The 46,319-nt window shown below is 71.6% G+C and carries 50 protein-coding genes, 1 tRNA gene and 1 pseudogene; 20 read left to right on the forward strand and 32 right to left on the reverse strand.

The window, feature by feature from the left end; all coding sequences use genetic code 11:
* Window positions 1–148 precede the first annotated feature (148 nt).
* The gene (locus ACFWE1_RS08455) at window positions 149–829 is read right to left on the reverse strand and encodes a TetR/AcrR family transcriptional regulator (RefSeq protein WP_376932999.1); all 681 of its coding nucleotides are present in this window, start codon (window positions 827–829) and stop codon (window positions 149–151) included.
* Window positions 830–922: 93 nt separating this feature from the next.
* Here ACFWE1_RS08455 and ACFWE1_RS08460 point away from each other — a divergent pair, with 93 nt between their 5' ends.
* Window positions 923–1,843 carry an alpha/beta fold hydrolase gene (locus ACFWE1_RS08460; protein WP_376933000.1) on the forward strand — a complete coding sequence of 307 codons (921 nt, stop codon included), beginning with the start codon at window positions 923–925 and terminating at the stop codon, window positions 1,841–1,843.
* Here ACFWE1_RS08460 and ACFWE1_RS08465 read toward each other — a convergent pair.
* The 3 genes from ACFWE1_RS08465 to dcd form a co-directional block, all read right to left on the reverse strand.
* Window positions 1,812–2,834 carry a helix-turn-helix domain-containing protein gene (locus ACFWE1_RS08465; protein ID WP_376933001.1) on the reverse strand — a complete coding sequence of 341 codons (1,023 nt, stop codon included), beginning with the start codon at window positions 2,832–2,834 and terminating at the stop codon, window positions 1,812–1,814. The two genes, ACFWE1_RS08460 and ACFWE1_RS08465, sit on opposite strands and share 32 nt — an antisense overlap.
* Before the next feature lie 104 nt (window positions 2,835–2,938).
* Window positions 2,939–3,916, reverse strand: a complete 978-nt coding sequence (locus tag ACFWE1_RS08470) for an alpha/beta hydrolase (RefSeq protein WP_376933002.1) — start codon at window positions 3,914–3,916, stop codon at window positions 2,939–2,941.
* Between the two features lie 150 nt (window positions 3,917–4,066).
* Window positions 4,067–4,672, reverse strand: coding sequence for a dCTP deaminase (gene dcd, locus ACFWE1_RS08475; RefSeq protein WP_376933003.1), 606 nt, complete (start codon window positions 4,670–4,672; stop codon window positions 4,067–4,069).
* A gap of 52 nt (window positions 4,673–4,724) precedes the next feature.
* Between dcd and ACFWE1_RS08480 the strand changes: the two genes are divergently transcribed.
* The 8 genes and pseudogenes from ACFWE1_RS08480 (at window position 4,725) to ACFWE1_RS08515 (ending at window position 11,277) form a co-directional block, all read left to right on the forward strand.
* Window positions 4,725–4,798 (forward strand) — tRNA-Gly (locus ACFWE1_RS08480).
* A 188-nt stretch (window positions 4,799–4,986) separates the two neighbouring features.
* Complete coding sequence (locus ACFWE1_RS08485) at window positions 4,987–5,700, forward strand: M23 family metallopeptidase (RefSeq protein ID WP_376933004.1); 714 nt, start codon at window positions 4,987–4,989, stop codon at window positions 5,698–5,700.
* Window positions 5,701–5,851: 151 nt separating this feature from the next.
* Window positions 5,852–6,049: pseudogene (locus tag ACFWE1_RS08490) on the forward strand (ferredoxin); the annotation flags it as partial.
* Entirely contained in the window at window positions 6,046–7,254 is a 1,209-nt protein-coding gene (locus ACFWE1_RS08495) for an NAD(P)/FAD-dependent oxidoreductase (RefSeq protein WP_376933005.1), read from the forward strand. The pseudogene ACFWE1_RS08490 and the gene ACFWE1_RS08495, both read left to right, overlap by 4 nt.
* A 14-nt stretch (window positions 7,255–7,268) precedes the next feature.
* Window positions 7,269–8,513 (forward strand): cytochrome P450, encoded by a 1,245-nt coding sequence (locus ACFWE1_RS08500; protein ID WP_376933006.1) that lies wholly within the window; start codon window positions 7,269–7,271, stop codon window positions 8,511–8,513.
* Between the two features lie 26 nt (window positions 8,514–8,539).
* Window positions 8,540–9,406 (forward strand): helix-turn-helix transcriptional regulator, encoded by an 867-nt coding sequence (locus ACFWE1_RS08505; RefSeq protein WP_243570054.1) that lies wholly within the window; start codon window positions 8,540–8,542, stop codon window positions 9,404–9,406.
* Window positions 9,407–9,559: 153 nt separating this feature from the next.
* Entirely contained in the window at window positions 9,560–10,540 is a 981-nt protein-coding gene (locus ACFWE1_RS08510) for an aldo/keto reductase (RefSeq protein WP_376933007.1), read from the forward strand.
* Window positions 10,537–11,277, forward strand: coding sequence for a creatininase family protein (locus tag ACFWE1_RS08515; RefSeq protein WP_376933008.1), 741 nt, complete (start codon window positions 10,537–10,539; stop codon window positions 11,275–11,277). Before ACFWE1_RS08510 ends, ACFWE1_RS08515 begins: the two co-directional genes overlap by 4 nt.
* Before the next feature lie 96 nt (window positions 11,278–11,373).
* Here the strand turns inward: ACFWE1_RS08515 and ACFWE1_RS08520 are convergent, their stop codons facing one another.
* From ACFWE1_RS08520 to ACFWE1_RS08545, 6 genes are all read right to left on the reverse strand, one after another.
* Window positions 11,374–12,258 carry an alpha/beta hydrolase gene (locus ACFWE1_RS08520; protein WP_376933009.1) on the reverse strand — a complete coding sequence of 295 codons (885 nt, stop codon included), beginning with the start codon at window positions 12,256–12,258 and terminating at the stop codon, window positions 11,374–11,376.
* Window positions 12,259–12,536: 278 nt separating this feature from the next.
* Window positions 12,537–13,577 (reverse strand): rhamnose ABC transporter substrate-binding protein, encoded by a 1,041-nt coding sequence (gene rhaS, locus ACFWE1_RS08525; protein ID WP_376933010.1) that lies wholly within the window; start codon window positions 13,575–13,577, stop codon window positions 12,537–12,539.
* 67 nt (window positions 13,578–13,644) lie between these two features.
* The gene (locus ACFWE1_RS08530) at window positions 13,645–14,715 is read right to left on the reverse strand and encodes an ABC transporter permease (protein ID WP_376933011.1); all 1,071 of its coding nucleotides are present in this window, start codon (window positions 14,713–14,715) and stop codon (window positions 13,645–13,647) included.
* Entirely contained in the window at window positions 14,712–15,692 is a 981-nt protein-coding gene (locus ACFWE1_RS08535; RefSeq protein ID WP_376933089.1) for an ABC transporter permease, read from the reverse strand. Before ACFWE1_RS08535 ends, ACFWE1_RS08530 begins: the two co-directional genes overlap by 4 nt.
* Window positions 15,693–15,742: 50 nt before the next feature.
* Window positions 15,743–17,257, reverse strand: a complete 1,515-nt coding sequence (locus ACFWE1_RS08540) for a sugar ABC transporter ATP-binding protein (RefSeq protein WP_376933012.1) — start codon at window positions 17,255–17,257, stop codon at window positions 15,743–15,745.
* Window positions 17,258–17,412: 155 nt separating this feature from the next.
* A complete protein-coding gene (locus ACFWE1_RS08545; RefSeq protein WP_376933013.1) occupies window positions 17,413–18,417 on the reverse strand; it encodes a LacI family DNA-binding transcriptional regulator in 1,005 nt (334 codons plus the stop codon).
* Between the two features lie 151 nt (window positions 18,418–18,568).
* Here ACFWE1_RS08545 and ACFWE1_RS08550 point away from each other — a divergent pair, with 151 nt between their 5' ends.
* Genes ACFWE1_RS08550 through ACFWE1_RS08565 form a run of 4 tightly spaced genes read left to right on the forward strand, consistent with a single transcriptional unit; the run spans window position 18,569 to window position 23,622 of the window.
* Window positions 18,569–18,937: an L-rhamnose mutarotase gene (locus tag ACFWE1_RS08550; protein WP_376933014.1), complete on the forward strand. Its 369-nt coding sequence runs from the start codon at window positions 18,569–18,571 to the stop codon at window positions 18,935–18,937.
* Window positions 18,934–20,100 (forward strand): L-rhamnose isomerase, encoded by a 1,167-nt coding sequence (gene rhaI / locus ACFWE1_RS08555; RefSeq protein WP_376933015.1) that lies wholly within the window; start codon window positions 18,934–18,936, stop codon window positions 20,098–20,100. The genes ACFWE1_RS08550 and rhaI overlap by 4 nt, the downstream gene beginning before the upstream one ends.
* Before the next feature lies 1 nt (window position 20,101).
* Window positions 20,102–22,174: a bifunctional aldolase/short-chain dehydrogenase gene (locus ACFWE1_RS08560; protein ID WP_376933016.1), complete on the forward strand. Its 2,073-nt coding sequence runs from the start codon at window positions 20,102–20,104 to the stop codon at window positions 22,172–22,174.
* A complete protein-coding gene (locus tag ACFWE1_RS08565; protein WP_376933017.1) occupies window positions 22,171–23,622 on the forward strand; it encodes a rhamnulokinase family protein in 1,452 nt (483 codons plus the stop codon). The genes ACFWE1_RS08560 and ACFWE1_RS08565 overlap by 4 nt, the downstream gene beginning before the upstream one ends.
* A 36-nt stretch (window positions 23,623–23,658) precedes the next feature.
* Here the strand turns inward: ACFWE1_RS08565 and ACFWE1_RS08570 are convergent, their stop codons facing one another.
* The gene (locus ACFWE1_RS08570) at window positions 23,659–24,120 is read right to left on the reverse strand and encodes an ImmA/IrrE family metallo-endopeptidase (protein WP_376933018.1); all 462 of its coding nucleotides are present in this window, start codon (window positions 24,118–24,120) and stop codon (window positions 23,659–23,661) included.
* A 22-nt stretch (window positions 24,121–24,142) separates the two neighbouring features.
* Window positions 24,143–24,568: a helix-turn-helix domain-containing protein gene (locus ACFWE1_RS08575; RefSeq protein ID WP_376933019.1), complete on the reverse strand. Its 426-nt coding sequence runs from the start codon at window positions 24,566–24,568 to the stop codon at window positions 24,143–24,145.
* Between the two features lie 128 nt (window positions 24,569–24,696).
* On the opposite strand from ACFWE1_RS08575, the gene ACFWE1_RS08580 reads away from it, so the two are divergent.
* The 3 genes from ACFWE1_RS08580 to ACFWE1_RS08590 are packed head-to-tail and all read left to right on the forward strand — an operon-like array spanning window position 24,697 to window position 25,593.
* Entirely contained in the window at window positions 24,697–24,906 is a 210-nt protein-coding gene (locus ACFWE1_RS08580) for a hypothetical protein (RefSeq protein WP_376933020.1), read from the forward strand.
* A 49-nt stretch (window positions 24,907–24,955) separates the two neighbouring features.
* On the forward strand, window positions 24,956–25,336 hold the full coding sequence (locus ACFWE1_RS08585) for a hypothetical protein (RefSeq protein WP_376933021.1): 381 nt from the start codon (window positions 24,956–24,958) through the stop codon (window positions 25,334–25,336).
* Window positions 25,333–25,593 carry a holin gene (locus ACFWE1_RS08590; protein WP_376933022.1) on the forward strand — a complete coding sequence of 87 codons (261 nt, stop codon included), beginning with the start codon at window positions 25,333–25,335 and terminating at the stop codon, window positions 25,591–25,593. Before ACFWE1_RS08585 ends, ACFWE1_RS08590 begins: the two co-directional genes overlap by 4 nt.
* A 2-nt stretch (window positions 25,594–25,595) precedes the next feature.
* On the opposite strand, the gene ACFWE1_RS08595 is transcribed toward ACFWE1_RS08590, so the two are convergent.
* From ACFWE1_RS08595 to ACFWE1_RS08625, 7 genes are all read right to left on the reverse strand, one after another.
* On the reverse strand, window positions 25,596–26,318 hold the full coding sequence (locus tag ACFWE1_RS08595) for a DsbA family protein (protein WP_376933023.1): 723 nt from the start codon (window positions 26,316–26,318) through the stop codon (window positions 25,596–25,598).
* Between the two features lie 116 nt (window positions 26,319–26,434).
* The gene (locus tag ACFWE1_RS08600) at window positions 26,435–26,842 is read right to left on the reverse strand and encodes a hypothetical protein (protein ID WP_376933024.1); all 408 of its coding nucleotides are present in this window, start codon (window positions 26,840–26,842) and stop codon (window positions 26,435–26,437) included.
* Between the two features lie 593 nt (window positions 26,843–27,435).
* Window positions 27,436–27,717 (reverse strand): DUF1778 domain-containing protein, encoded by a 282-nt coding sequence (locus ACFWE1_RS08605; protein ID WP_376933025.1) that lies wholly within the window; start codon window positions 27,715–27,717, stop codon window positions 27,436–27,438.
* Window positions 27,718–27,802: 85 nt separating this feature from the next.
* On the reverse strand, window positions 27,803–28,324 hold the full coding sequence (locus ACFWE1_RS08610) for a GNAT family N-acetyltransferase (protein ID WP_376933026.1): 522 nt from the start codon (window positions 28,322–28,324) through the stop codon (window positions 27,803–27,805).
* 221 nt (window positions 28,325–28,545) lie between these two features.
* On the reverse strand, window positions 28,546–30,486 hold the full coding sequence (locus ACFWE1_RS08615; RefSeq protein ID WP_376933027.1) for a heavy metal translocating P-type ATPase: 1,941 nt from the start codon (window positions 30,484–30,486) through the stop codon (window positions 28,546–28,548).
* The gene (locus ACFWE1_RS08620) at window positions 30,483–30,839 is read right to left on the reverse strand and encodes an ArsR/SmtB family transcription factor (RefSeq protein WP_376933028.1); all 357 of its coding nucleotides are present in this window, start codon (window positions 30,837–30,839) and stop codon (window positions 30,483–30,485) included. The genes ACFWE1_RS08615 and ACFWE1_RS08620 overlap by 4 nt, the downstream gene beginning before the upstream one ends.
* A gap of 40 nt (window positions 30,840–30,879) precedes the next feature.
* Window positions 30,880–31,257 (reverse strand): hypothetical protein, encoded by a 378-nt coding sequence (locus ACFWE1_RS08625; RefSeq protein ID WP_376933029.1) that lies wholly within the window; start codon window positions 31,255–31,257, stop codon window positions 30,880–30,882.
* Window positions 31,258–31,447: 190 nt separating this feature from the next.
* On the opposite strand from ACFWE1_RS08625, the gene ACFWE1_RS08630 reads away from it, so the two are divergent.
* Window positions 31,448–31,990, forward strand: a complete 543-nt coding sequence (locus tag ACFWE1_RS08630; protein ID WP_376933030.1) for a hypothetical protein — start codon at window positions 31,448–31,450, stop codon at window positions 31,988–31,990.
* Between the two features lie 141 nt (window positions 31,991–32,131).
* On the opposite strand, the gene ACFWE1_RS08635 is transcribed toward ACFWE1_RS08630, so the two are convergent.
* The 5 genes from ACFWE1_RS08635 to ACFWE1_RS08655 all read right to left on the reverse strand — a co-directional run bounded on the left by ACFWE1_RS08635 (window position 32,132) and on the right by ACFWE1_RS08655 (window position 36,500).
* On the reverse strand, window positions 32,132–32,614 hold the full coding sequence (locus tag ACFWE1_RS08635) for a ferritin-like domain-containing protein (RefSeq protein WP_376933031.1): 483 nt from the start codon (window positions 32,612–32,614) through the stop codon (window positions 32,132–32,134).
* Window positions 32,615–32,722: 108 nt separating this feature from the next.
* The gene (locus ACFWE1_RS08640; protein WP_243570024.1) at window positions 32,723–32,923 is read right to left on the reverse strand and encodes a CsbD family protein; all 201 of its coding nucleotides are present in this window, start codon (window positions 32,921–32,923) and stop codon (window positions 32,723–32,725) included.
* A 144-nt stretch (window positions 32,924–33,067) separates the two neighbouring features.
* A complete protein-coding gene (locus ACFWE1_RS08645; protein WP_376933032.1) occupies window positions 33,068–34,546 on the reverse strand; it encodes an FAD-dependent oxidoreductase in 1,479 nt (492 codons plus the stop codon).
* Between the two features lie 58 nt (window positions 34,547–34,604).
* On the reverse strand, window positions 34,605–35,600 hold the full coding sequence (locus tag ACFWE1_RS08650; protein ID WP_376933033.1) for a DNA topoisomerase IB: 996 nt from the start codon (window positions 35,598–35,600) through the stop codon (window positions 34,605–34,607).
* Between the two features lie 12 nt (window positions 35,601–35,612).
* The gene (locus ACFWE1_RS08655; protein ID WP_376933034.1) at window positions 35,613–36,500 is read right to left on the reverse strand and encodes an SDR family oxidoreductase; all 888 of its coding nucleotides are present in this window, start codon (window positions 36,498–36,500) and stop codon (window positions 35,613–35,615) included.
* A gap of 256 nt (window positions 36,501–36,756) precedes the next feature.
* On the opposite strand from ACFWE1_RS08655, the gene ACFWE1_RS08660 reads away from it, so the two are divergent.
* Both ACFWE1_RS08660 and ACFWE1_RS08665 read left to right on the forward strand, forming a co-directional pair.
* Window positions 36,757–36,921, forward strand: a complete 165-nt coding sequence (locus ACFWE1_RS08660; protein ID WP_243570000.1) for a hypothetical protein — start codon at window positions 36,757–36,759, stop codon at window positions 36,919–36,921.
* 216 nt (window positions 36,922–37,137) lie between these two features.
* Window positions 37,138–37,662, forward strand: a complete 525-nt coding sequence (locus ACFWE1_RS08665; RefSeq protein ID WP_376933035.1) for an SRPBCC family protein — start codon at window positions 37,138–37,140, stop codon at window positions 37,660–37,662.
* Between the two features lie 87 nt (window positions 37,663–37,749).
* On the opposite strand, the gene ACFWE1_RS08670 is transcribed toward ACFWE1_RS08665, so the two are convergent.
* From ACFWE1_RS08670 to ACFWE1_RS08680, 3 genes are all read right to left on the reverse strand, one after another.
* The gene (locus tag ACFWE1_RS08670) at window positions 37,750–38,592 is read right to left on the reverse strand and encodes a class II glutamine amidotransferase (RefSeq protein ID WP_376933036.1); all 843 of its coding nucleotides are present in this window, start codon (window positions 38,590–38,592) and stop codon (window positions 37,750–37,752) included.
* 42 nt (window positions 38,593–38,634) lie between these two features.
* Window positions 38,635–39,885 (reverse strand): serine hydrolase domain-containing protein, encoded by a 1,251-nt coding sequence (locus ACFWE1_RS08675; RefSeq protein ID WP_376933037.1) that lies wholly within the window; start codon window positions 39,883–39,885, stop codon window positions 38,635–38,637.
* Between the two features lie 183 nt (window positions 39,886–40,068).
* A complete protein-coding gene (locus ACFWE1_RS08680; RefSeq protein ID WP_376933038.1) occupies window positions 40,069–41,385 on the reverse strand; it encodes an ATP-dependent RecD-like DNA helicase in 1,317 nt (438 codons plus the stop codon).
* 156 nt (window positions 41,386–41,541) lie between these two features.
* Between ACFWE1_RS08680 and ACFWE1_RS08685 the strand changes: the two genes are divergently transcribed.
* Entirely contained in the window at window positions 41,542–42,588 is a 1,047-nt protein-coding gene (locus ACFWE1_RS08685; RefSeq protein WP_376933039.1) for a hypothetical protein, read from the forward strand.
* Window positions 42,589–42,612: 24 nt separating this feature from the next.
* Here the strand turns inward: ACFWE1_RS08685 and ACFWE1_RS08690 are convergent, their stop codons facing one another.
* The 5 genes from ACFWE1_RS08690 to rpmB all read right to left on the reverse strand — a co-directional run bounded on the left by ACFWE1_RS08690 (window position 42,613) and on the right by rpmB (window position 46,036).
* The gene (locus ACFWE1_RS08690; protein WP_376933040.1) at window positions 42,613–44,640 is read right to left on the reverse strand and encodes a cytochrome c oxidase assembly protein; all 2,028 of its coding nucleotides are present in this window, start codon (window positions 44,638–44,640) and stop codon (window positions 42,613–42,615) included.
* Window positions 44,641–44,765: 125 nt separating this feature from the next.
* The gene (locus tag ACFWE1_RS08695) at window positions 44,766–45,053 is read right to left on the reverse strand and encodes an HU family DNA-binding protein (RefSeq protein ID WP_251204586.1); all 288 of its coding nucleotides are present in this window, start codon (window positions 45,051–45,053) and stop codon (window positions 44,766–44,768) included.
* Between the two features lie 270 nt (window positions 45,054–45,323).
* Window positions 45,324–45,629: a 30S ribosomal protein S14 gene (gene rpsN / locus ACFWE1_RS08700; protein ID WP_243569993.1), complete on the reverse strand. Its 306-nt coding sequence runs from the start codon at window positions 45,627–45,629 to the stop codon at window positions 45,324–45,326.
* A gap of 3 nt (window positions 45,630–45,632) precedes the next feature.
* Window positions 45,633–45,800, reverse strand: coding sequence for a 50S ribosomal protein L33 (gene rpmG, locus ACFWE1_RS08705; RefSeq protein WP_021760158.1), 168 nt, complete (start codon window positions 45,798–45,800; stop codon window positions 45,633–45,635).
* Entirely contained in the window at window positions 45,800–46,036 is a 237-nt protein-coding gene (rpmB, locus tag ACFWE1_RS08710; RefSeq protein ID WP_251204587.1) for a 50S ribosomal protein L28, read from the reverse strand. Before rpmB ends, rpmG begins: the two co-directional genes overlap by 1 nt.
* Window positions 46,037–46,319 lie beyond the last annotated feature (283 nt).

A 46,319-nucleotide genomic window follows, 5' to 3' on the forward strand; every position in this document is an offset into this window, starting at 1 on the left:
TGTTCGCCGGTGTCCGCGTCCGGCGCGAGGAGAAGTTTGGGTGCCATTCTCCCTTCCCCCCCGAACCCCCCGCGCCGCCCCCCCCAAACCCCCCCCCCAGGACCGCTGCCCCAAACGGCCCCCCCCGCTTCGTCGTCGAGGCGACCGCTCAGCGCAGGGCGGCGCCGGGCTCCAGCACGCGCTCGGCGAGCTCGGCGGGCACCCCGAGGGCGAGCAGCCGGGCCCGGTAGGCGCGGCGGGCGCGCAGGTAGGGCAGCTCGTCGTCGCGGATGACGGCGAGGAGGTTCATCAGCTCGAAGGTGCCCTGGATCTCGAAGGCGAGCTGCTCGGGCTCGTCGTCGGCGGGGTCGAGCCCCGGCAGCTCCCCGCGCTCGGCGGCGAAGCGGGCGGTGAGCGCGAGGTAGCCGAGCCAGTCGTCGAGCTGGGCGGCGACGGCGTCGCGCACCTGGCCCGGCTTGGCGTGGAAGTCGGCGGCCGCGGCGGAGAAGAAGCAGCCGCCCGGGAACACCCGGTCCTGCGAGTAGGCGACGACCCGGTCGAGCAGGGCGACGAGCCGGCGCACCCCGCGGGGATGCACGCGTGCGGGGGCGATGACCGTGGCCGCGAAGCGTGCGCTCGCGGTCTCGACGGTCGCGAGCTGGAGCCGTTCCTTGCTGCCGAAGAGGGTCGCGACGCTCGACTTGCCGACGCCGGCCGCCTCGGCGATGCGGGCGATGGAGAGCTGGTCGAGCCCCTCGACCGAGGCGAGGTCGACGGCCTGGGCGAGGACGACGCGGCGCGAGGCATCCCCGCGTGCGCGACGCCCGTCGATCGCCGTCTCCTGCTCCATCTCGGCCTCCTCCGCTCGATTTTACGCACGAGCGTGCGTAAAGTAACCCGTACGATCGTTCGTATTCATTGCCCCGCCCTTTCGGAGGCCGTCATGCCGAAGCTCCCCGCGTCCGTCGCCGCCCGCATCGCCGTCGCGCGCGCCGCCGCCCCGCGCAGCCCACGCCTCGCCGCGCGCGCCGTGCTGCCGCTCTTCACCTCGACGCGGCCGCGCCGCCCGGTCGCTCCGCGCGAGCGCGCCATCCACGACAGTGCCAGGCGCAGCGCCGTCACCGCCGCGGGCCACGAACTCGCGAGCTACGAGTGGGGCTCCGGCGCCCAGACCGTGCTGCTCGTGCACGGCTGGCGCGGGCGGGCGAGCCAGTTCGCTCCCCTCGTGCGCGAGCTCCGCTCCGAGGGGTTCCGCGTCGTCGCCTTCGACGCGCCCGCGCACGGCGACTCACCCGGGCACCGCGCCGACATCCGCGACTGGATCGAGGCGATCGAGGCGCTGCAGCAGCGGCACGGCCGCTTCAGCGCGATCGTCGGGCACTCGCTCGGCGGCCTCGCCGCGATGACCGCCGTCGCCGAAGGCACGAGCGCAGGCGGCGTGGTCGCGATCGCGAGCGTCGGCGACGCGGCCGTCACCACGAACGTCTTCGCGGGGGCGCTGCAGCTGGGCGACCAGGCGGCCGCCGAGCTCGCCACGGCGTTCATCCACCGCGTCGCACCGGGGCTCGACCCCGCCGAGGTGTGGCGCCGCTTCGACCGGGTGGCGCACCCGATCCCGGCCCCGGTGCCGCTGCTGCTCGTGCACGACGCCGCCGACCGCGAGGTGCCCGCGAGCGAGAGCGAGCGCCTGCGCGCCGCCCACGACGACCGCGCCCGCGCGATCGTCGTCACCGGCTCCGGCCACTCGCGCGTGCTCGGCCACGACACGACGCTCGACGCGGTGACCGCCTTCGCGCTCCGCGGCCTCGCGGGCGTCGACGCCCTCGCGCCCGTCAGTGCGGGCTCGGCGCGACCGACAGCGTGACGAGCATCCGGGCGACCGCGTAGCGCGTGCGCCCCTGCGGCGAGCGCGGGTCGTAGCCGAGCCGTCGGCCGAGCACGAGCAGTCGCTCCTGCACGGTGGAGTGGTGGATGCCGCAGCGCGCCGCCGCCCCGCGCACGCTGCCGGTCTCGGCGAGCGCGTCGAGCAGCGCGAGCGCCCTGGGGTCGAGGGCGGCGAGCGTGACGGCGTCCGGGTGCGGCTCGCTGCGCGCATCGGCCGCCTCGGCGAGCAGCAGGAGGCCCCCGAGCTCGGCGGCGTCGACGATCGCTCGCGCGTCATCGGTGAGCCGGAGCGCGACGAGCGCCGACGCCCATGACTCGGGGAGGCGATCGGGCGGCAGTGCGAGACCGAGTCCGAGCTGGGTCGTCGGTTCCGTGCGGACCGGCCCGCCCTCCCCCACCCGCCGCAGCACGGCGCGCACGAGCCCGTGCCGCGTCGCGACGACGGCGCTCGGGGCATCCCTCGGCGCCTCCGCATCGTGCGGCGCGGCGATCGCGCGCACCCGAGGCTCGGCCTCGAGCTGGAGCCGGGCGATCGCGGATCCGCGCTCCTCGGCGGTCGCGTGCGGGTTGACCGCGATCTCGACCGCGCCGGCGAGACCCGAGCCGCCGGCCGCGCGCCGGGCCTCCGCGATGCCGAGGGCGATCGCGAGCCGTTCCAGCACCATGGCGTCGTTCGCGTGGGGGTCGCCGCTGCGTTCCAGCCAGCACACGGCGCCGTCGCCGACCGTGCGGAGGCGCCCGCCGACGGGCGGGGCGACGGGGCTCGGCAGGCGACGCCCGTCCTGCCCCACCCGCAGCCCGCGCGCGGAGCCGAGGAAGCCGACCGGCGCCCCGCTCAGCGCCGCAGCGCCGCGCAGCAACGCCTCGGCACCCACCCCCGCCGCGACGAGCGCGTCGAAGTAGGTGACGACCTTGAGGGTCTCGCTCGCCTCGGGGTCGAGGGCGGTCAACCGCCCGACGAGTTCCTGCATGGTGCGCTCCAAGCTCTGGCGACCACGATATCCCGGTGCGGGTGGTGCTCCGCCGCCGCGGCGGAAGGCAGGCGGTGCCGGCCGCGGCGACGGAAGCGGGATGGTCAGTCGCCGAGGAGACGGGAGACCCAGTTGTCGCGCGCGGCCGTGGACGCCTGCGACACGGCGGCCTGCGGGGCGAGCAGGTCGAAGCCGTGGAAGCCGCCGGCCCACACGTGCAGCTCGGCCTGGACGCCCGCCTCCCACAGCTTCGTGGCGTACGCGACGTCCTCGTCGCGGAACACCTCGGCGCTGCCGCAATCGATGTACGCCGGGGGCAGCCCGGAGAGGTCGGTGGCGCGCGCGGGCGAGGCGTAGATCGAGACCTCCGCCGTGCCGCGCCGCTCGCCGAGCAGCGCCGACCAGCCGGTGACGTTCGAGCCGCGGTCCCACACGCCGACGCCGTCGATCTGCTTCGTCGACACTGTGGCGTCGCGGTCGTCGAGCATCGGGCAGATGAGCAGCTGGCCGAGGAGGGGCGGGCCGCTGCGGTCGCGCGCGAGCAGCGCGGTGCCGGCCGCGAGCCCGCCGCCCGCACTGGCACCGGCGATGAGGATGCGGTCCGGGTCGATGCCGAGCTCGGCCGCGTGCTCGGCGGTCCAGACGAGGCCGGCGTAGCAGTCCTCGACGGGGTACGGGTCGGGGAACTCGGGGGCGAGCCGGTACTCGACGGTCACGAGCACGGCGTCGTAGCGGGCGATCCACTCGACGAAGCTTGCGACGCCGACCCAGCGGTCGCCGACGATCATGCCGCCGCCGTGCGTGTGGAAGATGCCCGGACCGGTGCCGGTGCGGCCGCGACGGGACACGATCGACACCGCGATCTCGTCGCCGTCGTGGCCGGGGATCGTCACGTCGCGGGTCTCGAGGTCGTGCTCGGCGAGGAGCGGCGCGAGCTGGTCGAACACGACCGGGCCGGCCTGCCCCTGCCGCATGAGGGGGATGAACTCAGGGGTGATCGTCGAGGGCAGCTGGTCGCCGAGCACGGTGAGCGCGGCGTCGAGCTCGGGATCGAACGGCGGTCGGGCAAGGATGTCGGTCATCGGTACTCCATCGTCCGGGGCCACTCCATCGTGGCGCGTGCCGCCATGCTCGCCGTTCCCGTGCGCCACGGGCACCCGCCGGGCGCGGCGGATCCGCGGCGGCGACCCCGCCGAACGGCGGGGTCCGGGACCGATCGCCTGGGCCGCGCGCTAGTTGCCGCGCGCGCCGGCGTCGCTCGCGCCGACATCGGTGTGGTGGAAGTTCTGGAACGAGCGCGACGCCGTCGGCCCGCGCTGGCCCTGGTAGCGGCTCGCGTAGTCGGCCGAACCGTACGGCCGCTCGGCGGGCGAAGTGAGCCGGAAGAAGCAGAGCTGCCCGATCTTCATGCCCGGCCAGAGCTTGATCGGCAGCGTCGCGACGTTCGAGAGCTCGAGGGTCACGTGGCCGGTGAAGCCCGGGTCGATGAAGCCCGCCGTGGAGTGGGTCAGCAGGCCCAGCCGACCGAGCGAGCTCTTGCCCTCGAGGCGCGCGGCGATGTCGTCGGGCAGCGTGACCTGTTCGTAGGTGGAGCCGAGCACGAACTCGCCGGGGTGCAGGATGAACGGCTCGTCGGGCTTCACCTCGATGAGGCGGGTGAGCTCGGGCTGGTCCTCGGCGGGATCGATGAAGGGGTACTTGTGGTTGTCGAACAGCCGGAAGTACCGGTCGAGGCGCACGTCGACACTCGACGGCTGGAGCATCGCCGGGTCGGACGGCTCGATGCCGATGCGCTCGCGTTCGAGTTCGGCACGGATGTCGCGATCGGAGAGCAGCACGCGCCCAGCCTAGTTGCTACGATGGTCTCCGTGACGTCGCAGGATGTCGCACGCCGAAGTAGTTCAATGGTAGAACTTCTGCTTCCCAAGCAGACAGCGCGGGTTCGATTCCCGTCTTCGGCTCCACTTCTCCATCGCCCCGCGGCACCGGCTCACGCCGAATGCAGCGGGGCGTTTTTCTTTGCGGCGCCACCCGGATATCGGGGCGGCGTGTCGGGTTCTCACCTGCTTCCACTCATCCGTAGGTTCGAACATGCATTCGAATGTTGGATCGCCGACCGGCGGTCCGGAAGCTACGGAACGAAAGGAGGGACATGGTTCAGTACCAGCACCCGTTCTCAAACCCCGACCTCGCGGACGGCTGGGGTTCGTGGGCCGGCGGTCGCAGCCAAGCGCACCGCGGACTCGACTACCCGCAACCCGAGGACACGCCCATCCCGGCGGTGGCGGACGGCACCGTCCGGCACAACATCAGGCATGCCGCCCTCGGCTGGGTCATTGTGATCGCGCACGCGGATGGAATGTTCTCTGGCTACTGCCACATGGTCCGACAGTCGCCGCTCGCGGTCGGCACAGCGGTGACTCGTGGCCAGACCATCGGCAACGTCGGCAACGAAGGCACAGCCTCGCAGGGCAACCACCTGCACCTGACCATCACCTTCACGGACGACGGCACCTGGAACAACGGAGACCTCAGCGTCACCACCGATCCATGGACCTACATCAACGCCCGCCTCAACGGCACCACCACCCCCAACCCCACTCCCAAGAAAGAAGAGATCGACATGCTGTTCCTCATCAACGCCAACGACACGAACGCCAACCCGGCCAACCGCTACGCCCTCGTGGGCCCCGGCTTCTGGTTCGTCACCAGCACCGTGGCCGTCGCGAACAACCTGGCGACGCGCTTCGGCAGCACGACCGGCAGCTCGGCCAGCGTCACCTGGGCCGAGTGGGACCGTGCTTTCAAGGCCGCGGTCTCCTCGGGCTTCGTGCCGGCGAGCGGGCAGACCTCCCGCACGGTCTAACACGACCCTCGGCGCCCCCTCCCGACCGGGAGGGGGCGCCTCTGCATGCGCCCGCGCTGATCGTCCAGTCCATGTTCTGGGTGCGCGAGGCATGTGATTCCGGGGACTGCGCGGCTTGGATTGACTCCATTGCACCTAGTACAGAGGAGTACCCATGAGCATCCTGGTCCAGACCGACGCCTGCGTCGGCGCCGGGCAGTGCGCCCTCGTCGCCCCCGACGTGTTCGACCAGGACGACAACGGCATCGTCCTGCTGCTCGAGCCCGACCCCGAGGGCCCGGACCTCGCCGCCGCGACCCGCGCCGTGCGGCTCTGCCCCGCCCGCGCCATCGCGCTCTCGACGACATGAGCGCCCCCGCACGCGTCGTCATCGTCGGCGCGTCGATCGGCGGGCTCACCGTGGCCGAGTCGTTGCGCGACGAGGGCTTCGAGGGCGAGATCACCCTGCTCGGCGACGAACCGCACCTGCCGTACACCCGGCCGCCGCTGTCGAAGCAGATCCTCGCCGGCGAATGGCAGCCCGAGCAGGCCGCCATCCGCACGGCGGCCGAGCTCGACGAGCTCGGCATCCTCGTGCGCACGGGGCAGCGCGCGACCGGGCTCGACGTCGAGACGCGCACCCTGCACACCGCCGACGGGCCGATCCCCTACGACGAGCTCGTCATCGCGACGGGGACGCAGCCCCGGCAGCACCCCGCGCTGCCCGAGGCATCCACCCTCCGCACCATGGACGACGCGCTGCGACTGCGCGAGCGGCTGGACGCCGCGCGTCGGGTCGCGGTGATCGGTTCCGGCATCCTCGGATCCGAAATCGCGAGCGCCGCGCGCAAGCGCGACGCGGAGGTGCTGCTCGTCGGCCGCTCTGGCGCGCTCGGCTTCGGCGGCGTCGGCACCCTGCTGAGCGAGGAGCTCGTGCGACTGCACGAGGCGCACGGCGTCGAGCTCGCGCTCCGAACTGAGCTCACCGGCGCCGAGCTCGCCGCCGCCGGGCCCGCCGGCACGGCGGGTGCACCGGACGCCGTCGCGCTCGAGTTCGCCGACGGCACGACGCGCACGGTCGACCTCGTCGTCACGATGATCGGCGGCACCCCGCGCACCGACTGGCTCGCCTCCTCGACCCTCGACCTCGCCGACGGCATCGCCTGCGACCGGCTCGGCATCGCCGCCCCCGGCGTCTCCGCGGTGGGCGATGTCGCCGCCTGGCTCGACCCGATCACCGGGCGGCACCGCCGCGTCGAGCACCAGAGCAACGCCATCGAGCAGGCCATCGCCGTCGCCGGCCGCCTCGCGCACGGCGCCGAGGGCGCGCAGCCGGTGCCGCTGTTCTGGTCCGAGATCCACGGCACCCGCATCCACGCCTACGGCTGGTTCGGCCCCGAGCGGCCGCTCGCCGAGCTGCCGAAGACCGCCGAGTCCGCGGGCACCGTCTACGGCAGCCACGACGGCGTCGGCGAGCTGCGCGGCGTCGTCGGCTGGAACGCCCCGCCCCGCGACTTCCGCACGGCCCGCGCGGCCGTCGTCACCACCGCCCATCCCCTCGTCGCCCACTCCTGAAAGAAGCCAGATCGATGACGATCCCCGCCGAATGCCCGTTCCACTCCCGCTCGCTCCCCGGCGACGGCACCCCGCTGACCCCGTCCCCGCAGCTCGCCGCCTGGCGCGAAGCCGGCGCGTTCATGCCGCTCGACTTCCAGGACGGCCACGAGGGCCTCGTCGCCACGCGCTACGACGCGGCGGTCGCCGTGCTGCAGGACCCGCGGTTCAGCATGCGCCCCTCGCGGATGCCGGTCGGCCCGCCGGCGCACGGCGAGGAGGGCAAGGCCGAGAGCGCCGCCGTGCCGCTCGAGGCACCGGGCGAGCTGGATGCCTCGGGGCAGGCCTCCGACGAACTCAACCTCCTGAACCTCGACGGAGAGGAGCACGCGAAGCTCCGGCGCGCCGTGACCGCCCGCTTCTCGGTTCGTCAGGCACGGGCCCGTGAACCGTGGATCCGCGCCATGGTGGCCGAGCAGATCGCGGCGCTGCGCGAGCGCGGCCCGGTCGTCGACCTCTGGCGCGACTACGGCATGCCCATCTCGGCCCGCACGCACTGCCACGTCATCGGCATCCCGGAGCACCATTACGAGCGCTTCGTCACGCTCTTCGTCGAAGAGTCGACGGCGCAGCAGAAGTACGACTTCATCCGCGCGCTCCTCGAGGAGCGCGCGGACTCGCCGGGCGAGGACGTCATCACCGACCTGCTGCAGAATCCCGAGCTCGACCGGGTCGAGGTCGAGGCGCTGCTGCGCCTGCTGATGGGCGCGGGGCGCGACTCCGTCGCCTATCTGATCGCGACGGCCTCCGTCGCGCTGCTGACGAACCCCGAGCAGCTGGCGATCCTGCGCGCGGACCCCGAGCAGCTCCGGCCCGCGGTCGAGGAGTTCATGCGCGCCGGCGCCATGTTCGTGACCCTCTTCGCCCGCACCGCGCTCGAGGACGTCGAGATCGAGGGCACGCGCATCCCGGCCGGCACCTCGGTGTCCGTCTCGCCCGTCGCGGCGAACCGCGACCCCGGGCACTGGGGCGAGCGGCCGGAGGAGTTCGACGTCACCCGGGACGCGTTCGGCCACCTGGGCTTCGGCTACGGCATCCACGGATGCATCGGCCAGCAGGTCGCCCGCGTCGAGATCCGCGAGGCCATCGCGGCCCTGCTGGAGTCGTTCCCCGACCTCGCCCTCGTCGACGCGGAACAGCTCACGCCGCAGCCCTTCGCACACCCGGTCGCCGTGTACGAGGCGGGCACCGTCTCGGTCCGCCTGGAGGCCGCCGCCTGACGCTCATGCGACCTACCATGGTCGATGTGACGCTGCTGCACCCCGACGACGACCCCGTCGTCGTCGGCGCGAACTGGTACCGCTTCACCTCGGGCGAGCAGATCGTGAACCCGCACGTGATGAGCGTCTCGTTCATCTGGATCGTGAGCGGCGGCGGCGAGATCCGCGCGGGCGGGCAGAGCTGGACCGTCGACGCGCAGCACGTCGTGCGACTGCCGTGGCACCACCGGGTCGAGTACCGGGCGAATCGCCGCGGACCGTTCCACATCGGCACGCTGCACGTCGTGCCCCGCTACGACCGTTCGGCGCCCGTCATCCCGCGGGTGGCGCACCTGCCGGGCGACCCGCTGCTCGACGACCCGGCCAGGCACGGCGATGCGGCCGCGTTCCGCCCCGGCCTGTCGACGATGCGGAACGCCGCCGCCCGGCGCATCACCGAGTTCGGCACGATCGCGATCGAACGGCTCGGCGAGGGCGCCTTCGACGAGGAGTACTTCCGGGCGCTCGGGCGGCTCATCCTCTTCGAGAACGCCGCCTGGGCCGACAGCCACGCGCAACAGACCGCTGTGCCCGGCTCGCTCGAGCTGATGATGACGTTCATCCGCCACCACATCGCCGAACCGCTCACCGTCGCCCGAGTCGCGGAGGCGGCCAGGTGCAGCGAGACGACCGCACAGCGTCTGTTCACCCGGCATACCGGCGAGTCCATGCAGGCGTGGATCCGGCAGGTCCGCCTGCGCGAGGCCGGCAGCCTGCTGCGCACCACTGGCATGCGGGTGAGCGAGGTGGCCCAGCTCGTGGGTTACCCTGATCCGCTGTACTTCTCGCGCGCGTTCCGGCGTGCGTACGGGGTCTCGCCGACCCAGTTCGCCCGCGACACCGTGCGGCCCTGAGTCGACGGCGGGCGCTGCTCGTCCAGTCCATGTTTCGGCGTTCCGGTGTCCTTCGGCGGGCCATCCGCCCTTCGTAGATTCGAAGGGCCGCGCGCAGCCCGCGCGCCGCCGCGCGCAGTCCGCGCGTCCGAGCGTGAAGGAGCGCACCAGCACATGACCGTTCATCGCCGACCGTTCGGTCGCACCGGGTGGGAGATCAGCGAGGTGTCGTTCGGCGCCTGGCAGCTCGGCGGGCAATGGGGGCCGGTCGACGACGACGCCTCGGTCCGCGCGCTGCTCGACGCGTACGAGCGCGGCATCAACTTCGTCGATACCGCCGAGATGTACGGCTCGGGTCACAGCGAGGAGGTCGTCGGCCGGTCGTTGCGGGAGTGGGGCGGCGAGCGCGTGTACGTCGCCACGAAAGTGCAGCCGCCCGAGTGGCCGCACCCCTCGGTCGACGACCCCGACATCGCGGCCGCCTACCGCCCGGAGTACCTGCGCGCGCAGGCCGAGCAGTCGCTGCGCCGCCTGGGCGTCGAGCGGATCGACCTGTATCAACTGCACTGCTGGATGCCTCGTGGCATGCGTGAGCTCGGCTGGCTCGAGACCCTGCACGAGCTGCGCGAGGAAGGCAAGATCGACCGCATCGGCGTCTCGCTGCGCGACTACCGGGCCGACGAGGGCGTCGCCCTCGCCGAGTCTGGGCTGGTCGACTCGATCCAGGTGATCTACAACCTCTTCGAGCAGCGGCCCGAGGAGGCGCTGCTGCCGGCGGCCGCCGGGTCCGGCACGGCGATCATCGTGCGCGTCGCCCTGGATTCGGGCTCGCTGAGCGGGGCCTGGACGCCCGAGACGTACGCGCAGTGGGCGGATGACTCGGTGCTGAAGACGATGTTCCGCGGCGAGCGCTTCACCGAGACGCTCGAACGCGTCGAGGCGATCAAGGCGGTCACGGCGCCGTACTACGACGGACTCGACGAGGCCGCCGTGCGCTTCGTGCTTGACCGCCCGGAGGTCTCGACCGCGATCGTCGGCATGACCTCGCAGCGGCGGATCGCCCGCAACCTGTCGTTCGCCGACGGGCGCGGGCTCGCCGAGGGGCTGCGCGAGCGGCTCGCCGGATTCGGATGGGAGAGGAACTTCTACGTATGAGCGACACGACCGCATCCACCGACGTCTGGCCCGCGATCGAGCGGCTGAGCCCCGAGCAGATCGAGGCGCGCCTGGCGCTCGCCTCGGTCGCGTACCTGCCGCTCGGCTCGCTCGAGTTCCACGGCCCGCACCTGCCGATCGGGCTCGACGCGCTCACCGCCTACGGCATCTGCCTGCGCGCGGCCGAGCAGCGCGGCGGCGTCGTGCTGCCCCCGTACTACCAGGCGGTCGGCGGCGAGCACTCCCGCTACCCGTGGACGCTCATGAGCGACACCCCCGAGGCGATCGAGGCGCTGCTCGGCGAGAGCCTCGCCCGGCTCTCGGAGCTCGGCGTGCGCCGCGCCGTCATCCTGAGCGGCCACTTCGCCGAGGAGCAGCGCGAGCTGATCGAGCGGGTCGCCGATCGCTGGAACGGCACGGATGGCCCGCTGCGCGCCGTCGCCCGCACGCTCGGCCAGGCCCCGACCCCGCCCGTCGCGCCGGATCACGCCGGCCGCTTCGAGTCGCTCCTGCTGCACGCCCTCTCGCCCGAGCTCGTGCACGTCGACGCTCTGCCCGACCCCACGACGCATCCGGCCCCGCACGGCGAGGATCCCTACGGCCAGGACCGGCACCGCGCCGACCACCCGCTGCACGGCGTCTTCGGCGCCGACCCGCGGCGGCTCGACACCGAGCGCGCCGAGCCGCTCCTCGCCCACCTCGTGGACTGGGTGGCGGGGCTCGCAGAAGCGGGCTGAGCGGGTCACCACTCACCACGTCCCCACCACCCGAGTTGCCCAACTTTCATGAAAGTCGGGCAACTCGGGTGGTGGTCGACGCGGGCCGATCGACGGTCAGCTTCGCAGCAAGCGACCGAACTCGGCGAACACTCGGTCCCCGGCCCGTCTCGCCGCCGGCGACACCGTGTCGAGGGTGATGAAGCCGTGCACCATTCCGGCGAGATCATGGTGGCGCACCGGCGTGCCTGCGGCATCCACGAGCTGGGCCAGCTCCGCCCCCTCATCGTGCAGGGGGTCGTGTTCGCAGGTCACGACGATCGTCGGCGGCATGCCCGCAGCGGAGCGCGCCAGCGGGCTGTACTGCTCCGGGCTCGCGTGGCCCGCGGGGACCCACTGCTCGATGAACCACCGCAGCGCCTCCGTGCTCAGCCCCCACCCGTGCGCCTTGGTCCGGGTGCTTTCCCGGCTCAGCGTGAGATCGGCGTTCGGGTTGAGGAGCAGGAGCCCGGCCGGTGGCGCACCCGTTGCCACGAGCCGGTGCGCGGCCAGGTAGGCGAGCAGCCCGCCGGCGCTGTCGCCCGCGAGACCGAGGCGTCGGCCAGGCCGATCGCTCGCGAGCTCCTCCACGACCGCGACGACATCGTCGATCGCCGCCGGCGCCGGGTGCTCCGGAGCGAGTCGATAGTCCACCGCGACCACGTCGACGTCGCCGAGGACGGCGAGCCGGCGGCACGCACGATCGTGCGACTCGAGATCGCCGAACACGAAGCCGCCCCCATGGGCGTAGACGACCGTCGGCCGGTCGGGGCGCTCGTGCCGGTACCGGCGGATTCGGATGCGCGGCCGGCTCCCGACGAGGGCGTCCTCCACGATGTCGACCTCCGGGCCGCGCGGTCGTTCTCGCGGCGCCCGGAGCTCGTGCAGCGGGGGCATCGTCTCGGGAGCTGGTGCGAGACGCACGGACTCCACCCACTGCGCCAGTTCCTCGTCAGCGATCACGGAGGTTCATGCTAGGCGGGCGCGCCCGGTGGCAACAGGCCCGATCGCTGCACCGACGTTCAGTCCGGCTGAATGAGGACACCGATCCCGAATGACGACACCGATCCTGAATGACGACACCGATCCCGACGCCGCATCGACCGGCGAGAAATCCCACCTCGAGTTGCCCAACTTTCATGAAAGTCGGGCAACTCGGTCATCACCCCGACGCCGAAGCGCCCCGGCCGATCCCGACCGGGGCGCTTCTGGGTGGGTGTCGAACGAGACCCGGCGACGACTCAGAAGTCGAAGTCGTCGATGTTGTCCTTGTCGAACACGTACGGGTCGCCGAGCAGCACGGTGGCGTCCGCACCGACGGTGTACTCGCCGAGCTTGCCCGCCTCGAAGGTGTCGCCCTCCTTGCCGGTGATGTCGCCGTTGATGAGCGCCGCGGCGGCGTAGGCCGACAGGTAGCCGAGGTCCTCCGGGTTCCACAGGGCGAAGGCGGTGACGGTGCCGTCCTCGATGTACTCGCGCATCTGGTTCGGCGTGCCGAGGCCGGTCAGCGCGACCTTGCCCTTGTAGTCCGAGGTCGAGAGGTAGCGCGCGGCCGCCGAGATGCCGATGGTCGTCGGCGAGACGATGCCCTTGAGGTTCGGGTGCGACTGCAGCACGGCCGCCGTCTTGTCGAACGAGATCTGCTCGTCGTCGTCGCCGTAGACGACGTCCACGAGCTGGATGTTCGGGTGGTCCGCCGCGAGCAGTTCCTTCATCTTGTCGATCCAGGTGTTCTGGTTCGTCGCGTTCGCCGTCGACGACACGATGGCGATCTCGCCCGCGTCGCCGATCTGCTCGGCGATGAGGTCGACCTGCACCTTCGCGATGCCGTCGGCGGTCGCCTGGTTCACGAACAGGTCGCGGCAGTCGGCGTTGGTGTCGGAGTCGAAGGTGACGACCTTGACGCCGGCGTCGCGAGCCTCGTTGAGGGCGTCGCAGATCGCCTTCGGGTCGTTCGCCGAGACGACGAGCGAACCGACGCCCTGCTGCGTGGCGGTGTTGATGTAGCTCACCTGCGCGTCGGGGCCGGACTCGGCCGGGCCGACCTCGGCGAAGGTGCCGCCGAGCTCCTCGACGGCGGCCTTGCCGCCCTTGCTCGAGGTGTCGAAGTACGGGTTGCCGAGGCTCTTCGGCAGGAAGGTGATCGCGAGGTTGTCGCTGCCGCCGCTGCCCTCGCTCGACCCGCCGCCCGAGGAGCCGGTGTCGGCGCAGCCGGAGAGTGCGAGCGCAGCCGCCACCGCGGCCGCGGCCACGGCGGTCGCACGCTTGTGTGCAAACTTCATTGTTCTTCCATTCCTTTCGTGCTGGCGACCGAGACGGATGCCGTCGGCCGGGGGACGCGCAGCGTCGTCAAGATGCTGTGGGTGCTGCGACGGAGGAGACCGGGCCCGAGCGTCGTCGCCGGACCTTCTGCAGCCAGGCGAGCAGGCTCGCGCTGACGACCGAGACCACCAGGAGCGTGCCGGTGATGACGTTGATGACGTCGGAGGTGACGTTCGCGAGGCGCAGCGCGCTCGAGAGCACGCCGATCAGGAGCACGGCGGCGACGACGCCGTACAGCTGGCCGCGCCCGCCGAAGACGGACACCCCGCCGAGCACGACCGCGGCGATCACCTGCAGTTCGAGCCCGGTGGCGTTGTCGCCGCGAGCGCTGCCGAAGCGCAGGGTGTAGAACACACCCGCGAACGCCGCGACGAGCCCGGCCGCCATGAACAGCAGGAACTTCGTGCGCTCGAGGTGCACGCCCGAGAAGCGCGCGGCATCCTTCGACTGCCCGATCGCGTAGATGCCGCGGCCGAAGGGCGTGAAGTGCAGCACCACCACGAAGATGACGAGCAGGATCAGGAACGGGATCATGATGTACGGGATCGTCGTGCCGGCGATCTTCGCCTTCGCGAGTGCCGTCCAGCCCTCGGGGAAGTCGGTGACGGCGGTCGTGCCGAGCAGGCCGACCGCGAGGCCGCGGAAGAGCGCGAGGGTGCCGATCGTCACCGCGAGCGAGGGCAGCCCGACCACGGTCACGAGGAAGCCGTTGAACGCGCCGCCGATGGCGCCGACGAGCAGCGCGAGCACGGCGGCCAGCTCGAAGGGCAGCCCGGCGTGCACCCCGGCGCCGGTGACGACGCTCGCCAGGCCGACCATGCTGCCGACCGACAGGTCGATCTCGCCGGTGATCATCACGAGCGTCATCGGCAGCGCGATCAGCAGGATCGGCGCGATGTCGAGCAGCAGGTAGTTGAGGGTGATCGGCTGCGCGAAGCCGCGCACCGTGAGCATCGCGTAGGCGACGACGAGCACGAGGAGCGCCACGATCGCCATCTCGCGGGTGAGCAGCAGCCGACGCCAGAGCGGCTTCTCGTAGTCGCGGCTCACCCGGTTCGTCGTGGCGGGCTGGGTCGCCGGGGTGGTCGTGGTGGTCATGACTCGTCCCTCGCTTCGATGAGTCGCTGTCTCTGCCGCACGGCGAGCCAGCGGTCGAGCACGATGGCGCCGATGATGAGCACGCCGACGACGGCGCGCTGCCAGAAGTCGGGGATGCCGAGGATCGGCAGCGCCCGGTTGATGGTCATCAGCAGCACGGCGCCGATCGCGGCACCCCAGACGGTGCCGATGCCGCCCGTGATCGCGACGCCGCCGATGACGGCCGCGCCCACGGCGTCGAGCTCCCAGCCGGCACCGGCCTGCGAGCTGACGGTGCCGTAGCGGGCGACGTAGAAGACGCCGGCGAGGCCCGCGAGCGCACCCGACAGGGTGAAGGCGGTGAGCACGCGGCGGGTGACCTTGAGGCCGTAGAGCTCGGCCGCGGCCGGGTCGGAGCCGATCGCGTAGTACTCGCGGCCGCCGCGCGTGTTGCGCATGTACCAGGCCGCGGCGGCGAGGATGGCGAGCGCGACGATGGCGAGGATCGGGATGGTGAGGAACTGCCCGGTGCCGATGGCGAGGAACTCCCTCGGCATGTCCGAGGCGTTCACGCGGGTCGAGCCGGCCCACATCACGTTGATGCCGCGGTAGGCGTAGAGCGTGCCGAGCGTGATCACCATCGCGGGCACGCGGGCGAAGGCGACGAGCGAGCCGTTCACGAGCCCGAGGAAGGCGCCGAAGAGCACGGCCAGCAGTACGACGACGGGGATCGGCAGGCCGGGCACGTCGATGAAGAGGCGGCCGGTGAGGTAGGCCGACAGCCCCATCACCGAGCCGACCGAGAGGTCGACGTTGCGGGTGATGATGACGATCGCCTGTCCGGCGGCGACGAGCACCAGGATCGACGGGGTGAGCAGCAGGTCGCGCCAGCCGTCGGTCGAGAAGAGGAAGCTCGGGTTCATCGTGGTCGCGGCGACGACCACGAGGACGAGGGCGATCAGGATGCCGAACTCGCGCGCCTTGCCGAGGGCGCCGATGTGCTTCGTGATCCCGGAGACGGGGATCACCGTGGTGGGGGGAGAGGAGGTCACGAGTGCTGCTCCGATGCGTGGGTGGCGGCGAACATCACGTTCTCGCTGGTGGCGTCTGCTCGGTCGATCTCGGCGGTGATGCGCCCCTCGCGCATCACCAGCACACGGTCGGCCATTCCGAGCACCTCTGGCAGCTCGGAGGAGATCATGAGGATGCCCATGCCCTGACCGGCGAGCTCGGAGAGCAGGCGGTGCACCTCGGACTTCGTGCCGACGTCGATGCCGCGGGTGGGCTCGTCGACGATGAGCACGTCGGGCTTCGTCGCGAGCCACTTGGCGAGGACGACCTTCTGCTGGTTGCCGCCGGAGAGCGTCGCCGCGACGGTGTCGAGCGCGTAGGACTTCACCTCGAGCCGGCTCGCCCAGACGCGGGCGGCCCGGTTCTCGAGCCCGGTGGTGATGAGGCCGAAGCGGGAGAGCTCGCGGCGGATCGCCATGGTGATGTTGCGGCCGACGCCGGAGTCGATGACGAGACCCTGCTTGCGGCGGTCCTCCGGCACGAGGGCGAGCCCGGCGCGCATGGCCTCGGTGGGCCGTCCGCGGCGGATGCGCCGCCCCTTGAGCGTGACAGTGCCCTCGCGGTACTGGTCCACCCCGAACACCGCCCGCGCGACCTCGCTGCGGCCGGCGCCGACGAGGCCCGCGAGCCCGACGATCTCGCCGGCGCGCACCGTGAAGCTGATGTCGTGGAAGACGCCGGGCGAGGTGAGCCCGTCGACTTCGAGCAGCGGCTCGCCGACGACGGTCTCCTGCTTGGGGAACAGCTCGGTGACCTCGCGGCCGACCATCTGCCGCACGAGTTCGCCAGGGGTGGTCTCGGCGATCGGGGTGGTCGCGATGTACGAGCCGTCGCGCATGACGGTGACGGTGTCGCAGAGGGCGAAGACCTCGTCGAAGCGGTGCGAGATGAAGATGAGCCCGCGGCCCTCATCGCGCAGGCTGCGGGCGATCGCGAACAGGCGCTCGGCCTCGACGCCGGACAGGGCCGCGGTGGGCTCGTCCATGATCAGCACCTTCGCGTCGAGCGAGACGGCCTTGGCGATCTCGATGACCTGCTGGTCGGCGATCGACAGGCCCTCGGCCGGGCGGTCGGGGTCGATGACGACGCCGAGCCGGGTGAAGAGCCGCTCCACCTCGTGCCGCATCGCCTTGCGGTCGATCCGGCCGAAGCGGCCGGTGAGCTGGCGGCCCATGAAGATGTTCTCGGTGACCGAGAGGTCGGGGAAGAGCGTCGGCTCCTGGTAGATGACCGCGACGCCCGCGGCCTTCGACTGGGCGGTCGAGGTGAAGTCGACGTCTTCGCCGTCGAGCCGGAACTCGCCGGCGTCGCGGCGGTAGAGGCCGGCGACGATCTTCACGAGCGTGGACTTGCCGGCGCCGTTCTCGCCGATGAGGGCGTGGATCGAGCCGGCCTGCAGGCGCAGGCTGGCGGAGCGCAGCGCCACGACGGCGCCGAACGACTTGACGACCTCCGAGAGCTCGAGGACCACGGGTGCGTCAGTGCTCGGCACGGGGTTCCTCCTCGTTGAGGGTGATGGGGGATCAATGGTTCGGTGAATCGGTGTGAATCGATTCACTTTCGATTCAGGGCAACTGTAGGCATCCGTCGCCCGTCGGTCAAGTCACGGATCGGATACGCCCCCCGGACTGGCGGGGCGACCGTGAATCACGGACCGGTCGACGCCCGCACGACCAGTTCGGGCTGGAAGCGGACGTGCCGGATGGCCGCACCCTCGGAGTCGAGCGCCTCGAGCAGCAGCTCGACCGCCGCCGCCCCGATCGCACGCGCCGGCTGGCGCACCGAGGACAGCGGGACCACCGCGGACTGCGCGAAGTCGATGTCGTCGTAGCCGATGAGGGCGAGGTCCTCGGGCACGCGCACCTCGCCGAGGATCGCGGTGCCCTGCAGCACGCCCACCGCGAGCAGGTCGTTCGCGCAGAACACGGCGTCGGGGCGATCGGCCGCGTCCCGCCGGGCGATCTCCTCGCCGGCATCCCGGCCGTGCAGCACCGTCAGCGCGTCGAGCTCGATCACCTCGAGCGTCGCCTCCGGCACCCCGGCGAGGGCGCGCCGGGCGCCCTCGAGGCGGTCGGCCACCTGGCGGATCGAGCGCGGACCGCCGATGTAGGCGATGCGCCGACGCCCCTGCTCCAGCAGGTGCGCGACGGCCAGCATGCCGCCCTGCACGTCGTCCACGGCCACCGACGGCACCCCGCCGCCCGGCAACTCGCCGTCGACGATCACGAGCGGGATGCCGCTGTCCGCGAGCCGGCGCACGGCGCTCGCCTCGAGGTCGGTCGGCGTCAGCAGCACGCCGTTGACCCGCTGCTCGCGGAAGAGTTCGAGGTAAGCGCGTTCACGGCTCGGCGTCTGATCGCTGTTGCCGAGCAGCACGGCCATGCCCTCGCGGGCGGCGCGCTCCTCCGCACCGCGGGCGACCTCGGCGAAGAACGGGTTCGCGCTGTCGAGCACGACGAGGCCGATGCTGCGGCTCCGACCGGCGCGCAGCTGCCTCGCGGCATCGTTGCGCACGAAGCCGAGGCGATCGATGGCGGCCTGCACCCGCGCGACGGTGGCGGGCGCCACTTTGTCGGGGCGGTTCAGCACGTTCGACACCGTGCCGACCGACACCGCGGCGGCGGCCGCGACGTCCTTCACGCTCACTGACATAGGTGGCCCCTCGCCCTGACGGTCGGTGATGGCGGATCGCTTGACGGATCCTTGGGGACCACATTACAGTTTGAAACGATTCACGGCTGGATCGATTCATTTCGGTGTCGACCGAGCCCTTCGAACCCCCGCGAGCCCACGAAGGAGTGCCATGCCCCGCGTCGCGTTCACCCTCCAGGTGCGCCCCGAACTGCTCGACGCCTACGTCGAGCGGCACACCCCGGTGTGGCCGGAGCTGCTGCGCGAGATCGCGGCGGCCGGGCGCCGCAATTACTCGATCTTCCTCGACCGCGAGCGGTGCACCCTCTTCGGCTACTACGAGACCGACGACGACGAGGCGGCCCGCGCCTACCTCGCCGACTCCCCCGTCGCCGCCCGCTGGGAGGCATCCATGGCCGAGTTCTTCGTCGGCCTCGAGGGCCGCGCCGACCAGGCGGCCGCACCGCTCGTCGAAGTCTTCAACCTGCACGACCAGCTGACGGCCTCCGCCGCCACCGACCACGAAAGCCCCGCATCATGACCGCCCTCTCCACCGCGCACCTCTCCGCCCTCGCCCAGCAGTCGGTCGAACTGCCCAGCTGGGCCTTCGGCAACTCCGGCACCCGCTTCCGGGTGTTCGCGACGCCCGGCACCCCGCGCGACCCCTTCGAGAAGATCGCCGACGCCGCGCAGGTGCACGCCTACACGCGGCTCGCCCCGGTCGTCGCGCTGCACATCCCGTGGGACCGGGTCGACTCCTACGACGCCCTCCGCCGGCACGCCGAGGACCTCGGCGTGACGCTCGGCACCGTGAACTCGAACACCTTCCAGGACGAGGACTACAAGTTCGGCGCCCTCGCCCACCACGACGCACGCATCCGCCGCAAGGCGATCGACCATCACCTCGAGTGCATCGACATCATGGACGAAACCGGCTCGCGCGACCTGAAGATCTGGCTCGCCGAGGGCTCGAACTACCCCGGCCAGAACGACATGCGCGACCGTCAGGACCGGCTCCAGGACTCCCTGCAGCAGATCTACGCGCGCCTCGGCGACGAGCAGCGCCTCGTGCTCGAGTACAAGTTCTTCGAGCCCGCGTTCTACCACACGGACGTGCCGGACTGGGGCACGAGCTACGCGCAGGTGAGCGCCCTCGGCGAGAAGGCCATGGTCTGCCTCGACACCGGCCACCACGCGCCGGGCACGAACATCGAGTTCATCGTGATGCAGCTGCTGCGCCTCGGCAAGCTCGGCTCCTTCGACTTCAACAGCCGCTTCTACGCCGACGACGACCTCATCGTGGGCGCCGCCGACCCGTTCCAGCTGTTCCGCATCCTCGCCGAGGTCATCCGCGGCGGCGGCCTGAACAACCCCGACGTGGCGTTCATGCTCGATCAGTGCCACAACATCGAGGACAAGATCCCCGGCCAGATCCGCTCGGTGCTGAACGTGCAGGAGATGACCGCCCGCGCGCTGCTCATCGACCGCGAGGCGCTCACCGCCGCGCAGGACGCGAACGACGTGCTCGCCGCGAACGCGATCGTGATGGACGCCTTCTACACCGATGTGCGCCCGCAGCTTGCCGCCTGGCGGGAGGAGCGCGGGCTCGCCGCCGATCCGATGGCCGCGTACCTGGCCTCCGGCTACCAGCAGCGGATCGCCGAGGAGCGCGTCGGCGGCGTGCAGGCCGGATGGGGGGCCTGAGATGACGAAGCCGAACGAGTCGACGAACCCGGCCGTCGCGGAGCTGATCGCCCGCAGCAACCGCCTGGGCGCGGACCCGCGGAACACGAACTACGCGGGCGGCAACACCTCCGCCAAGGGTGTCGCGGCCGACCCGGTCACGGGCGAGCCGGTCGAGCTGCTCTGGGTGAAGGGCTCGGGCGGCGACCTGGGCACCCTGAAGCCCGAGGGCCTCGCGGTGCTGCGCCTCGACCGGATGCGCGCGCTCCAGGGCGTGTACCGCGGCGTCGAGCACGAGGACGAGATGGTCGCCGCGTTCGACTACTGCCTGCACGGCACGGGCGGTGCGGCGCCGTCGATCGACACGGCGATGCACGGGCTGGTGGATGCCGCGCACGTCGATCACCTGCACCCGGACTCGGGGATCGCGATCGCGACGGCGGCCGACGGACCAGAACTGACCGGCCGGATCTTCGGCGACCGCGTCGTGTGGGTGCCGTGGCGGCGCCCCGGCTTCCAGCTCGGCCTCGACATCGCCGCGATCAAGGCCGAGCACCCGCAGGCGATCGGCACGATCCTCGGCGGGCACGGCATCACCGCGTGGGGCGACACCTCCGACGAGGCCGAGGCGAACTCGCGGTGGATCATCGACACCGCGGCGGCCTACCTCGCCGAGCACGGCGACCCGCAGCCCTTCGGCGGCGTGCGCCCCGGCTTCGAGGCGCTGCCCGAGACCGAACGGTACGCGCGCGCCGCGGCGCTCGCCCCCGCCATCCGCGGGATCGCGTCGAGCGAGAAGCCGATGATCGGGCACTACACCGATTCCTCGGCGGTGCTCGACTTCCTCGCCTCCGAGAAGGCACCCGCGCTCGCGGCGCTCGGCACGAGCTGCCCCGACCACTTCCTGCGCACCAAGGTGAAGCCGCTCCTCCTCGACCTGCCCGCCACCGCGAGCCTCGAGGAGCAGCTGGCCCGCCTCGCGGAGCTGCACGAGGCGTACCGTGCCGACTACCGCGCGTACTACGAGGCGCACGCGAGCAACCCTTCGACGGGCTCAGGGAGCACCCCGGCGATGCGCGGCGCGGACCCGCTCATCGTGCTCGTGCCAGGCGTCGGCATGTTCTCCTACGGGGCGAACAAGCAGACCGCCCGGGTCGCGGGCGAGTTCTACGTGAACGCGATCAACGTGATGCGCGGCGCGGAGTCGGTGTCGAGCTACGCCCCGATCTCCGACGCGGAGAAGTTCCGCATCGAGTACTGGGCGCTCGAAGAGGCGAAGCTGCAGCGGATGCCGAAGCCGAAGTCGCACCAGGGCCGGATCGCGTTCGTCACCGGCGCGGCCAGCGGCATCGGCAAGGCCATCGCCACCCGGCTCGCCGCCGAGGGCGCCTGCGTCGTCGTCGCCGATCTCGACCTCGAGAAGGCGCGTGCTGCGGCCGCCGAGCTCGGCGGCACCGACGTCGCGATCGGCGTCGCCGCGAACGTCGCCGACGCCGACGCCGTCCAGGCCGCGATCGACACCGCCGTGCTCGCCTTCGGCGGCGTCGACCTCGTCGTGAACAACGCGGGGCTCTCGCTCTCGAAGCCGCTGCTCGAGACCACCGAGGCCGACTGGGACCTGCAGCACGACGTCATGGCCAAGGGCTCCTTCCTCGTGTCGAAGGCGGCCGCCCGCGTGCTCATCGACCAGAAGCTCGGCGGCGACATCGTCTACATCTCCTCGAAGAACTCGGTGTTCGCCGGGCCGAACAACGTCGCCTACTCGGCGACGAAGGCCGACCAGGCGCACCAGGTGCGCCTCCTCGCGGTCGAGCTCGGCGAGCACGGTGTGCGCGTCAACGGCATCAACCCCGACGGCGTCGTGCGCGGCTCGGGCATTTTCGCCTCCGGCTGGGGCGCGAACCGCGCCGCGACCTACGGCGTCGACGAGGAGGACCTCGGCCAGTTCTACGCGAACCGCACGATCCTCAAGCGCGAGGTCGTGCCCGAGAACGTCGCGGACGCCGTGTACGTGCTCACCGGCCCTGAGCTCAGCCGCACCACCGGCCTGCACATCCCCGTCGACTCGGGCGTCGCCGCCGCCTTCCTGCGATGAACGGAGGGCGCGCCGGCGCGCCGCGGCCGGCCGGCACGGTCGCGGCCGTCGATCTCGGCGCCACGAGCGGGCGGGTCGTGCTCGGCCGGGTCGGCCCCGACGCGCTCGAGGCGACGACGGTCGCGCGCTTCCCGAACACCCCGCTGTTCGCCGGGGACGGGCTGCACTGGGACCTGCTCGGCCTCTACGGCGACGTGCTCGCGGGGCTGCGCGAGGCATTCCGCCTCGAGCCCGAGATCGCGAGTCTCGGCATCGATTCCTGGGCGGTCGACTACGGGCTGCTGCGGCAGGGCCGCCTGCTCGGCATCCCGTTCCACTACCGCGACGAGCGCACCGCGCGCGGCGTGGCTGCGGTGCACGAGCGGATGCCGCACGCCGAACTGTTCGCCAGGAACGGCCTGCAGTTCCTGCCGTTCAACACGCTCTACCAGCTCGCGGCCGAGCCCACCGAGGTGCTCGCGCTCGCCGATCGGGCGCTGCTCGTGCCCGATCTGCTCGCCTACTGGCTCACCGGCGAGGCCCGGGCCGAGCTCACGAACGCGTCGACGACGGGGCTGCTCGACTGGTCTGCACAGGCCTGGGACGACGCCCTCATCGCCGGAGTCGGGCTGCCGGCCGGGCTCCGTGAGCTCCTGCCGCCGCTCATCGCCCCCGGCGAGCGCGTCGGCGCGCTGCTGCCCGCGGTCGCCGACTCGCTCGGCGGCGCGGCCGACGTCGTCGCCGTCGGCTCGCACGACACGGCGTCGGCCGTCGTCGCCGTGCCGATGCGGGCGGATGCCGCGGCGTACATCTCCTGCGGCACCTGGGGTCTCGTCGGGGTCGAGGTGGAGCACCCGGTGCGCACGCCCGAGGCGCTCGCCGCGAACTTCACGAACGAGGGCGGCGTCGACGGCCGGGTGCGCCTGCTGCACAACGTGATGGGCCTGTGGATCCTGAGCGAGACGGTGCGGGGCTGGGAACGCGAGGGGCACTCGGTCGAGCTGCCTGCGCTGCTCGCGGCCGCCGCCGAGGTGCCCGCGGGCTCCGTACCGGTCTTCGACGTCGACGACCCGCGCTTCCTGCCGCCCGGCGACATGCCGGCGCGGATCGGCGCGTGGTGCGCCGAGCACGGACTCGCCGCGCCACGGACCCGGGCCGAGATCGCACGCTCGATCGTCGAGTCGCTCGCCCAGGCGTTCGCGGATGCCGCGGCGACCGCCGCCCGGCTCGGCGGACTCGAGCTGCGCACCATCCACCTCGTCGGTGGCGGCGCGCAGAACGCCCTGCTCTGCCAGCGAACGGCCGACCGTGCCGGGGTGCCGGTGCTCGCCGGCCCGGTCGAGGCGACCGCGCTCGGCAACCTGCTCGTGCAGGCCCGCACGGCTGGATTCGTGGGTGGTTCGCTCGAATCGCTGCGCGACCTCGTCGCGCGCACGCACGAACCGCGCCGCTTCGCGCCTCAGGCCTGAGCGTCCCGGCGGCGCACCGGGCTCGCCAGGTGTCCGCTAGCGCGGTTCGGTGCCCGCCGACTCCGCGTCCGGGTGTACGCCGCGGTACTCCCACTGGCCGGCGCCCATCCGCGGCCGGGCATAGGTGACGCCGCGCACCCGTTCGAGGCAGTGCCGCTCGTAGGTGCGGATGAGCTCGACGGTCACGCCGAGATCGTCGGCGAGACGGTGCTGGTCGGGATCGACCCGTTCGAGCCGGGCGTACTCCTCGGGGTCGATCAGGAGTTCGGCGGCGAACACCTCGGCCTGCCGCTCGTGCTTCGGATTGGAGTGGTCGTGGCCGTAGTAGGCGTGACCGAGCTCGTGCGCGATCGTCACTCGCCGTTCGTTCGGCGTGAGCCGGATGTCGAAGTAGATGCGCTGCTCGTCGGGCGAGTAGAGGCCGAGCGTCTGCTCGTCGAGGTGGGTGGCGTGCAGGCGCACGCCGAGCGCGGCCGCCACCCGAACCAATGCCCTCACCCGATCCCCCGATACGGTCCTGCTACTTGCGCCTACCCGTTCGCGCCGCGAGGCGGTAGTCGTCGGGCGACGGTGGCTGCGGCGTGAACTCGTAGTCATCCTCGGCGTGGCCGCCGACACCGGCGTCGGCATCCGCCTCGACCCGGCGCAGCGCCTCGCGGAGCAGCCGCCCCGTCGAGACGGCGGCGAGCGGATCGGCGGGCGCGACGGCGACCGGCACCTCCGCCTCCTCGGCGGTCAAGTACCCGGCGGCGATCAACGCCTCGACGGGCGGCCGCCCGAACGCGCGCGCGTACGCGACGACCTGCCTGGGGTTCGGGTCGGTCGTGCCGCTGCGCCACCGCCCGACTGTCGCCGGGTCGACGCCGACGCGGCGCGCGATCTCACTGTTCCGCACGCCGTCGCCCGTCGCCTCGAGGTAGGCGCTCCACCGCATCCGCTCATTCACGGGCTCCAGCGTACGGCGGATGACGACGCGCCGCAATCGGCTTGCATTCGCGCAAGGCATCCTTCATATTGATCTCACGCAATTGAATTGCACTCGTGCAATGCAGGATCGACCGAACGGAGCTACGGATGAACCGCATCCCCGACAAGACCATCACCGCGATGCGCGACCTCGAGTTCGAGCGCATCATCGCCTACCTCGACGCGACCGCCGAGCCGACCCCGTGCTGCGCGAAGTGCCGGCGTGGCACGAAGGCGATGCTCGGCCCGTGCGGCTACGAGCTGCGCTGCCCCCGCGGCTGCCACGACCCCGCGCCCCGCCACGCCCGCCGACGCTGAACCGCACCCCCGCCCGCCTCACCCCATGACCCGAAGAACGGAGGACCGCATGACCGACCCCATCTCCCCCGACTGGCTCGCCGTCCTCGGCGACTGGCTCGAGGGGATCGACCTGCTGCAGTTCGCCCTCGGCACCGCCGCGCTCGTGCTCGTGATCCGGCTGCTCGTGCGGCTCTGGCCGTGGCTGCGCCGGGTGGTGGCGCTCATCGAGGCGCTCGGCACCCTGCCGGGATTCATGGAGCGCACGGATGCCTCGGTGCGCCGGCTGCGCCGCCAGGTCGAGGACGACCACGAGCGGCTGCACGACGAACTGCATGAGGAGCTCCGCGACGAGCTCCGCGACGAGCTCGCGCCCGACCCGGGCGCAGACCCGGAAGACCGAGCCCCGTCACCACGCCCCCGCCGCCGAGCCCCCTGGAGCCGACCGTGACCTCGAAGTACGCCGATGCGCAGTTCTGGATCGATGCCGCCGACCGTGCGATCGCGACCTTCGCGCAGGCCGCGATCGGCACGTTCGGGGCCGGGGTGACCGGCATCCTGCAGGTCGATCCGGTTCAGCTCGCCTCCGTCGGCGCCCTGGCCGCCCTGAGCTCGCTGCTCAGTTCGATCGCGTTCCGAGGCGGGCCCGCCGGCGACGGAGGCAGTCCGGGCCAGGCAGATTCAGCTCCTGACCTTAATGCGCGATAAGTTCAGCCCACACCCTTGTCTCCTTCGCGCGTCTCGAGCGCAGCCTCGATGGCGAGGCCGAGATCGTCGTAGCTCTGCAACTGCACCATCCGGTCGTCGATGAAGAACGTCGGCGTGCCCTGCACACCGAGCGCGTAGCCGTCGGCCTGGTCCGACTGCACGCGCTCGAGCGTCGCGGGATCGGCGACAGCCGCGTCGTACGCCGCCAGGTCGAGCCCGAGCTCCGCCGCGTACTCGCGGAAGAGCGGCGCCTTCGACTCGGCCTGCTCACCCCAGGCCGCCTGGGTCTCGAAGAGCTTCGCGTACATGGCCTCGAACGCGCCCTGCTGCGCGGCGGCCTCGACGGCGACCGCCGCCGTCTTCGAGTTGCGGTGGCCGTCGAGCGGGAAGTACCGCGCGACGAAGGTCACCTCGCCCGCGTACTGCTCGCGGAGCGACTCGACGAGCGGATAGAACGCCCCGCACGCCTCGCACTCGAAGTCGAGGAACTCGACCACGGTGACCCCGCTCGTGCCGGGCTCGCCGAGCACGTGGCTGTCGTCGCGGACCATGGGGACCGCACTCGCGCCCGGGGTCTCCGCGGCGCCGGGGGCGGGCGACGCCCCGCCGGGCCGCAGCAGGGCGAAGGCGAGGCCGACGACGACGAGGAAGGCGCCGACGAGGGCGAGGTTGATCCAGAGCACCCGACGACTGCGTCGGCCGGGGGCGGTGGCGTGCGATGACATGGCGGGTCCTTCGGAGGGATGGCGCGGCGAGGCGCGCGCGACGTGCGGAAGCGGGACGGGCGGAGGCCCGGAGGGGCAAGCGAACTCGGCTCGCCGGCGCGGCATCGACGGGCGGCTCAGGTCCGACTGATGCCGAGCGCGTCCAGCGCCACCGCCGGTGCCGGACCCGCGGGCGGGCGCTGGGGCGTGCGCCGCTGGAGGCGGACGGATCGACGCGCGAGCAGCACCGGTGCGGCGCGCAGACGAGGGCCGACCAGCAGCAGCACGATCGCGCAGCCGACGCCGAGGCAGAGGGCCAGCAGCCCGTCACCGCTGCTGTCGGGCGCCGCCGGCGACGAGGAGGCCTCGACCGCGACGCCCCCGTACGCCGCCGGCGCGCTCAGGCTGGAGCCATGGGCCGCCGGCCCGGCGTGCCCCGCCTCGAGCGCGTGCCCGAACAGCAGTGCCGCGCACGTCCCGACGACGAGCAGCATCGCGAGCAGCGCCGCACGCAGCGGCACGAGCGCGGTCGAGGGCGTCGGCACCGGGGCTCCCTGGGGTCGGGGTCCTCGCCAAGATAGCAAACCGGACCGGGCGGTCCCTCAAGCCCGGCTGAGCGCGCGGGGGCGGCGGGCCGCCCGGATGCCGTTGAGGATCACCACGACCTCCGCCACCTCGTGCACGAGGACGACGCCGGCGCCTCGCGAGACTTCGGCAGGCAGCCGATCAACCCGTAGAACCAATGGGCGGGCCTGCTCCACATCGCAGCAGGTCCGCCCGGGAAAGTCCCAAGGGAATAAGAACCTGACGAGGAATCCAGGAGACGGAATCAACAGCTCGAGCTTCGCCATCAGCATCACGGACGATCTCGATGGAGCTAGCGCACACCGTACCGCCAACGAACTCGCCTTCGATATCGACGATCTGGCTGCCGGTGCCAGAGGGCTTGCTACTGAAAGCCACAGTCGATGAATCAACTACCTGGCGCCCATCGGCCTGCCAGTCGCCTACAGACTTCGCCACCGGTCCTGGTGGCGAGCGCAGGATGGGAATATCCGAACACCCGGCGAACGTAAGAACACACGGCGAGCGTAAGGGGCCCGGAGCCAACGGCTCCGGGCCCCAAGATGCTCATGCGTCAGCGGGACAGTGCTCCAGCCTCTTGGGCCGCCCGGACCCTTCGGACGAGGTCAGCAAGGGGCTTCGAAGCAGCCGCCGGTTCGCTGAGGGCTTGGTCGATCTGATTCACCTCGTGCGGGGTGAGCTTGAGAAGGGTGTCCTGGAGGTGGACTTCGCGGGCACGCTCCATGGCGGCTCCGAGAACGAATGAGGTGACGTCCTGCTGCTGCAGCTCTGCTGCGGCAGTCAGCATAAAGCGGGACTCCTCTGAGATGCGGAGATTCAGGCGTTCGGTCTTCAAGGCGGCGTTTCCTTACACATCCACGTAGAACAATATGTACGTACGTCGTGTGTACATTAGCAGGGTGGCTGACTGGCGTGAAGGGTTACTCAGCTGCTTCGAAGGTTGCTCGGAGATTTGCCACGGTCATGAACAGTCGAAGCGGATGGTCTTCGAAGGGCTGGAAGCCGAGTTTTCGGTAGAAGGCGCTGACGTCGAGACTCAGTGCATCGACGATCACGAGTTGGAACCCGACGTCAAAGCTCACCCCCAGAATGCGTTGCAGCGCGTCAACCAAAAGGCGAGTCCCGAGCCCGGTTCCACTCTCAGCCTTGGTCACCCCGAGCTGAGCGATGAGTACGGCAGGTACCGGGTACTTGCTGGAGCCGAGGCCAAACGTGGCGGCATGCTCGTCGGGTGTCAGCTCGTACGTCTTTGTGCAGTAGTAGCCGAGGACGACACCGTCGCGCACGGCGAGGAAGGTGCGCGTGGTACCCCGCTTCTCTGATTGGGTGGCGTTCTCTTGTAGCCAGCGGTTCACAGACACCTCGCCGCAATCGAAATCGGCGCGCGCGTACGTGCGGTCGTAGGGCACGATCTGAATCGGGTCTTCGTCAGCGCGCAACATGTAGCTTCCGCGGTGGGTGTGTGCTTCCACTTCTAGCAGGGACGCAACGACACTGCCCCATTTTCACAACTGCATCAGCCCAACTTCAGGGGCGGTGCGACCGCGGCCCGCGCGCTCATCCCGGGCGGCCTGCCCGGAATCCTTGATGGTTCGAGAGTGCCACGGCGAAGCGCCTCGGCGCTCTCGTTGACCATGGCCTCCAAACCGGACCGGGCGGTCCCTCAAGCCCGGCTGAGCGCGCGGGGGCGGCGGGCCGCCCGGATGCCGTTGAGGATCACCACGAGCTCCGCCACCTCGTGCACGAGGACGACGCCCGCGAGTCCGAGCACGCCGAACAGCGCGAGCGGGAACAGCACGACGATGATCGCGAGCGCGAGCCCGATGTTCCACGTCATGATGCGCCGGCCGCGACGGGCGTGCGCGAAAGCGACGGGGAGGAGCCGCAGGTCGTGCCCCATGAACGCGACGTCCGCCGACTCCACCGCCGCCGCGGATCCGTGCACCCCCATCGCGATGCCGACCGTCGCCGTCGCGAGCGCGGGGGCGTCGTTGATGCCGTCGCCGACCATGGCGGTGGGCCGCTCGGCAAGCATCGCCTGCACGGCGGCGGCCTTGTCGGCGGGCAGCTGCTCGGCGCGCACCTCGGCGATGCCCGCCTGCGCGGCGAGCGCCCGCGCCGTACGCCCGTCGTCGCCGGTGAGCATGACCGCGTCGATGCCCTGCTCGGCGAGCATGCGGATCGCCTCCGCGGCCTCCGGCCGGAGCTCGTCGCGCACGCCGAGGAGTCCGGCGACCTCCCCGTCGAGTTCGACCACGACGACGGTCATGCCGGCCGCGGCCATCGCCTCGGCATCCGCCTGCAGCTCGGCCGGTGGGAGCCAGCGGACGCCGCCGACCCGCACGCGCACGCCATCGACGCGACCGGCGATCCCGTGCCCCGCATCCTCGACGACCTCGCTCGCTCGACGTTCACCGAACCCGCCGCTCCCGGCCGGCACGGGCGCCGCAGCGGTGACGGCCGCGGCGAGCGGATGCGTGCTGCCCGCCTCGAGCGCGGCGGCGAGGGTGAGCACGCGGTCGCGATCGCAGCCTCGGGCGACCCGCACGTCGACGACGGTCGGCTCGTTGCGCGTGAGCGTGCCCGTCTTGTCGATGGCGAGGCATCGGATCGTCCCGAGCCGCTCGAAGGCCTCGCCCGACTTCACGACGACGCCGAGCTTCGAGGCCGCGCCGATCGCGCTGATGACCGTGACCGGCACGGCGATCGCCAGCGCGCACGGGGAGGCCGCGACGAGCACCACGAGCGCGCGCTCCACCCAGGTGCCGGGATCACCGACGAGGAATCCGAACAGGGCGACGAGGGCCGCCACCACCAGCACCGCGGGCACGAGGGGGCGCGCGATGCGGTCGGCGAGGCGCGCCCGCTCGCCCGAGCGCGCGTGCGCCTGCTCGACGAGGGCGACGATCTGCGTGAGCGAGTTGTCGCGACCGTCGGCGGCCGCCTCGATGCGGACCGTGCCGGCGCCGTTCACGGCGCCCGCGGGCACCGCATCGCCTGGACCGATCGCAACCGGGATCGACTCACCGGTGACCGCGGAGGCATCGACGGCCGACCGCCCCTCGACTACGACGCCGTCGGTGCCGATGCGCTCGCCGGCGCCGACGAGCAGGAGGTCGCCGACACGCAACTGGGCCGCCGGAATGAGGCCCTCCTCGCCCGAGCGGAGCACCCGCACGCGCCCGGGCACGAGTGCCAGCAGCGCGCGCAGGCCTTCCTTGGCGCGGTCCATCGCGCGGTCTTCGAGCGCCTCGGCGAGCGAGAAGAGGAAGGCGAGCGCGGCGGCCTCGCCGACGTGCCCGAGCAGCACGGCCCCGGTCGCCGCGATCGTCATCAGCAGCCCGACGCCGAGCCGGCCCCGCAGCAGACGCCGCACCGCACCAGGCACGAAAGCCCACGCGCCGGCGAGCAGCGCGAGCCACTGCAGCACGAGACCCGGGATGCCGAGGCCGGACCAGTCGAGCGCGGTGCCCGCGACGAGGGCGAGCCCTGAGACGGCAGAGGGGAGCAACGCCGGATCGCGCCACCACGGCGGCCGCGAGGCATCCGCCTGGTGGTCGACGCCCGTGTCGTCGTCCGCGGGGCCGCAGCACTCCTCGCTCATGCGGCGCCGGGGCCGCAGCAGAGCGGCACCTCGCAGTGCGCGTCGAGACAGGGCGCCCCGTCATCGACGGCGAGCACCGTCTCGACCAGTTCTCCGATGGCCCGGGCGAGGTGCGGGTCGGCGATCTCGTAGCGGGTGCGACGCCCCTCGGGCGCCGCCACGACGAGCCCGCAGCCGCGGAGGCAGGCGAGGTGGTTCGAGACGTTCGTGCGGGTCAGCTCGAGTTCGCGCGCGAGCTCGGCCGGGTATCCCGGGCGTTCGAGCAGGGAGAGCAGGATGCGCGAGCGGGTCGGGTCGGCCATCGCCCGCCCCAGGCGGGTCAGCACGTCGAGACGGGTCGCAAGCGTCAGCATGCACTGACTATACAGTTCTCACTGACCTATCGGCGAGGAATCAGAACGCGAGAATGGTGCCGCAGACGAGGTAGTTCACCAGCATCAACAGCACCCCCACGCCTGGACACGACCAGGCGCGCCGGCCCGCGGCGAGCCGCAGCAGCCCGAGCAGGAACATGCCGACGGCGATCACGGCCGGCGCCGCAACCGCATGCGCCGCGACGGTGTCGACCGTCTCCGCGGAGAGGCTCGTCGCCAGCACCGAGGCCCGCAGATGATCGCCTTCCGCGCACATGAGCGCCGAGATGAGCGCGAGCGCGACGCTCGACACGAGGAACGCGAAGAGGTCGGCGCGACGAGCGAACGGGCGCATCGGCCCCGCCGTCTCGATGTCGAGCGGACGAGTCCACGGGGAGCGCATGCTGCTGCCGGCCATGGCCCCCTCCACCGATCACCCGCGACGCCCGAGCAGATCGCGCGGTCGTCGTCCGAGGTCCATTCTTGAGCATGAATCTGGAATCCCGAAATCCCGCACCACTTCCCGAATCGACCACACAGTCGCGTATTCAGGGCAAAGCTGGCATCCTCACTGCTGCCCACCTTGCATCCCCCGCTACCGTTGACTCGTGACCGTCTTCGACGCCCGATCCCATGTCTTCATCGACGAGTCGAAGGCGCGTGGCTACTACATCGCTGCGGCCGCAGTCACCGAGCACGACGTCATCGCGACAGAGAAGGAACTCCGGCAGCTCGTGCGTCGCGGCCAGCGGCGGATCCACTTCGTCCGCGAAAGCGATTCATCCCGGAGATCGCTTCTCTCGAGGATGCAGTCGCTCGGCGTCAGCGTCCAGCTCTACACCGCGACGGGTCTGACGGACCGAGCTGCACGGAAGCTCTGCCTCGACGCCCTGGTCGATGACCTCGCCTCGTCCGGCGCAACACGCCTGTGCATGGAGCGAGACGACTCCGTCGCAGACGCAGACCGACGAATCGTTCGCAATGCTCTGGTCCGGAACAACTACCTCGACGGACTCCGCTATGAACACGCGGCGCCGCAGGAGCGCCCATTGCTGTGGGTGAGCGACGCTGTCGCCTGGTGCTACCAGAGCGGCGGGGACTGGCTGAAACGCGCAGCACCGCTGGTCCGGGGCACGCGACGGCTGACTTAACTGCGCGGGCCTGGCTCGTCATACCGTCCGGAAGACTGCCAGGCCAACTTCTCGGGGCTAGTGCCCTTCGCAAGCACCATTCTACGACACGACGTGCCCGACTTCCATGGAAGTCGGGCACGTCGGTGGTGGGTCGGCGGCTCAGCCGACGAGCGTCTGCAGGGTCTTTCGCAGCTCCTCGCTGGTGTGCTGCTCCTGCTCCAGGTTCGCCCGGAGGAGCTGCTCGACCTCGGTCGCACCCATGGCGGCGACCGGGATGATCAGGCCCTCATAGGCCGAGATCTCGTAGTGCTCGTTGCCCAGCGCGCTCGCGAGCGCCACCTGGTCTCGGAGCTTGGGTGCGCTGCGCTCGAGCAGCGACGCGGCCTGCTTGCTGATGCCCTTCGTGCTCGGCGACGGTGCCGTGGACTCCTTGAACTCGAGCAGGCGGAACGCCTGCTGCAGATTGGCGATCTGCTCCTTCGTCTCGTCCTGGTGGTGCTTGAAGAGCTTGCGGATCTCCGCACTCTTCACCGCCCCCGCGAGCTCCTGGAGCGCCGCGAGCGAGTCGTTCTCCATCGTCATCGCCGTGCGGAGCTGGAAGTGCAGGAGGTCCTGCGGGCTTTCGAGTGTCTGCTTGGGCATGTCGTCTCCTCCCCTGGGTACATGCTCATCGTGCGTGCGTCCTGGTCGGCCCGGCCGACGGCAGAGGCCCGGGCGACCTGCGGTCGTCCCGGGCCTCGTACGTTGCCGTCAGTCCCGACCCGTGAAGGCGTCCTTCACGTCATTGCCGGCATCCTTGGCCTTGTCTCCGGCCTGCTTGAGATCGGCCTTCGCCTCGTCCGCGCGGCCCTCGGCCTCGAGCTCCTCGTTGCCGGTCGCCTTGCCGATGCCCTGCTTCGCCTTGCCGGCGAGCTCCTCAGCGGCGTGCTTGGCCTTGTCTCCGAGTCCCATGGTCGGTCTCCCCTCGATGTCGGTTCGCCCTTCGGCGCCCGTTCGGCGCCGACCACTCCACGGTCGCATCCCCCCGCGCGAACGCCCAAGGGATTGACAGCTCCTGGACGATATGGAAGGCGCGCGCGGGATGCCGCACGACCGTCACCCGCGCGGTTCGAGATCGCGCTCGGCCGGCCCCTCGAGGCGACGACCGTCGGCGGTGAAGCGCGACCCGTGCAGCGGGCAGTCCCAGCTGCACTCCGCGTCGTTCCACGCGAGCACCCCGCCGAGGTGGGTGCAGATCGCCGAGACCTTCCGCACCGTGCCGTCGACCCGGCTCACCGCGACCGGGTGCACGCCGTCCACCTCGACCCGGCCCTCCCCCTCCGCCGGAGGTCGATCGCCGATCACGGCGCTCGCCGCGAGACCGCCCACGAGGCGCCCGGCGACCTGCGCGTTCCAGCTGATCGCGGTGGCGGCGCCGCCGAGCGTCGGACGGCGGTCGAAGAGCCGGTCCGCCCAGTCCGGACGGTGGTCCAGGATGCCGTCGGCGACGGCGAGCGCTGCGGCGGCGCCGACCGTGAGCCCCCACTTGCCGAAGCCCGTCGCGACGTGGATGCGGCCGGAGCCGCCGACCGGGCCCGCGTACGGCGCGCCGTCGAGCGACTCGTAGTCCTGCGCCGCCCACTCCGCCACCGGCTCCGCGTCGGGGAAACGCTCGATCACGGCGGCCCGCAGCTCCTCGGCGAGCGCGGCGGTCGAGTGCGCGCGGCCGACGACCGAGGCCGATCCGGCCGCGAGCAGATAGTCCACCCCGTCGCGGGTGACGGGGCGCAGCGAGCGGGGTTCGGCGTCAACGGTCAGGTGCATGCCCCGCAGCACGGCGCCGGGCGCCCGGAACACGGCGACCCGGGAGCGCGAGGCCTTGAGGCGTGCGAAGTCGCCGCCGCGGTCGACGATGGGGCTGCCGGTCGCGACGATCGCGTGGCCGGCCCGCACCGCCCCGCGCTCGGTGGTGAGGTGGACGTGATCGCCGTCGACCTCCACCCGGGTCACTCGGCACCTCGTGACGAAGACCGCCCCGGCGGCCGTCGCCTCCTGGACGAGCCGTGCGACGAGCACCATCGGGTCGGCCATGACCTGCCCGTCGAGCCGCACGACCAGCTCGGCCGGGAAGGGCGACTCCAAGGCATCCGCCCGCTGCACCGGGAGTCCGAGCGCGCTCGCGGTCTCGAACTCCGCCTGCACCTTCGCCGCCCCCTCCTCGGTGGTCGCGGCCGTGTACGCCGGCGCGGTGCGCCAGGCGTCGCCCTGCGGCAGCCCGAGCGCCGCCAGCCAGTCGAGACCGACCCGCCCGGCCTCGAGGTAGGCGGCGGCCACCGCCTCGGACGCTCCGTGACGCACCTGGCTGAGCCGGGTGCCCTGCAGCAGGGTCAGCTTGCCGGTCGAGCGCCCGGTGGTGCCGCCGCCCGGCTCTCCGTCGGCGATGACCGCGACCCGCCGGCCCGCGCGGGCGAGCCGCACCGCCGCGCTCACGCCGACGACGCCGGCACCGATCACGACGACGTCGCACTCCTCGGGCGGCGGTCCCTGCCCGGTGTCCGACTGCGGCACGGCCGAGGCATCCCAGATCGAGGTCATGGGCCCCATGCTCGGCGAGCCGCCGCGGTTCCGCACGGGGTTGACAGGGTTTCCCGCCTCACCCCGCCTCGTCGACGCGCTCCTCCTCGAGGAGGGCGACGAGCGCCGCCTCGGGGCGTCGGCTCGTCTCGAGCACGAAGCCGGACTCGTAGGCGCGCACGACGCGCGGATCGACGTAGCTCGACTTCGCGATCGTGGGCGTGTTGTGCAGCACCTCGGATGCCGCGACGTACGCGCCCCGGATCGCCGCGCTCCGCGCCCGCTTCGTGCCGAGCGGTCCCTCGGCGGCCAGGTGCTCGGCGGCGGCGAGCGTGCCGCGCAGGGTGCGGAAGTCCTTGGCCGTGAAGTCGCCGCCCGTGCGCTCCCGGATGTCGTCGTTCACCTCGCTCGCGGTGATGGCCCGCAGCGCGGAGCGGGCCGCCGCCTCCGCCCGCCAGCTGAAGAGCCGCGAACTCGGCCGCGCATCCGCCCCGGATTCGACGAAGCCGACGAGACCCGCGTCGGCGAGCTCGATCCGGTGCAGCGCTCCGCCCTTCGCCCGGAACCGCAGCCGAACGAGCTCCCCGTCGACACTCGCGTTCCGCATGAGCAGCGTCGTCAGGCCGCGCGTGCGGGCGGCGAGCAGGTATTCCTCGCCGCCGACGCGGAGCGCCCCGAGGTCGAGCGTGCGGAAGGCCGCGGCGAGCGCACGCTCCCGCCCGCGCCCCTCGGCCGCGAGCTGCCGCCGCACCGAGCGGCGGGCATCGGGCAGCACGCGGGCGAGCTCCGTCATCCGCTCGAACTTCTCGGCGTCCTGCCGCTCCCGCCAGGCCGGGTGGTAGCGGTACTGTCGGCGCCCAGCCGCGTCGACCCCGACCGCGAGGATGTGCGCGTTCGGGGCCTCCGCGATCCAGACGTCGGTCCAGGCCGGCGGGATCGCGAGCTCCTCGATGCGCCGCCGCTCGGCGCGCCCGGCGAGCCCGCCGTCGGCGTGCCGGTACTCGAAGCCGGAGCCGCGCCGCCGCCGCTGGTAGCCGGGTGAGGTGTACGGCTGGACCCGGCGCAGCCGCGGCATCGCCGTCCCCCGTCAGAGGCCGCGCCCGCCGGTGACCGGCAGGACCGCGCCCGAGACGTAGGAGGCGTCCTCCGACGCCAGGTAGACGTACGCGCCGGCGAGCTCGGCGGGCTGCCCGGCGCGGCCCAACGGCGTGTTCTTGCCGAACTGCGGCAGCTTGTCGGGCCATCCGGTCGCGGGGATCAGCGGCGTCCAGATCGGGCCCGGCGCCACGGCGTTGACGCGGATGCCCCGCGGCCCGAGCTCCTCGGCGAGCGCCTTCGTGAACGCGACGAGCGCCGCCTTCGTCATGGCGTAGTCGACGAGCCGGGAGGAGGGGTCGAATCCCTGGATCGACGCGGTGGTGATGATGCTCGATCCCGGGCGCAGCTTCGGCACGGCGGCCCGCGCGAGGAAGACCGGGGCGAACAGGTTCACCCGCATGACGGTCTCGAAGTCGTCGGTCGGGATCTCGTCGATGCCGCCGCGGTCGCGCTGGTGCGCCGCGTTCAGCACGAGCAGGTCGATGCCCCCGAAGGTCGAGCTCACCCGCTCGATCATCTGCTCGCAGTGCGCTTCCGAGCGCAGGTCCCCCGGCAGCAGCAGCGCCTGGCTGCCGGCGTCCTCGATCCAGCGGGCGGTCTCTTCGGCGTCGGCGTGCTCGGACTCCAGGTAGCCGATCGCGACGTCGGCGCCCTCCCGGGCGAACGCGATCGCGGTCGCTCGGCCGATGCCCGAGTCGCCTCCGGTGATGAGCGCGCGGCGCCCCTGCAGGCGCCCCGAGCCGCGGTAACTCTCCTCGCCGTGGTCCGGCTTCGGGGTCATGTCGGCCGTCACCCCGGGCGCGGATTGCTCCTGCCTCGGAAATGGACCCCGTGGGTGCTTCGTGGTGGGGTCGATGAGGGTCGTGGTGCGTGCCATGGTCTCCTCCTCGGCGATCTTCGTCGTCGTTGCTCGATGTACGCACCAACGGTAGGCAGCGCGGGGGACGCCGCTGCAGGGGGTTGACACTCGGCGGCAGCCGCGACAAACGGGCCGCCTCCCCCGGATTCCCGCGCATTTGCACGTCTGAAGCGTCCGCGTCAACCCCCAGAGGGCCTCGTCGGAACTCCCCTAGCTTGGACTCGTTGCCATCGGGCATTCACGTCGGATGCGCCGTCCCGAGGAAGGGGTTCCAATGAACATCCTGCTGATCATCATCGTCATCATCGCCATCATCCTGGCGATCACCGGCGGACTCGTGCAGTCGCTGAACTTCCTGCTGTGGGTGGGACTCGTGCTGCTGGCGATCGCCGTGATCAGCTGGCTGATCCGAGCGATCGCGGGTCGCCGCGGCGTCTGAGCCGCCGACCCGGTCCAGCAGACATCAGAACCCCGAGTTGCCCGACTTCCATGAAAGTCGGGCAACTCGGGGTTTCGGTGTTTCAGGGGAGTGGAACAAGGGAACGGATGCCTCGCGCGCTACCCGCTCGCCCCGGCATCCGCAAGCCCCTCGGCTTCCTCAGCCGGCGTCCGTACCGTCGCTGACGAACCGAACACCGACGAGAGGAGTGCCGAGATGAGCACCACGATCACCGCCGACATCGACGTGGACGTGCCGGTCCGCACCGCCTACGACCAGTGGACGCAGTTCGAGTCGTTCCCCGAGTTCCTGAGCGGCGTCGACTCGATCACCCAGATCGACGACGCGCTGACGCACTGGGTGGTGAGCTTCGGCGGCGTGCGCCGCGAGTTCGACGCCGAGATCTCCGACCAGGTGCCCGACGAGCACGTCGCCTGGCGCAGCGTGAGCGAGGTCGCGCATCGCGGCCGGGTCGCCTTCCGCCCCGAGGCCGACGGGCGCACCCGCGTCGAGCTGACCATGGAGTGGGAGCCCGAGGGCTTCGTCGAGAAGGCCGGCGCGGCGCTGCAGCTCGACGACGTGATGGTGAAGCGAGACCTGCAGAACTTCAAGGAGTTCATCGAGCGCCGCGAGACGCCGACCGGCGCCTGGCGCGGCGAGGTGCACGACGCCGCACCCGGCGCCGCCCCGCAGTTCGGCCGCGACGGTACCCTGGGCGACGACCCCGACCTCCGGCTCTGACCCGCGGCATCCCGCCGCCCCCGCACCCTGAACCACCGAGTTGCCCGACTTTCATGAAAGTCGGGCAACTCGGTGGTTTGGGGGCGGTCAGACGGGGGCGAGGAACGGCTGGTGCTCGTAGGCGCCGTCCGGGGTCACCACGACCGCAGTCGACTCGGGCACCTCGATGAACGCGCCCGGCAGGTCGTTGAGCGGCTCGCTCACGATCAGCCGCGCGCGGGTGCCGAAGACGCGCAAGCGCTCGAAATCGGGGTACATGGCGCGCAGCACATCGATGTCCTCCGAGTGGAACAGCGTGCGGCTGCGGTGCTCGCTCGAGTAGCGGAACGCCCAGACCGTCGCCCCGTCGGTCACCGCGAAGGTGCCCTGCACCGCGGCGGCGACGCCGTACCCGCGACCCGCCTCCTCGATGCGCCGCAGCGTGCGGGCCATGGCCTCGACCGGGTCGTCCATGAGCCCGTACGTGAGCGCGAGATGGAACACGAGCTCCGAGTCGGTGGTGCCGCGGATGCCGAGGAAGAACTCCGGCGCGACCTCGAGCAGGAGCTCCCGCTTCATCGCGGAGAAGCCCGCGATGGCCCCGTTGTGCATGAAGAGCCACCGGCCGTACCGGAAGGGGTGGCAGTTCGTCTGCTGGATGGGCGGCCCGGCCGCCGCCCGCACATGGGCGAAGAACAGCTGGCTCTCGACGGCCTGCGCGAGCTCGCGCAGGTTCTCGTCGTGCCAGGCCGGCTCGATGCTGTGGAACACCGCCGGGGCGTCGCCCGGGTCGCGGGACGGCCCGTACCAGCCGAGCCCGAAGCCGTCGCCGTTCACCGTCTCGGCGCCGAGCGGCGAGTTCAGCGACTGGGCCACGAGCGAGTGCTTCGTATCGAGCACCACCCGTGAGATCTGCAGGGGGTCACCGGAGTACGCGAGCCATCGGCACATCGGTCTCATCTCCTCTTCGAGCGAGCGACGGATGGCCCGCCCTCACTCCGCCGCCGCGACCTCCTCGGCCGGGCAGACCGCGAGCTCCGCCATCTTGGTCTCCGCCTGGTCGAGCGACCAGGGCAGCTCGACCATCGGGCGTTCGTGATCGGGCGCCGCCTCCGCCTTCGAGGCGATCGAGGCGAGCGCGAACGCCACCTCGCGGACGAAGTCGGCGCCCGAGGTCGAGTCGTTCAGCGCGACGACCACGGTGAGCCCGGACTTCGGGTCGGTGAACGCGGCGGTGAGCGCGCCGGGGCCCTCACCGGCGATGCCGCGCATGGGGCCGTACTGCGCGCCGCCGAGGCCGTAGCCCTGCCAGGCGGGCGCGTCGCCGCTCATCGGGACGAGGGTCCACTGCTCCCGCGCGAAGCGCTCGTCGAGCAGCGCGCCGGTGGCGAAGGCCTCGCTGAGCGCCTGCGCGTCGGCCAGCGTGGTGACGGCGCCGGCCGCGGCGCCGCCCATCGAGCTCGACTGCTTCGAGTCGTCGTACTTCGCGGTGCAGTCGGTGGCGCCGTCGGGGCCGGGCTTCGCGAGGTAGCCGCCGAGCATGCCGTGGTGGTCGACGTCGTCGGGCGCGGGGAGGGTCGTGTCGTCCATCCCGAGCGGGCCGAAGACGTAGTCCTCGGCGAGCGAGTTCCAGTCCCGCCCCGTCGCGTTGCGCAGGGCGAGCGAGAGCAGCATGACGCCGGCCTGCGACGGCGACCAGCTCTCGCCCGGCTCGGCGGCGCGGCCGGCGGCGAGGCCGCCCGAGATGAGCTCGGTCTCGCTCCAGATGCGCTGCGGGTTGGCCGCGAAGTGCCCCTTGAGGGACGGGTAGAAGTCGCCCAGGCCGGAGGTCTGCTGGCAGAGCTGCCGCAGCGTGATGCCCTCGATGCCGGGCGTCGAGTCGACGTACGTGCTGACGTGGTCGTCGAGCTCCACGACGCCGGCGTCGGCGAGCCGCAGCAGCACGGTGCAGGTGATCTCGGTGGTGCCCGTCGTCAGGCGGAACTTCGTCTGCGGCGTGACCTTCGGCGCATGATCCTCGAAACCGGTCGTGCCGGTTACGCCCTGCCAGGTGCCGGACCACGGCGCCCAGACGCCGGCGATCCCGCCGCTCGATCCGCTCTGGCGCACCGCCTCCTCGAGCACGCCCTGCAGCTGCTCGACGGTGGAGTCCGGCAGGGTGCGGTCGAGTTCGTCGAAGCTGCGGGCCGGATCGGGACCACCCCCGGTGCAGGCGGTGAGCACGAGGGCGGCTGCGGCGATCATCGCGGCGAGCCCGGCGAGGCGTCCGCGACGCCGTGAACGCCGCGCGCGCGAAGAAAGCCGTTGCTCAGCCACCAGCCCCCCTAGCTTGTGTCCGCTGCGATTCTACCCCGGCGGCGCGCCGCTGCCCGTCAGGGGATCCCCCGAGGCATCCCTGATTCCAAGCAGGGTAACCACCCTGGCCGGTTACTTCGCGGACGGCTGCTCGCCGAGCTGCGGCCGCATCGCCCCCGACATGAAGCGCTCCACGTCGCGGTCGACGATGATGTCGCTCGGCCGCAACGGGCGCGCCAGGTAGAGCCCCTCGAGCGACGTCAGCCGGCTGAGCGCCACGTACGTCTGGCCGGGGCTGAACACCCGTGATCCCAGGTCGACGATGGCCGTGTCGTAGCTCGCCCCCTGCGACTTGTGGATGGTGACCGCCCACGCCAGCCGCAGCGGGAACTGCGTGAACTCCGCCACGATCTCGCGCTCGAGCTTCTTCGCCGCCGGATCCCAGCGGTACCGGTACTTCTCCCAGGTGACCGGCTCGACCTCGTGCTCCTCGCCGTCGATGTCGACGATCACCTCGCCGTCGAGCGAGACGACCGTGCCGATCGTGCCGTTCACCCAGCGCTGCCCGTCGGGCCCGACCGCGGTGTCGTTGCGGAGGAACATCACCTGCGCGCCGACCTTCAGCTCGAGCCGCTCATCGGCGGGGAAGGTCCGCCCGCCGAAGTCGCCGTTGACCTCGGCCGGGTTCGCAAGCGCCTCGCCGGGCAGCCGCTTCAGCTGGGCGCGGTTGATGCGGTTCACGGTGTCGTTCGTCGTCGCGAGGGTGATCGCGCCCTGCTCGGGCAGCGGCCGCCGGGCGCCGATCTCGTTCAGCACCCCGGCGATCTCCGCCGTGACCATGCCGTGCCGCACGGCGTTCAGCATGTACTTGAAACGGTCGTCGCTCTGCCGGTGCACCTCGCCGAGCTCGAAGATGCGCAGCGCGGTCTCACCCCACACCTTCGCGTCGAAGAACCACATCGAGCGGTAGGTGTCGGCGAAATAGCGCCGCTCCTCGAGATCGCCCGGCACCGGCGCGAGCTGGTACGGGTCGCCGAACAGCACCACCTGCACGCCGCCGAACGGCTCGGCCTGCCGCTGCCGCGCCTGCCGCAGCGCCCGGTCCATGGCGTCCATGAGGTCGGCGTTCACCATCGACACCTCGTCGATGACGAGCGTGTCCATGGCGTTCAGGATCTTGCGCACCTGGTCGTTCTGGTCGATCGCGTGATCGGCGATCACTCCGATCGGCAGGCGGAACAGCGAGTGGATGGTCTGGCCGCCCACGTTCAGCGCGGCCACGCCGGTCGGCGCGCAGATGACGATCTGCTTCGTGGTGTGCCAGTTGAGATGGCTGAGCAGCGTGGACTTGCCCGTGCCGGCGCGACCGGTGACGAAGACGTGCTCGCGGGTGTGCTCGATCGCCTCGAACACCGCGGCCTGCTCGCGGGTGAGGGTGACTGACTGCACGGGAGTCTCGGCTCGCTGATCTCTGCTCGGATGCGGATGCCGCGGCGTCGAACCGCGGCGGGGCGCCCGCCGGGCGCGCTCCCACCCTAACGCCGGGCGGGCTCCGGCTCGGGACATCCTCAGTCTGCGCCGGAGGGCCGCCCATAGACTGGCCGGGTGGGGAAGCGGGACGCAGCACGCGGGCGCATCTCGCCGCTCGCCGTCATCGGCTGGGTCGGCGCGGGTGCGCTGCTCGGGGGCGCCTTCCTCGCGGCGCTCGGCGGGCTGAACCAGACCGTGTACGGCGCCTCGAACTTCGTCGAGCGCTACCTCTCGGCCATCGCCGACGACGATCTCGCGACCGCGGCCACGACCCCGGGCGTCGCCCTCGACGCGAAGGCCCTCGAGGCGCTCGGCCTGCCGACCGACGTCTCCACCGCCATGCTCCGCTCCGGCATCGTCGACGCAGGGCCGGCCGACGTGCGCATCGTCGACGACGTCGCCCACGACGACGGCACGCATTCGGTCACGGTCAGCTACCGCATCGACACCGCCATCGCCGAGACCACCTTCGAGGTGAAGCCGATCGAGCCACTCTACGGGGTGCTGAACCGCTGGGCCTTCGCTGAGAGCCCGCTCGCGATCATCGACGTCACCGCGGCGCACTCGCCGCAGTTCACGGTCGGCGACCTCACCCTCGACACCCGGGCGACGAAGCCCGAGGACGAGCTGACGAACTTCACGCAGACGACGCCGTACCTCGCGATCGCCCCCGCCGCCTACGAGTTCGAGTACGACTCGCAGCTGCTGCAGGCGCCGCACGTCATCGCCGTCGCCGAACCGGGCGTGCGCGGCGCCGTCACCGTCGACGCGCAGCCGACGCAGGCGTTCGTCGACCGCGTGCAGGCGCAGCTCGACCTCTACCTCGCGGGCTGCACCGAGCAGCAGGTGCTGAACCCGACGGACTGCCCCTTCGGCATCGACATCGACGACCGCATCCTGAGCGATCCCGTCTGGTCGATCGTCGCGAGCCCGACCGTCACGCTCACCGCGGGAGAGGCGGCCTTCGAGATGCCGCCCACGGCCGGCACCGCGCACATCTCGGTCGAGGTGCAGTCGCTGTTCGACGGCGAGATCTCCACCCTCGAGGAGGACCGCGGCTTCACGGTCGCCCTCGACGCGCGCATCAAGCCCGACGGCTCGATCGCGGTGCAGCTGAAGTAGCGCGAGCGGGGCCGCGAACGCGGCTCAGTCGCGCGGGGCCCGGTCGTGCTCCGCGATCGCGGCGAGCTGGGCGTTGTACGCCTCGAGCTCGGCGTCCCCGGTGCGATCCGCGTGCCGGTCGCGGCGGCGGGACTCCTTCTCGTCGCTGCGCGCCCACTGGATGGCGACGGTCACGGCGAGCGCCAACGTCGGGATCTCGCCGATCGACCAGGCGATGCCGCCGCCCAGCTGCTGATCGGCGAGCGCGTCGGTGCCCCAGCCCATCGCGCCGTACCAGTCGGCGAGCATGAGCCCCGTCGACATCATGATGGCGAGGCCGAAGAACGCGTGGAACGCCATCGTCCCGAGCAGCAGCAGCAGGCGGAACGCGTACGGCAGCCGGTAGGGCACCGGGTCGATGCCCACGAGCGACTGCACGAACAGGTACCCCGTGATGAGGAAGTGCGTGATCATCCACTCGTGCCCGATGTGGTCGACCATCGACCAGCGGAACAGCGGCGAGTAGTAGAACACCCAGAGCGAGCCGACGAAGAGGGCGGCCGCCACGAAGGGGTTCGCGATGATGCCGGCGAACTTCGAGTGCACGGCGAGCAGCACCCACTCGCGGCCGCCGCGGGAGCCGTCCTTGCGCGCCTGCACGGCGCGCGCGATGAGCGTCACCGGGGCGCCGGGCACGAGCAGCACCGGCACGGCCATCGTGAGGCCCATGTGGCCGAGCATGTGCGCCGAGAAGAGGTACTCCTGGTAGGCGTTCACCCCGCCGCTCGTGAGGTACGCGAGCAGCAGCAGGCCGGAGACCCAGAGCACGGCGCGGTAGATCGGCCATGTGTCGCCGCGACGGCGCAGCCGGCGCACCCCGGCGAGGTAGAAGAAGATGCCGAAGCCGCAGGCGAGCAGCCAGATGAGGTCGGGCTTCCATTCGGTGACGAAGCGGTACCAGTCGGGCCACGGCGGCAGCAGCTCGCCCGTGAGGATCTCGGCGGGCGTGCGGGCGAGGTCGCCGGCGACGTCCTCCGAGACCGGCGTCGCGGTGCGGGCGAGCGCCGACGCCACGCCCGAGGCGATGCCCATGAAGGCGAGCTCGGCGACCACGAACCACCAGAACTCCGCGAAGGGCTTGCGCGCCGAGGCATCCGTCTTCGGACCGCCAGCGGATGCCTCGGCCGCGAGCTGCTTGCGCTGCATCCGCCCGATCAGCCAGGTGCGCTGCAGCGCGCCGAAGCAGCCGAGCGCGATGAGCGCGCCGACCTTCGCGACGACGAGGATGCCGTAGGGCGTGCCGAGCGCGTCCCAGCTGCCGATGCGCAGCGCCGCACTGGCGTAGCCCGAGATCGCCACGACGATGAAGCAGATGAGCGCGACCGTGGAGTAGCGAGCGAGCACCACGACGAGCCGTTCCCCGGCGAGGCGGCGCTGCAGCAGCACGATCGTGAGCAGCCCGCCCAGCCAGACCGCCGCGAACACGAGGTGCAGGCCGAGGGCGGTGATCGCCTGGTTGTGCCCGGCGGCGCCCGCCGCGTGGCCCTGCTGGGCGAGCGGCACGAGCGAGAAGACCGCGAGCACGGCGACGAAGACGAGGGCGGTGTGGTTGCGCACCGCGAAGCACAGCACCGTCACCGCGGCGGCGACGAGCGTGGTCATGAGCCAGGCCTGGCCGAGCCCGATGCTCGTCACGAACTGGCCGAGCTGCATGCCGAAGCGCTCGCCGAGATCGAAGGGCACGCCCGTCACGTCGAGGAAGGTGATGAGGCCGGCCGCGGCGCTCGCGACGGTCATCACCGCGGCGGAGGCGGCCGCGACGTCGAGGGCCGCGTTGAACTCCTCGCGCTCGGGGCTGAGCGCCCAGAGGGCCAGCACGAGCGAGCCGATCATGCCCGCCGCGCCGAGGTTCACGAGGAGCTTCGCGATCGGCAGGCTCCAGCGCACGAAGGGACCGGGGTCCTGGATCAGGACCGGGTCGGCACCGCCGCCGAACGAGAGGCCCACGAGGACCGCGATGAGCGCAGCGGCGACGAGCACGGCGGGGCCGAGCACACGAACGGAACGGGGCACCGCACCAGCCTAGGCGCTGCACCTGAGGGGCTCCTCCGCCACCCGGGTTCCTCCGTCAGGGAGGGGAGCGGGGACGACGAAGGGCGACCGGCCGGAGCCGATCGCCCTTCGAGCGTCGCGACGTCTTACTTGGCGGCAGCCTTGAGCTTCGAGCCCGCGGTGACCTTGACCGAGTAGCCGGCCGGGATCTCGATGGTGGCGCCGGTCTGCGGGTTGCGGCCGGTGCGAGCGGCGCGGTGCGAGCGCTCGACGGCGAGCCAACCCGGGATGGAGACCTTGGTGCCCGAGCCGACCGACTCGGCGAGGGCGTCGAAGAGACCGCCGAGCACGGCGTCGACGGTGGCCTGGCTCTGACCGGTCGAGGCAGCGATCTTCGCGACGAGCTCGGTCTTGTTCAGCGACTTGTCAGCCATTGAGTGTCCTCCTCGGACGTTCGCTGTGGGAACAGCACTTGTTGAAGAACTCGGGAACGATCGTTCAACCACCCCCGGGGCCGTTCAGGCCGCCTCGAATGTAACAGAAATCCCCGGAATCACGCGGATTTCCGGGTCATTCGAGCATTCTCGCACCGGCGTGTCGTGCGCCGAGGGCGAACGCCGCCGCCCCGCGGACGGAGTCAGGACGCGAGCAGGGGCGCCCCGGAAACCGGGACGCCCCTGCTCGTGAAGCGGGTGCGGGCTGGCTTACCAGCTCGACTTGGTGATGCCGGGCAGCTCGCCCTTGTGCGCCATGTCGCGGAAGCGGACACGCGAGATGCCGAACTTCGAGAGCACACCGCGGGGGCGGCCGTCGATGGCGTCACGCGAGCGCAGGCGAACCGGCGAGGCGTTGCGGGGGAGCTTCTGCAGGCCGATGCGGGCGGCCTCGCGCGACTCGTCGGTGCCGTTCGGGTCGACGAGCGCCTTCTTCAGCTCGGCGCGCTTGGCGGCGTAGCGGTCCACGACCTCCTGGCGCTGCTTGTTGCGCGCGATCTTGCTCTTCTTCGCCATGTCTTAGCGCTCCTCTCGGAAGTCGACGTGCTTGCGCACCACGGGGTCGTACTTCTTGAGCACGAGACGGTCGGGGTTGTTGCGACGGTTCTTGCGGGTCACGTAGGTGTACCCGGTGCCGGCCGTCGAACGGAGCTTGATGATGGGACGGATGTCCTGCTGCTTCGCCATTAGAGCTTCACCCCACGAGCCTGGATGTCACGGACGACGGCGTCGATGCCACGGGCGTCGATCACCTTGATGCCCTTGGCGGACACGTTGAGCGTCACGTTGCGACGAAGCGACGGCACGTAGTACGTCTTCTTCTGCACGTTCGGGTCGAAGCGGCGCTTCGTCCGGCGGTGCGAGTGCGAGATGTTGTGACCGAAGCCGGGAACGGCGCCGGTCACCTGGCACACTGCTGCCATTGGTTTCCTCCAATACCGAGGGGCGGATCGCCCCTCCCAAGGTCTCTTGTCTGCAGGCGACGCCCACCGCTTTCGCGGAAGATACGAGGGATTCGCCTACGAACTGGGCAGTGGATGTACCCAGCCAACGAGCCAGCCTAGCAGATCCCCCGATCCGGGCCGAATCGGGGGATCCGCATCGCGGCTCAGCCGTCCTCCTCGTGGGTGCCGTGCTTCTGCTTGTCGGCCTCGCTGCGGCGGTCCCAGCTGGGCCGTCTGACGGCGTAGAAGATGAGCGGCGGCA

Source organism: Agromyces sp. NPDC060279 (assembly GCF_042726785.1).
GTDB lineage: Bacteria > Actinomycetota > Actinomycetes > Actinomycetales > Microbacteriaceae > Agromyces.

What these genes read in the sequence shown, in the direction of transcription:
- ACFWE1_RS08465 (WP_376933001.1), bottom strand. Translation starts at nt 2,834, where the DNA reads ATGCAGGAACTCGTCGGGCGGTTGACCGCCCTCGACCCCGAGGCGAGC.
- ACFWE1_RS08470 (WP_376933002.1), bottom strand. Translation starts at nt 3,916, where the DNA reads ATGACCGACATCCTTGCCCGACCGCCGTTCGATCCCGAGCTCGACGCC.
- ACFWE1_RS08545 (WP_376933013.1), bottom strand. Translation starts at nt 18,417, where the DNA reads ATGTCAGTGAGCGTGAAGGACGTCGCGGCCGCCGCCGCGGTGTCGGTC.
- ACFWE1_RS08515 (WP_376933008.1), top strand. Translation starts at nt 10,537, where the DNA reads ATGAGCGACACGACCGCATCCACCGACGTCTGGCCCGCGATCGAGCGG.
- ACFWE1_RS08660 (WP_243570000.1), top strand. Translation starts at nt 36,757, where the DNA reads ATGAACATCCTGCTGATCATCATCGTCATCATCGCCATCATCCTGGCG.
- ACFWE1_RS08565 (WP_376933017.1), top strand. Translation starts at nt 22,171, where the DNA reads ATGAACGGAGGGCGCGCCGGCGCGCCGCGGCCGGCCGGCACGGTCGCG.
- ACFWE1_RS08460 (WP_376933000.1), top strand. Translation starts at nt 923, where the DNA reads ATGCCGAAGCTCCCCGCGTCCGTCGCCGCCCGCATCGCCGTCGCGCGC.
- ACFWE1_RS08675 (WP_376933037.1), bottom strand. Translation starts at nt 39,885, where the DNA reads ATGATCGCCGCAGCCGCCCTCGTGCTCACCGCCTGCACCGGGGGTGGT.
- ACFWE1_RS08455 (WP_376932999.1), bottom strand. Translation starts at nt 829, where the DNA reads ATGGAGCAGGAGACGGCGATCGACGGGCGTCGCGCACGCGGGGATGCC.
- ACFWE1_RS08595 (WP_376933023.1), bottom strand. Translation starts at nt 26,318, where the DNA reads ATGTCATCGCACGCCACCGCCCCCGGCCGACGCAGTCGTCGGGTGCTC.
- ACFWE1_RS08670 (WP_376933036.1), bottom strand. Translation starts at nt 38,592, where the DNA reads ATGTGCCGATGGCTCGCGTACTCCGGTGACCCCCTGCAGATCTCACGG.
- ACFWE1_RS08610 (WP_376933026.1), bottom strand. Translation starts at nt 28,324, where the DNA reads ATGTTGCGCGCTGACGAAGACCCGATTCAGATCGTGCCCTACGACCGC.
- ACFWE1_RS08580 (WP_376933020.1), top strand. Translation starts at nt 24,697, where the DNA reads ATGAACCGCATCCCCGACAAGACCATCACCGCGATGCGCGACCTCGAG.
- rpsN (WP_243569993.1), bottom strand. Translation starts at nt 45,629, where the DNA reads ATGGCGAAGAAGAGCAAGATCGCGCGCAACAAGCAGCGCCAGGAGGTC.
- ACFWE1_RS08530 (WP_376933011.1), bottom strand. Translation starts at nt 14,715, where the DNA reads ATGACCACCACGACCACCCCGGCGACCCAGCCCGCCACGACGAACCGG.
- ACFWE1_RS08640 (WP_243570024.1), bottom strand. Translation starts at nt 32,923, where the DNA reads ATGGGACTCGGAGACAAGGCCAAGCACGCCGCTGAGGAGCTCGCCGGC.
- ACFWE1_RS08560 (WP_376933016.1), top strand. Translation starts at nt 20,102, where the DNA reads ATGACGAAGCCGAACGAGTCGACGAACCCGGCCGTCGCGGAGCTGATC.
- ACFWE1_RS08665 (WP_376933035.1), top strand. Translation starts at nt 37,138, where the DNA reads ATGAGCACCACGATCACCGCCGACATCGACGTGGACGTGCCGGTCCGC.
- ACFWE1_RS08510 (WP_376933007.1), top strand. Translation starts at nt 9,560, where the DNA reads ATGACCGTTCATCGCCGACCGTTCGGTCGCACCGGGTGGGAGATCAGC.
- rpmB (WP_251204587.1), bottom strand. Translation starts at nt 46,036, where the DNA reads ATGGCAGCAGTGTGCCAGGTGACCGGCGCCGTTCCCGGCTTCGGTCAC.
- ACFWE1_RS08585 (WP_376933021.1), top strand. Translation starts at nt 24,956, where the DNA reads ATGACCGACCCCATCTCCCCCGACTGGCTCGCCGTCCTCGGCGACTGG.
- ACFWE1_RS08500 (WP_376933006.1), top strand. Translation starts at nt 7,269, where the DNA reads ATGACGATCCCCGCCGAATGCCCGTTCCACTCCCGCTCGCTCCCCGGC.
- rpmG (WP_021760158.1), bottom strand. Translation starts at nt 45,800, where the DNA reads ATGGCGAAGCAGCAGGACATCCGTCCCATCATCAAGCTCCGTTCGACG.
- ACFWE1_RS08615 (WP_376933027.1), bottom strand. Translation starts at nt 30,486, where the DNA reads ATGAGCGAGGAGTGCTGCGGCCCCGCGGACGACGACACGGGCGTCGAC.
- ACFWE1_RS08625 (WP_376933029.1), bottom strand. Translation starts at nt 31,257, where the DNA reads ATGGCCGGCAGCAGCATGCGCTCCCCGTGGACTCGTCCGCTCGACATC.
- rhaI (WP_376933015.1), top strand. Translation starts at nt 18,934, where the DNA reads ATGACCGCCCTCTCCACCGCGCACCTCTCCGCCCTCGCCCAGCAGTCG.
- rhaS (WP_376933010.1), bottom strand. Translation starts at nt 13,577, where the DNA reads ATGAAGTTTGCACACAAGCGTGCGACCGCCGTGGCCGCGGCCGCGGTG.
- ACFWE1_RS08550 (WP_376933014.1), top strand. Translation starts at nt 18,569, where the DNA reads ATGCCCCGCGTCGCGTTCACCCTCCAGGTGCGCCCCGAACTGCTCGAC.
- ACFWE1_RS08655 (WP_376933034.1), bottom strand. Translation starts at nt 36,500, where the DNA reads ATGGCACGCACCACGACCCTCATCGACCCCACCACGAAGCACCCACGG.
- ACFWE1_RS08620 (WP_376933028.1), bottom strand. Translation starts at nt 30,839, where the DNA reads ATGCTGACGCTTGCGACCCGTCTCGACGTGCTGACCCGCCTGGGGCGG.
- ACFWE1_RS08645 (WP_376933032.1), bottom strand. Translation starts at nt 34,546, where the DNA reads ATGACCTCGATCTGGGATGCCTCGGCCGTGCCGCAGTCGGACACCGGG.
- ACFWE1_RS08635 (WP_376933031.1), bottom strand. Translation starts at nt 32,614, where the DNA reads ATGCCCAAGCAGACACTCGAAAGCCCGCAGGACCTCCTGCACTTCCAG.
- ACFWE1_RS08695 (WP_251204586.1), bottom strand. Translation starts at nt 45,053, where the DNA reads ATGGCTGACAAGTCGCTGAACAAGACCGAGCTCGTCGCGAAGATCGCT.
- ACFWE1_RS08485 (WP_376933004.1), top strand. Translation starts at nt 4,987, where the DNA reads ATGGTTCAGTACCAGCACCCGTTCTCAAACCCCGACCTCGCGGACGGC.
- ACFWE1_RS08650 (WP_376933033.1), bottom strand. Translation starts at nt 35,600, where the DNA reads ATGCCGCGGCTGCGCCGGGTCCAGCCGTACACCTCACCCGGCTACCAG.
- ACFWE1_RS08495 (WP_376933005.1), top strand. Translation starts at nt 6,046, where the DNA reads ATGAGCGCCCCCGCACGCGTCGTCATCGTCGGCGCGTCGATCGGCGGG.